Annotated in this window: 57 protein-coding genes and 2 other annotated features (1 of these 59 running past the window's edge); of the genes, 29 read left to right on the top strand and 28 right to left on the bottom strand. The window is 31.2% G+C overall.

Features of this window, described 5'->3' with window-relative positions; all coding sequences use genetic code 11:
* From CLCOS_RS10005 to CLCOS_RS09990, 4 genes are all read left to right on the top strand, one after another.
* A protein-coding gene (locus tag CLCOS_RS10005; protein ID WP_063599894.1) for a uroporphyrinogen decarboxylase family protein crosses the window boundary here: on the top strand, nucleotides 1-66 show its final stretch. The gene continues 1044 nt to the left of window position 1, outside the view; only the last 66 of its 1110 coding nucleotides appear in the window; the start codon falls outside the window, past its left edge; the stop codon is at nucleotides 64-66.
* Nucleotides 67-306: 240 nt separating this feature from the next.
* On the top strand, nucleotides 307-543 hold the full coding sequence (locus tag CLCOS_RS10000) for a hypothetical protein (protein WP_063599895.1): 237 nt from the start codon (nucleotides 307-309) through the stop codon (nucleotides 541-543).
* 79 nt (nucleotides 544-622) lie between these two features.
* Complete coding sequence (locus CLCOS_RS09995) at nucleotides 623-1555, top strand: DUF4830 domain-containing protein (protein WP_063599896.1); 933 nt, start codon at nucleotides 623-625, stop codon at nucleotides 1553-1555.
* A 684-nt stretch (nucleotides 1556-2239) separates the two neighbouring features.
* Nucleotides 2240-2698, top strand: a complete 459-nt coding sequence (locus CLCOS_RS09990; protein ID WP_063599897.1) for a YbaK/EbsC family protein — start codon at nucleotides 2240-2242, stop codon at nucleotides 2696-2698.
* A 124-nt stretch (nucleotides 2699-2822) separates the two neighbouring features.
* On the opposite strand, the gene CLCOS_RS09985 is transcribed toward CLCOS_RS09990, so the two are convergent.
* Nucleotides 2823-4163, bottom strand: coding sequence for an MFS transporter (locus CLCOS_RS09985; protein WP_063599898.1), 1341 nt, complete (start codon nucleotides 4161-4163; stop codon nucleotides 2823-2825).
* A gap of 789 nt (nucleotides 4164-4952) precedes the next feature.
* Nucleotides 4953-5570 (bottom strand): hypothetical protein, encoded by a 618-nt coding sequence (locus CLCOS_RS09980; RefSeq protein WP_063599899.1) that lies wholly within the window; start codon nucleotides 5568-5570, stop codon nucleotides 4953-4955.
* Between the two features lie 206 nt (nucleotides 5571-5776).
* Nucleotides 5777-5973 (top strand) — a binding site (T-box leader).
* A 38-nt stretch (nucleotides 5974-6011) separates the two neighbouring features.
* Nucleotides 6012-6209, top strand: a binding site (T-box leader).
* Between the two features lie 104 nt (nucleotides 6210-6313).
* On the opposite strand from CLCOS_RS09980, the gene CLCOS_RS09975 reads away from it, so the two are divergent.
* On the top strand, nucleotides 6314-7651 hold the full coding sequence (locus tag CLCOS_RS09975; RefSeq protein WP_063599900.1) for an MFS transporter: 1338 nt from the start codon (nucleotides 6314-6316) through the stop codon (nucleotides 7649-7651).
* A 108-nt stretch (nucleotides 7652-7759) separates the two neighbouring features.
* On the opposite strand, the gene CLCOS_RS09970 is transcribed toward CLCOS_RS09975, so the two are convergent.
* A complete protein-coding gene (locus CLCOS_RS09970; protein WP_082853465.1) occupies nucleotides 7760-8827 on the bottom strand; it encodes a uroporphyrinogen decarboxylase family protein in 1068 nt (355 codons plus the stop codon).
* A 244-nt stretch (nucleotides 8828-9071) separates the two neighbouring features.
* On the bottom strand, nucleotides 9072-10220 hold the full coding sequence (locus CLCOS_RS09965) for a double-cubane-cluster-containing anaerobic reductase (RefSeq protein ID WP_063599901.1): 1149 nt from the start codon (nucleotides 10218-10220) through the stop codon (nucleotides 9072-9074).
* 228 nt (nucleotides 10221-10448) lie between these two features.
* Here CLCOS_RS09965 and CLCOS_RS22395 point away from each other — a divergent pair, with 228 nt between their 5' ends.
* The 14 genes from CLCOS_RS22395 (at nucleotide 10449) to CLCOS_RS09900 (ending at nucleotide 23354) form a co-directional block, all read left to right on the top strand.
* Nucleotides 10449-10601 (top strand): hypothetical protein, encoded by a 153-nt coding sequence (locus tag CLCOS_RS22395; RefSeq protein WP_156496354.1) that lies wholly within the window; start codon nucleotides 10449-10451, stop codon nucleotides 10599-10601.
* 7 nt (nucleotides 10602-10608) lie between these two features.
* Complete coding sequence (locus tag CLCOS_RS09960; RefSeq protein ID WP_063599902.1) at nucleotides 10609-11106, top strand: ASKHA domain-containing protein; 498 nt, start codon at nucleotides 10609-10611, stop codon at nucleotides 11104-11106.
* Nucleotides 11107-11147: 41 nt separating this feature from the next.
* Entirely contained in the window at nucleotides 11148-11807 is a 660-nt protein-coding gene (locus CLCOS_RS09955) for a corrinoid protein (protein WP_013238758.1), read from the top strand.
* Nucleotides 11808-11822: 15 nt separating this feature from the next.
* Nucleotides 11823-12899 carry a uroporphyrinogen decarboxylase family protein gene (locus tag CLCOS_RS09950; protein WP_013238757.1) on the top strand — a complete coding sequence of 359 codons (1077 nt, stop codon included), beginning with the start codon at nucleotides 11823-11825 and terminating at the stop codon, nucleotides 12897-12899.
* Between the two features lie 30 nt (nucleotides 12900-12929).
* Nucleotides 12930-13943 (top strand): methylcobamide:CoM methyltransferase MtbA, encoded by a 1014-nt coding sequence (locus tag CLCOS_RS09945; protein ID WP_063599903.1) that lies wholly within the window; start codon nucleotides 12930-12932, stop codon nucleotides 13941-13943.
* A gap of 183 nt (nucleotides 13944-14126) precedes the next feature.
* Nucleotides 14127-14579 carry an Lrp/AsnC family transcriptional regulator gene (locus CLCOS_RS09940; protein WP_063599904.1) on the top strand — a complete coding sequence of 151 codons (453 nt, stop codon included), beginning with the start codon at nucleotides 14127-14129 and terminating at the stop codon, nucleotides 14577-14579.
* Between the two features lie 243 nt (nucleotides 14580-14822).
* Complete coding sequence (locus CLCOS_RS09935) at nucleotides 14823-15500, top strand: GntR family transcriptional regulator (RefSeq protein WP_063599905.1); 678 nt, start codon at nucleotides 14823-14825, stop codon at nucleotides 15498-15500.
* A gap of 543 nt (nucleotides 15501-16043) precedes the next feature.
* Nucleotides 16044-18155, top strand: a complete 2112-nt coding sequence (locus tag CLCOS_RS09930) for an AAA family ATPase (RefSeq protein ID WP_063599906.1) — start codon at nucleotides 16044-16046, stop codon at nucleotides 18153-18155.
* Between the two features lie 61 nt (nucleotides 18156-18216).
* The gene (locus tag CLCOS_RS09925) at nucleotides 18217-18855 is read left to right on the top strand and encodes an oxalate oxidoreductase subunit delta (protein WP_063599907.1); all 639 of its coding nucleotides are present in this window, start codon (nucleotides 18217-18219) and stop codon (nucleotides 18853-18855) included.
* 30 nt (nucleotides 18856-18885) lie between these two features.
* Nucleotides 18886-19179, top strand: coding sequence for a 4Fe-4S binding protein (locus CLCOS_RS22655; protein ID WP_063599908.1), 294 nt, complete (start codon nucleotides 18886-18888; stop codon nucleotides 19177-19179).
* A 31-nt stretch (nucleotides 19180-19210) separates the two neighbouring features.
* Nucleotides 19211-20401, top strand: a complete 1191-nt coding sequence (locus CLCOS_RS09915; protein WP_063599909.1) for an oxalate oxidoreductase subunit alpha — start codon at nucleotides 19211-19213, stop codon at nucleotides 20399-20401.
* Between the two features lie 19 nt (nucleotides 20402-20420).
* Nucleotides 20421-21365: an oxalate oxidoreductase subunit beta gene (locus tag CLCOS_RS09910; RefSeq protein WP_063599910.1), complete on the top strand. Its 945-nt coding sequence runs from the start codon at nucleotides 20421-20423 to the stop codon at nucleotides 21363-21365.
* A gap of 170 nt (nucleotides 21366-21535) precedes the next feature.
* Entirely contained in the window at nucleotides 21536-22834 is a 1299-nt protein-coding gene (oxlT, locus tag CLCOS_RS09905) for an oxalate/formate MFS antiporter (protein WP_063599911.1), read from the top strand.
* A gap of 190 nt (nucleotides 22835-23024) precedes the next feature.
* Nucleotides 23025-23354, top strand: coding sequence for a hypothetical protein (locus tag CLCOS_RS09900; RefSeq protein ID WP_063599912.1), 330 nt, complete (start codon nucleotides 23025-23027; stop codon nucleotides 23352-23354).
* Between the two features lie 74 nt (nucleotides 23355-23428).
* Here CLCOS_RS09900 and dinB read toward each other — a convergent pair whose 3' ends face one another.
* Nucleotides 23429-24643 carry a DNA polymerase IV gene (dinB, locus tag CLCOS_RS09895; protein WP_063599913.1) on the bottom strand — a complete coding sequence of 405 codons (1215 nt, stop codon included), beginning with the start codon at nucleotides 24641-24643 and terminating at the stop codon, nucleotides 23429-23431.
* A gap of 45 nt (nucleotides 24644-24688) precedes the next feature.
* Nucleotides 24689-25306: a transcriptional repressor LexA gene (gene lexA / locus CLCOS_RS09890; protein WP_013238753.1), complete on the bottom strand. Its 618-nt coding sequence runs from the start codon at nucleotides 25304-25306 to the stop codon at nucleotides 24689-24691.
* Nucleotides 25307-25430: 124 nt separating this feature from the next.
* On the opposite strand from lexA, the gene CLCOS_RS09885 reads away from it, so the two are divergent.
* Nucleotides 25431-25850 carry a hypothetical protein gene (locus CLCOS_RS09885; protein WP_063599914.1) on the top strand — a complete coding sequence of 140 codons (420 nt, stop codon included), beginning with the start codon at nucleotides 25431-25433 and terminating at the stop codon, nucleotides 25848-25850.
* A gap of 45 nt (nucleotides 25851-25895) precedes the next feature.
* Here the strand turns inward: CLCOS_RS09885 and CLCOS_RS09880 are convergent, their stop codons facing one another.
* Nucleotides 25896-26882 carry a tyrosine recombinase XerC gene (locus CLCOS_RS09880; protein ID WP_063599915.1) on the bottom strand — a complete coding sequence of 329 codons (987 nt, stop codon included), beginning with the start codon at nucleotides 26880-26882 and terminating at the stop codon, nucleotides 25896-25898.
* A gap of 878 nt (nucleotides 26883-27760) precedes the next feature.
* On the opposite strand from CLCOS_RS09880, the gene CLCOS_RS09875 reads away from it, so the two are divergent.
* Genes CLCOS_RS09875 through CLCOS_RS09865 form a run of 3 tightly spaced genes read left to right on the top strand, consistent with a single transcriptional unit; the run spans nucleotide 27761 to nucleotide 30694 of the window.
* Entirely contained in the window at nucleotides 27761-28660 is a 900-nt protein-coding gene (locus tag CLCOS_RS09875; RefSeq protein WP_063600026.1) for an acyl-CoA dehydratase activase-related protein, read from the top strand.
* Nucleotides 28657-29754: a hypothetical protein gene (locus CLCOS_RS09870; protein WP_063599916.1), complete on the top strand. Its 1098-nt coding sequence runs from the start codon at nucleotides 28657-28659 to the stop codon at nucleotides 29752-29754. The genes CLCOS_RS09875 and CLCOS_RS09870 overlap by 4 nt, the downstream gene beginning before the upstream one ends.
* Nucleotides 29735-30694, top strand: a complete 960-nt coding sequence (locus CLCOS_RS09865) for an acyl-CoA dehydratase activase (RefSeq protein WP_013238748.1) — start codon at nucleotides 29735-29737, stop codon at nucleotides 30692-30694. Before CLCOS_RS09870 ends, CLCOS_RS09865 begins: the two co-directional genes overlap by 20 nt.
* 203 nt (nucleotides 30695-30897) lie before the next feature.
* Here CLCOS_RS09865 and CLCOS_RS09860 read toward each other — a convergent pair whose 3' ends face one another.
* From CLCOS_RS09860 to CLCOS_RS09800, 13 genes are all read right to left on the bottom strand, one after another.
* Nucleotides 30898-31110, bottom strand: coding sequence for a DUF3006 domain-containing protein (locus CLCOS_RS09860; protein ID WP_013238747.1), 213 nt, complete (start codon nucleotides 31108-31110; stop codon nucleotides 30898-30900).
* An 85-nt stretch (nucleotides 31111-31195) separates the two neighbouring features.
* Complete coding sequence (locus tag CLCOS_RS09855) at nucleotides 31196-31984, bottom strand: SDR family NAD(P)-dependent oxidoreductase (protein WP_063599917.1); 789 nt, start codon at nucleotides 31982-31984, stop codon at nucleotides 31196-31198.
* Between the two features lie 238 nt (nucleotides 31985-32222).
* Nucleotides 32223-32429 (bottom strand): DUF1657 domain-containing protein, encoded by a 207-nt coding sequence (locus tag CLCOS_RS09850; RefSeq protein ID WP_013238745.1) that lies wholly within the window; start codon nucleotides 32427-32429, stop codon nucleotides 32223-32225.
* A gap of 20 nt (nucleotides 32430-32449) precedes the next feature.
* Entirely contained in the window at nucleotides 32450-32803 is a 354-nt protein-coding gene (gene spoVAE / locus CLCOS_RS09845) for a stage V sporulation protein AE (protein ID WP_013238744.1), read from the bottom strand.
* A 17-nt stretch (nucleotides 32804-32820) separates the two neighbouring features.
* Entirely contained in the window at nucleotides 32821-33819 is a 999-nt protein-coding gene (spoVAD, locus tag CLCOS_RS09840; RefSeq protein ID WP_063599918.1) for a stage V sporulation protein AD, read from the bottom strand.
* Entirely contained in the window at nucleotides 33820-34299 is a 480-nt protein-coding gene (gene spoVAC / locus CLCOS_RS09835; protein WP_063599919.1) for a stage V sporulation protein AC, read from the bottom strand.
* A gap of 11 nt (nucleotides 34300-34310) precedes the next feature.
* A complete protein-coding gene (locus tag CLCOS_RS09830) occupies nucleotides 34311-35171 on the bottom strand; it encodes a DUF421 domain-containing protein (RefSeq protein ID WP_063599920.1) in 861 nt (286 codons plus the stop codon).
* Between the two features lie 16 nt (nucleotides 35172-35187).
* A complete protein-coding gene (locus CLCOS_RS09825; protein ID WP_013238741.1) occupies nucleotides 35188-35394 on the bottom strand; it encodes a DUF1657 domain-containing protein in 207 nt (68 codons plus the stop codon).
* Nucleotides 35395-35576: 182 nt separating this feature from the next.
* On the bottom strand, nucleotides 35577-37607 hold the full coding sequence (locus CLCOS_RS09820; RefSeq protein ID WP_063599921.1) for an HD domain-containing phosphohydrolase: 2031 nt from the start codon (nucleotides 37605-37607) through the stop codon (nucleotides 35577-35579).
* Between the two features lie 338 nt (nucleotides 37608-37945).
* Nucleotides 37946-38578: a HutD family protein gene (locus tag CLCOS_RS09815; RefSeq protein WP_242866864.1), complete on the bottom strand. Its 633-nt coding sequence runs from the start codon at nucleotides 38576-38578 to the stop codon at nucleotides 37946-37948.
* A gap of 64 nt (nucleotides 38579-38642) precedes the next feature.
* Nucleotides 38643-39533, bottom strand: coding sequence for a potassium channel family protein (locus CLCOS_RS09810; protein WP_063599922.1), 891 nt, complete (start codon nucleotides 39531-39533; stop codon nucleotides 38643-38645).
* 85 nt (nucleotides 39534-39618) lie between these two features.
* Nucleotides 39619-41034 carry a cysteine--tRNA ligase gene (gene cysS, locus CLCOS_RS09805; RefSeq protein ID WP_063599923.1) on the bottom strand — a complete coding sequence of 472 codons (1416 nt, stop codon included), beginning with the start codon at nucleotides 41032-41034 and terminating at the stop codon, nucleotides 39619-39621.
* Nucleotides 41035-41127: 93 nt separating this feature from the next.
* Entirely contained in the window at nucleotides 41128-42045 is a 918-nt protein-coding gene (locus tag CLCOS_RS09800; protein ID WP_013238736.1) for a patatin-like phospholipase family protein, read from the bottom strand.
* Between the two features lie 138 nt (nucleotides 42046-42183).
* Here CLCOS_RS09800 and CLCOS_RS09795 point away from each other — a divergent pair, with 138 nt between their 5' ends.
* Nucleotides 42184-42579 carry a hypothetical protein gene (locus CLCOS_RS09795; RefSeq protein ID WP_063599924.1) on the top strand — a complete coding sequence of 132 codons (396 nt, stop codon included), beginning with the start codon at nucleotides 42184-42186 and terminating at the stop codon, nucleotides 42577-42579.
* Nucleotides 42580-42668: 89 nt separating this feature from the next.
* Here the strand turns inward: CLCOS_RS09795 and CLCOS_RS09790 are convergent, their stop codons facing one another.
* Entirely contained in the window at nucleotides 42669-43058 is a 390-nt protein-coding gene (locus CLCOS_RS09790; RefSeq protein ID WP_063599925.1) for a hypothetical protein, read from the bottom strand.
* A gap of 280 nt (nucleotides 43059-43338) precedes the next feature.
* A complete protein-coding gene (locus CLCOS_RS09785) occupies nucleotides 43339-44310 on the bottom strand; it encodes an ROK family protein (RefSeq protein ID WP_063599926.1) in 972 nt (323 codons plus the stop codon).
* Nucleotides 44311-44505: 195 nt separating this feature from the next.
* Between CLCOS_RS09785 and CLCOS_RS09780 the strand changes: the two genes are divergently transcribed.
* Complete coding sequence (locus tag CLCOS_RS09780; RefSeq protein WP_063599927.1) at nucleotides 44506-46362, top strand: APC family permease; 1857 nt, start codon at nucleotides 44506-44508, stop codon at nucleotides 46360-46362.
* Between the two features lie 113 nt (nucleotides 46363-46475).
* Here CLCOS_RS09780 and CLCOS_RS09775 read toward each other — a convergent pair whose 3' ends face one another.
* Nucleotides 46476-47792: a cation:dicarboxylate symporter family transporter gene (locus CLCOS_RS09775; RefSeq protein ID WP_063599928.1), complete on the bottom strand. Its 1317-nt coding sequence runs from the start codon at nucleotides 47790-47792 to the stop codon at nucleotides 46476-46478.
* Nucleotides 47793-48097: 305 nt separating this feature from the next.
* Here CLCOS_RS09775 and CLCOS_RS09770 point away from each other — a divergent pair, with 305 nt between their 5' ends.
* A complete protein-coding gene (locus CLCOS_RS09770; RefSeq protein ID WP_013238730.1) occupies nucleotides 48098-49402 on the top strand; it encodes an ATP-binding protein in 1305 nt (434 codons plus the stop codon).
* A 7-nt stretch (nucleotides 49403-49409) separates the two neighbouring features.
* Nucleotides 49410-50336 (top strand): response regulator, encoded by a 927-nt coding sequence (locus CLCOS_RS09765; protein ID WP_013238729.1) that lies wholly within the window; start codon nucleotides 49410-49412, stop codon nucleotides 50334-50336.
* A 61-nt stretch (nucleotides 50337-50397) separates the two neighbouring features.
* On the opposite strand, the gene infC is transcribed toward CLCOS_RS09765, so the two are convergent.
* The 3 genes from infC to CLCOS_RS09750 all read right to left on the bottom strand — a co-directional run bounded on the left by infC (nucleotide 50398) and on the right by CLCOS_RS09750 (nucleotide 52574).
* Entirely contained in the window at nucleotides 50398-50916 is a 519-nt protein-coding gene (infC, locus tag CLCOS_RS09760) for a translation initiation factor IF-3 (protein WP_023161700.1), read from the bottom strand.
* A gap of 131 nt (nucleotides 50917-51047) precedes the next feature.
* Nucleotides 51048-51893 carry a purine-nucleoside phosphorylase gene (locus CLCOS_RS09755; protein WP_082853466.1) on the bottom strand — a complete coding sequence of 282 codons (846 nt, stop codon included), beginning with the start codon at nucleotides 51891-51893 and terminating at the stop codon, nucleotides 51048-51050.
* A 45-nt stretch (nucleotides 51894-51938) separates the two neighbouring features.
* Nucleotides 51939-52574, bottom strand: a complete 636-nt coding sequence (locus CLCOS_RS09750; RefSeq protein WP_013238726.1) for a cobalamin B12-binding domain-containing protein — start codon at nucleotides 52572-52574, stop codon at nucleotides 51939-51941.
* Between the two features lie 189 nt (nucleotides 52575-52763).
* Here CLCOS_RS09750 and CLCOS_RS09745 point away from each other — a divergent pair, with 189 nt between their 5' ends.
* Nucleotides 52764-54317: a PucR family transcriptional regulator gene (locus tag CLCOS_RS09745; protein ID WP_063599929.1), complete on the top strand. Its 1554-nt coding sequence runs from the start codon at nucleotides 52764-52766 to the stop codon at nucleotides 54315-54317.
* Between the two features lie 49 nt (nucleotides 54318-54366).
* Nucleotides 54367-56220: an ASKHA domain-containing protein gene (locus CLCOS_RS09740; protein ID WP_063599930.1), complete on the top strand. Its 1854-nt coding sequence runs from the start codon at nucleotides 54367-54369 to the stop codon at nucleotides 56218-56220.
* 47 nt (nucleotides 56221-56267) lie between these two features.
* Here the strand turns inward: CLCOS_RS09740 and CLCOS_RS09735 are convergent, their stop codons facing one another.
* Together CLCOS_RS09735 and CLCOS_RS09730 are read right to left on the bottom strand one after the other, a co-directional pair.
* Nucleotides 56268-57380 (bottom strand): uroporphyrinogen decarboxylase family protein, encoded by a 1113-nt coding sequence (locus tag CLCOS_RS09735; protein WP_013238723.1) that lies wholly within the window; start codon nucleotides 57378-57380, stop codon nucleotides 56268-56270.
* Nucleotide 57381: 1 nt separating this feature from the next.
* The coding region (locus CLCOS_RS09730) for a cobalamin B12-binding domain-containing protein (RefSeq protein ID WP_193756607.1) at nucleotides 57382-57671 on the bottom strand (290 nt) is incomplete at its 5' end.

Genomic DNA, 57671 nt, shown 5'->3' with positions numbered 1-57671 from the left:
GATATACCTGCAAATGCAAAGATAGAAAATGTGAAAGCAATGATTTCCGCTGCTGCTGGCAAATAAAATATATTAAAATTTAACACTATTGACTGAAGCAAAAAAATCTCACTTTGATAAAGTAAGTTTTTATCATTTAAATGTAAACAGAGTTCTAAGCATTAGATGGAGTTTTGGCTCCACCTGATGCTTAGAACTCGTTATCCTATGACTACCTAATATAATTGATGAATACATATAAGTTATATATAATAAACATATAGATGATATAATAAACTTCAGGTAATAGCAGAGGAAGTGATATTTTTGTTAAAAAAGCTTTTTCAATATTTTAAGAGGAATAGTTGGGAAATGGTCTTTTTCGCTACAACAGTAGAAAAATATTGTATGATAAAATATAAGCTTATTAGCAATGGTATTAAAGTAAAGACTAAAATAATAAGACATAATGGAAGAAAAAGTGGACATGAACACTATGAAATATATATCGAATCCAAAGAAATAGAAAAAGCTAATGAAATTATTCATAATGTTGGATGTTGATTACAGTATGCAGCTTATTTTAAAATGTATGTCCGCTGATTTAATTGCAACTAAATATTAAATAATAGAGAGGTTGTTTATGAAAAAAATTTTTTTATTCATAATAATTTTTATGATGCTGCTATCTGGATGTGGTAAATCCGATAAAAGTACAAATGCTGTTAAGTCAGATCTTACTCCACAAGCATTCTTAAAATTTTATGATTTAAAAGTTCAAAAAAATCCACATAAATTTAAAGTTGATGTTCCTAAAACATGGAATGTGGGTCCAGGTCAATATCCCATAGGACTATTTTGGCAGCTAGCAAATGAGTTTTCAAAAGATGTAGGCCTCGACTTGACACCGTTAAAAGGAACAACTGTTGATGTATGGAGATATTCTTTGGTTGATGAACTTCCGGATGCTTCAGATCTCAGTAAATATAAGAAATATCCTTCTAATCTAGTATTATTGGTTAATAATCAAAAGGTAGTTGGTGCTTGGTTAGCTTTTAATCAATTTGAAATTGGTCCTTCAGTGAAGAAACATTATTTAAAGGATATTACAGGATTAGATTTTGAAGATTGGGTTCAGAAAAAGAGTTTGTTTACTGAACTTGGGAAAAATAAAGACATTGTTTCACTTGATCCAGTGGATGTAGTAAAAACGTATTTTAAAGCTATTAATGATGGTGATAAGACAAGAGCTTATGAATGTTTAGCCCCAACTGTAATGCTTGATTCTCTTACAGATAATCTTGGAATAGATCAAGGAAAGGCTCGGGAAGATCTTCTTTATAATCTAAAATTCGTTAAAATGAACTCTATGGTTGAAGGTATGGCAAACATTAAGCCAATATCCTTTATTCTTAAAGACTCTGAAAATCACTTAGCCATAAAAAATGTTGGTAATAGAACAGAAGTGGAAGTTGATACTGCTTGGCTTAATAGTGATAATAGTAAAGATGGTACGTTTGTCACGTTGAAAAAATATGCAAATGGATGGAAAATTAAAGGCATGGGTAACCCCTAGGTGATAAAATGATTGTCTTGAAAGAAATTGGAGATTATATTTTCATACAATATTTACCTTGTAAAAGAGTAGGTATTTATTTATACTTAATTTTAATAATTATTTCATCAATAAATAAATCTTACTTAGTGGGAAAAGCAGATATTCCAAATCTCTGATTTGGTATAGTCGCTTTCGCTGTGTGCAAGCAGATATCCTAAATCTTTGATTTGGTGATAATCGCTTTCTCTTTAGAGTTTTGTTTCTCTCACTAAGTCTAGATGAATTATCTAAGGGCATAGCTACTATTATGCACAGCATAAGAACTCTAAATCGCTAAATCTCAAGAGTTCTAGTATCTCCCACTTTGATAGAAGCTATACATTGCACATAACTTTGGAATTTAATTGGTAAGCTGTTCAAGCCCTTATGGAATACGGGTTTTTGAGTATCCGCCAAGAAATTAATACCAATTAATGGCACATTAATTATAAAGTTTTGAGATGTAAAAAGAGCTTTAAAGCATCAATTTACACCAGTATGTTCCAATTAAGCTATATAAAATGCTCAATTTATCTATGAGTTTATTTTTTAAACATTAATGGTAATTAATTACCATTAATATGTGCAATGCATAGCTTTGATAGAAGTGGGAGATAACAGTAGGTAGCCATCAGATAAATATACATAATTGGGAGTGATTTGATGAGTTTAGAAAGTGTAAAACAGTATTTCAAAGATAACAATTTATCTCTTGAAATAATCGAAATGGGTCAAAGTACTGCTACCGTTGAATTAGCAGCTAACGCTCTTGGAGTTGAGCCTGCTTTAATAGCTAAAACTATGGCCTTTAAATTAAAAGATAGAAATATACTTATATTATCAGAAGGCGATGCAAAAATTGACAATAGAAAATTTAAAGATTATTTTCACACAAAAGCCAAGATGCTAAGTGCTGATGAAGTACTTGAATTTACCGGGCATCCAGTAGGAGGAGTTTGTCCATTTGGATTAAAAACTCAAATGGACACTTATCTTGATGAATCACTTAAAAAATTCGAATATGTATATCCTGCTGCTGGCTCACGTAACTCTGCTGTAAAAATTACTCCAGAAGAACTATCAAACGTAACTTCTGGAACATGGGTTGATGTATGTAAATAATAACTTTCAACATATGGAAACATATTTAAATGTATCCCTATCCACCAGTTAAGCAGAGAAGCCCAAATCATAGATTTGGGCTTCTCTAATAGTAGGAAAAGAGATTTCATAATAAAAGATAGAGTTAAGACACATTTATTTCATCAAGGGCTCGACCTTTAGTTTCAATACCAACTAGAGCAACTACTAATGCAACTACTGCGAACACTATAGTTAGCATAAGAAATACATAAGTGAAGCCAGCTTGTTTACCTTTAGTTTCATACACCAATCCAACGATGTAAGGAGCAGCGATGGCACCAATACGGCCAATTGCAGCTGCCCAACCGGCTCCACTGCCTCTAACACGTGTAGGATAAACTTCCGGTGTATAAGCGTACACTGCACCCCAAGCTCCTAGACTGAAGAAGTAAAGTAGGCATCCGAAAACAAGCACAGTAACTGCAGATGTTGCTTGACCAAATAAATATGCTGATAAGGAGGTACCTATTAAGTAGACTACTAGAACTACTTTACGACCAATCTTTTCTATTAGATAGGCTGCACTGTAATATCCGGGCAGTTGGGCAATGCTCATAATTAATGTAAATTGGAATCCCTTTACTAAGCTGAACCCTTTGCCAACAAGCAGAGTCGGAGTCCATAAAACAAACCCATAATATCCAAAATTAATACCTAACCATAGAACCCACAGCACAATGGTGCGCCTAAAATAAGCTTTGGACCATAAATCAGCAAGAGTGATACTACTCATTTTTTTATTTTTGGACAAATCGGTTACAGCTATTTCATTATTAATTATTCCAGCCTGTTGTTCCATTTTACGTACAATTCCATCTGCTTCTTTCAGACGTCCTTTTTGTTCCAAGTATCGAGGAGATTCTGGAACATTTCTTCTCAGATAGGCTGCATACAGTGCTGGTATTCCTCCTAAGAAAAATCCAATACGCCATCCATATACTGGTATCAAAAGGTAAGCAATTAAAGCTGCAGCAATCCATCCCCAAGCCCAGAAACTTTCTAACAAAACAACCATCCGCCCCCGGGATTTAGCAGGTGAAAATTCACTAACCAAAGTAGATGCTGCAGGCAGCTCTCCACCTAGCCCTAATCCAGTTAAAAATCGCAGCAACAATAATATACTAAAGTTAGGAGAAATACCGGATACGGCACTGGCTAATCCATATAGAACAAGAGTAAATGTAACGACTGTTCTTCTACCATATTTGTCAGCGACCATACCAGCTACAGCGGCACCAATAGCCATTCCCACTGCTGAAGCACTTCCGAGTAAACCTAAATCGGCAGGAGTAAGCTTCCATGACTTTCCAATTGAGGCCATTACACCAGCCATCATGCCTTGATCCATGGCATCAAACAGCCATCCAATACCTGACAAAAACAGCACTGTCCAAAGCATGGGCGTAACTGGCAATTTTTCAATCCTTCGCGAAATACTACTCATTTAATTCACATCACTTTCTTAAAGAGCTATTTATTTTTTAATCTTTTTAAATAACTAACCTCTTATCTGATGGTTACCTACTGTAACACTTCCACTTCTATCAAAGTGGGAGATAACAGTAGGTACGACCCTAGATAATTCATCTAAACTTAGTGGGAGGAACAAAAACTCCCGCTAAGTAAGATTCATTGATATTTTTTGTATAATACTGCAGAATATTTACGTCAATAATGACTTCCTACATAAATACTCACCTCTAATAATATAAATTTTATAACTTCAACATTTATATTATAATGTATATACATGTGTAAATTCAATACTTTTCCACATTTTAGTTTATTAAATATTTCTTACCTTTATGTATATAAGTTATTGCAATAATAAAATAGCTACAAAAATTATTAAAGGAAGGGAAACCATTAAATTGGAAACTAAAGAAGTTTGAAGAATTAGAAGCTGAAGAAATATATAAAATTTTAAAAATAAGAAATGAAGTATTTATTATAGAACAGAAATGCCCTTACCAAGGTTGTGACGATAAAATCTAGAAGATAGTATTCCACATATAGATATATTAGCTAATATTACATAAAGATACGTGTAAAAATAAGACCGCATATTGTATAGGAATTCAAATATGTAGCTTGTTCTTACACGTATATATAGGTATACAGAAATTTGATATGTCAGACAATTTTTCCTTATACTGTACAAACCAATAATATATTACAATTTAAGCATTCTTTTCACTTTGCTCAAGATTAACAAAGTTTTATATATAGATATTTATTTAATTTGTTTAAATCCTCCTATGCTAGAATCGTATTGAATAGTAGCTTCAGTAGTATCTCCACCAAATGTTACATCTAAGGAATTGCTAATAACATTTGTAACAACAGTACCATTAGTAATATCTGCTTCAAGGTAAACTGTTACAATTTCATATGGAGTGAATTTTGCAGATTGATTCAATGGTACTATAGAAGCATTAATTGGGCTTCCAGAAACTAAAACCCCATTACATTTTGCTTCTTGGGTTAGACCAAAAATTAATGTATCATATCCAGCCATCTTATGCTCAATAGCATATTGTCCTTCTTGTATATCTGAATTTGATTCAGGAGGATCAAATGTTCCCTTATTAAACGTATATAATTGTTTTGAAACTGCACTAACTTCAGATAACTTGTCAATCGTAGCTCCCGATTTTAACTCTGAGTTTGAAGCATAAATTGCATAGTTATCATTCCAGCTTACATAATTACTTTCAAATGGTTGAAATGTTACCCATGCAACAGAATTTCCAGTTGAAGTTTTCTTTAATAATACTACATTTTGACCTGCATCAAAAACAGTTGCAACATCCTTTGAATTAAAGAGAATGTTTAATTTGTAATTTGGCATAAGTTAATACCCCCGTTTTTACACATTTTATAACATGTAAAGTAAAATTTGCATTCACATGCTACATTGATATATATTAAAAATTTGTTTTGAATAGAACTTCTTATATATAATTTTTTAAAATAGGTTAATAAACATGATAAAGGAAGATTAAAAAATTTATTTGACAATAGCTTAAATTAGTACTACAATTAAGAAAATCAAATTAAAAAACTATGACAGGAATCAAGTAGATATATAATATTCAAAGAGAGTGATGTTTGCTGTAAATTCACAATACTTATATATTGAAAACTCATCCTCGAGTTATTGGCTGAAATATCAGTAGGCTGTATCGGTTGAATCCGTTATTTTATAAAGAAAAAATTTGGATGGTACCGCGGTATTGTTTCTCGCTCCAAGAGAAACAATACCGCTTTTTTATTTTAACAACTTAATATTATAAAAATAATGATAGGGACAAGTAGATATAATTATACTTTAAAGAGAGTGCGCATGGTGAAAAAACACATTTATATTATATTGAAACTCACCCTTAAATTGCAATCTGAAATCAGTAGGACTTGTGCCGGCATGAAGCCGTTAAACTATTTAAGTGATAAATTTGGGTGGTACCGCGATAGACCTTTCGCCCCATGGGAAGGTCTATTTTTTATACTCAATTTTAGAAAATAATTTTTACTGGCCAGTGAAATTATATATAAAAAAAATTAATTTTGCACTTATTGGATGGAGGTATTTTAATGGAATCAGTTAGTTACATTTCTGAAAAGATGGATTATGTTCCAGTATCTAAATTGCATTACAAGATATTATGGCTTATAGGCCTTGGAATATTTTTAGATGGTTTTGATGTATATCTGGCAGGCGGAGTTTTAGGAGTATTATTAAAAAGTGGATGGTCAAATATTGGCTTAAATGCTACCTTTATCTCTGTAACTTTTTTAGGACTTTTAATAGGTTCACTTCTTACTGGATTTTTAGGGGATAGTTTCGGACGTAAATTTTCCTATCAGTTGAATCTTTTAATATTTGGAGGAGCCTCTCTTGTGGCTGCATTTTCTCCTAATATGATTTTTTTAATAGCCTGTAGAGGAATAATGGGGATTGGTCTTGGTGCTGAAATTGTTACAGGATATGCATTGCTTGGAGAATTTGTACCATCAAAGACGAGAGGAAAGTGGGTATCCATGCTTTCTCTTATAACAAACTGTTCTACTCCAGCAGCTGCATTTTTAGGGTATATCATAATACCTAGATTTGGATGGAGATGGATGTTTGTATTTGTAGGAGTATTTTCCATAATTGTATGGTATCTTAGAAAAAGTATGCCTGAATCTCCAAGATGGTATGAATCAAAGGGAATGGAAAAAGATGCACAGGATGTAGTAGACATATTCTACAGTGCAGCAGAAGAGGAATCAAGAAATTCCATATCTCAGCCCAGCGTAATAAAAAAAGAGAAACATAAGGATGAAGGAAAATTTACTGATTTATTTAGTAAAAATATGATCTCGAGAACTATTGTAGGCTGTGTAGTACTAATTGCAATAAACACCTTGATATACACCTTTGTAAGTTGGGCACCTACGTTTTTCTTGAGAAAGGGAATAAATATTTCCAAATCCCTAGGATATACAACTATAATGATGATAGGCGCACCACTTGGAGCTTTAATTGGCAGCTTTATTGTAGATAAATTTGGGCGTAAATGGTGTCTTACTGTATTTATGCTTGCAGCTGGTGCACTTGGATATGCCTACGCTTCACAAAATGCTATGGGAATAATATTAACAATGGGATTTTTCTTAACTGTAATAATATATATTTTACTTACACTTGGACTTGCTATCTACGTTCCGGAATTATTTCCTACAAATATAAGAATGAGAGGCTCTGGATTTTGTAATGCTATTGGAAGACTGGCAACCATATTCAGTCCCTATGGAGTAGCATGGATACTTAAAAATTATGATACCAAAGTTGTGTTTATAACACTTGGATTTATACTTATAATAGTAGCATTTATTATTGCCACTTTAGGAGTTGAAACAAAACAGAAGTCCTTAGATGAAATATAGTGATTATAATATAAGTATAAAGTTAAGCTAGTTGTTTCCCATATAAAAACTCCACCTATGAAACTTTTCATTATTTTAAATGGTGGAGTTTTTTATATACAAGATAGGCTACAGCAAATCTGGTTTTATAGGATAAGAACCAAAACTTCTTGCAGTATCCATAAGTGCCTGTATATTTTCAATTGGAGAATTTATAGGAATTTGACATCCAGTACTAAGTACAAATCCCTTTGGATTGTTATAAGCTTTCTTTATACAAAGTTTGCTTTCACGTACAACATCATCATAAGTTCCATACCGTACAGCATCTACTGGTGATACATTGCCAACCAAACAAACCTTATCTCCAACAGCCTTTTTAGCCTTTTCTAGATTCTCAGTATTATCAATACTCAATGTGGTTATTCCTGTTTGTATTAAACTATTCCATATTTCTTTACTTTTACCACACACATGCATGGAGGTTCCCATACCACTTTTTTCTCTCATCCTATCTACACATTTTTTTACATAGGGCATAGAAAACTTCTCATATAACCTTTTGCTTATTATACTTGAAGAAGAAACAGGGTCACACATACCAAAACCAATTCCCATATTTGCTATAATATCTATAATTTTAAAATTAGATTCTGTTACTATGTCTAAAAGTTCATGAACCTTTTTAGGATATTTAAGCACCGCCTTTAAAAAATTTTCAGTTCCTAATAAATCTGAAGCTGTTGTAAAAGGAGCAGGAATCGAAAAACTGACATTTACTTCTTTACCTAAAGCATCATTTACCATTTTTACTGCTTTAAGTCTTACTGGAAGTTTTCCATCCTTATAGGGATCGGCAGGGGAAAGCTTGGATACATCATTTATATCCTTTATAGCAGGTTTGTCTACATATGAAATAGAATTTTCAGGATATATAATTTTCGTTCCCATAGCTTCTGCAATTTCTCTAAGAGAAACACCTACACCAACACTATCATGTCTAAATTTTTTAAAAAGAGCTATTTCAAGTTCAGCAGTTACATCTGCATTATGATAGTATTCATAAGTAGTTTTTCCAATAAAAGAAGCTAAAGTAACGCCCATCATAGGAGTACATGGTATCCTATCAACAGGTTCGCCTTTTGATAGAGTTTTCATTCTTTCTTTTGGGGTCATTGAATCCTTTTTAATTTCCATATATAATTAAACACCTTCTTAAATTTATATTAAAATAGTTATATGTTTATCCGATCGCTACCATTGCTAACACCCCCATCTTCTATCAAAGTGGGGGATAAGCACTGCTACGCGCCTGGATAATGATTTTCCCTAAAGGATAACGCCTTCTAAGTGCTGAAGCACTAAGAAGCCTGTTAATAAGCATCAGGTGGAGTCAAAACTCAACCTGATGCCAAGAACTCTGTTTATGGTGATGAATAAATTATAGCATTTCTACAAAAGCAGCAACTCTTGTCTTAATCTGACCTACATCTGTTTTTGAATAATCTGTTTCGATAGCCATATATGGTATTTTTTTCTCTTCATTTACAAATTTCTTTATTCCGTAAGACTCTACGCTGTATGGATGACAGGACTGGAGTATTACATCTACTACTCCATCTATTTTATAGTCATCTATAAGCTCTGAAATTAAATTTGTTCTATTGTTGTTTGGAGTCATACAAGCACAGCCTATTTTTAAATATTTTTCAGCGATTGCATCTATAGGATCTTTAGTTTCATCTACAAGTTTAGAGATTTCCTTAACGCCTGTACAATCTTCATAGCATACTACTACTCCACCATTATCTTCTATAGCATGTACAACTTTCTCTGTAGCCTCACCCATTGGACAGCCTGTAATCAATATTCTCTTTGCATTTTGTGATACTTTACTTTCTCCCTTATCATAAGCATCTTTAATTTTTGCTGTTGTATTATGTAAGTCATTGATTAAAGCTTCCTTGTCCCATTTAAAAGAGGACCCATTTAAAATTTTAAGTAACTCTATGCCTGTTATTGGAGGAGGGCACATTTTTCCTAATTCATAAAATTCCTTTAAAGCTTTTCTCTCTCTATTACGAAGTTTTATAGAATTTTTTAACTTTTCATCAGTTATAGTTGTATTGAATTCTTTTTCAAGCTTTTCCTTTAATTTTATCAATTCATCTTTCCATAATTTATAGCTGTCAACATCATCAGGCATCTGCGGCAGGTGCATTACATGTACATTCTTAAATTCACCTAAGTATTCATACATCTTTTTCTTTCCATCACAAGTAGTTTCTCCCACAATTAAATCTGAGAAATAAAAATAAGGACATTTGTCCGTTATAGCAAAACCGTAACTTGATTTAATAAGCGGGCATAGATTTCTAGGTAAATGCTTTTCCGCATCTTCTATGGTTTCATCACTTTTTGAACACAGTGAAACAGCCAAAGCTCCTGAAGCATTTATAATTTCCCATGGAGTAAAAGTACAAAAAGTTCCTACAACCTTTTTACCCTCATCCTTTAGATTTTTTATAGTTATAAATCCTTGTTTTCTAGAATCACTAAAATCATTAAATATTTGGGGTAAATCATTCATTTATCAATACCTTCTTTACTTTTTATTTTTAATAAATTGCATATTTTAATATTATCATAGATTGTATTGGTAATTTTATCTATAAAAAAATCTTATATCATTCAAGTTGATTATTTGTTTTACATATAATTATTGTTAAATTTTCACATATAGGAATATAATTAAACTAGTATTATACGGTTATGCAATGTTACATATCATTTAGTTAGCTAGAGGAGAAAAGTTAAAATGTGCTTAGTAAAATTTATAAATAGAGATGTAGAAATTAAAGTGAAAAGAAAAACTACTTTAATGGAATGTATTAGAACGGCTGGATTTAAAATGGAGACCCCCCGTAATTATAGACATAGGAACCAATGGAGAAATAGCAGCTATATCTAATGGAAAAATGGCAGCTTCTTCTACGGCTGCAGGCCCTGCTCTAGAAGGAATGAACATTTCCTGTGGAATGAGAGCAGAAGAAGGAGCTATCGAAAGTTTTGATATAGACAATAACCTTAATTTAACTTATTCAACTATAAATAATAAAAGCGCTAAGGGAATATGCGGAAGTGGACTTATAGATATAGCAGCTTCTTTAGTAAAGAGAAAGGTAATATTAAGTACCGGAAGATTTAATAAGGAATTTATAGAAGAAATAGTGATTGCAGGTGCTTTTGGCTATCATATAAATCCTGAAAGTATAAAAAAAATAGGCCTTATACCTAAAGGGTTTAATAATAAAATAACTTTTGTAGGTAATTCAGCTATAGAAGGAGCGAAGACAGCCCTTATAAATGAGGACAAGCTGAATGAGATGAGCACTATTAGAAATAATATAAAAATAGTAGAGTTATCAACAAGAGACGATTTTCAAGATCACTTTGTAAAAGCTTTGAATTTTTAATTGTATATACAAATATAAATTTAAGAAAGGATGATTTTATTATGAAGGATGATTTATTAAAAGAACTATCTGATTCTGTAGTAAACATGCAAGAGGAGGAAACTATAGAAATATCAAAAAAGTGTGTAGAAAATAATATCAATGCTTATGAAGCTATAGATAAAGGATTAGCTGACGGCATGAATAGAGCTGGAAAGCTCTATGAAGAAGAAGAATATTATATACCTGAACTACTTTTGTGCTCTGATGCTATGTATTCTGGTTTAGATATATTAAAGCCGCATTTGGAAAAAGAAGAAACTGAAAATAAAGCTAAAGTAGTAATTGGTGTAGTAGAAGGAGACACTCACGATATAGGTAAAAACTTAGTTAAAATAATGATGGAAACAGAAGGATTTGAAGTTATAGACTTAGGAAGAGATATACCCCCTATAGATTTTGTAAATAAAGCCAAAGAAGTAGGAGCCTCAATTATTGCACTTTCAACTCTTATGACTACCACTATGGATGGCATGGCTGAGGTAATAAACCTTTTGAAAAAGGAGGGCATAAGAGACAAAATATCAGTCATGGTGGGCGGAGGCCCTATATCTCAAAACTTTGCAGATAAAATAGGGGCAGATGCTTATACCTTAGATGCTTCAAAAGCCGCTAAACGAGCTAAAGCTTTAATTAAAAAACAAACATCAGAAACTATATAAGGGGAGATCAAAATTATGGAAGATCAAATGACACCTATAGAAAGATCTATAGCATTAAATAAAAAGCAAGAAGCAGATAGGTTACCCTGCAATCCTAATATAGCTAACGGCGTAGCAAGAATTTATGGCTGCAAGATTTCAGATTTTAATACTAGCGGACAAGCTATAGCTGAGGCACAAATAGCAGCGTATAAAAAATTTCATATGGATGGATTAAGAGTATTCACAGATTTATATGCTTGGGCAGAAGCTATGGGATGTGAGCTTACATTTCCAGAAGATAATACTGCTGATCTCTTAAAACCGGCCATAAAAAATATTGATGATATAGATAAAATAAAAATAGCAAATCCTTATAAAGATGGCAGGTTGCCCGTATATATTGAGGCGATGAAGTATTTAGTTGATAAAGTTGGGAAAGAAGTTGCTTGTTCTGGAGGTATAGTAGGACCATTTTCAAATGCCTTTTTCCTTGTAGGAATAGAAAACATGACAAGACTATTTTTTAAAAATCCAGAGGCCGTACATAAGCTTTGTGAACTTTCCTTACAGACATGTATAGAATACGCAAAAGTTGTAATGAGTTTAGGACTTTCTATTACTATTTCAGAACCTTTATCCTCTTGCACTGTAGTTAGCCCAAAACATTTTGAAAAATTCTGCATGCCTTATTTAGAAAAGCTTGTACGATTCATACAATCTCAAGGGAAAACATGTGTACTTCATGTATGTGGTAAAACTAAAAAAATATGGCCCTACGTTGGAAAACTTTCTAAAATAGGTGTCAGTGGTTTTAGTATGGACAATGTAGAAAGTTTAAAAGAATGTAAAGAAGAACTAGGCGATAAAGTAAAAATAATGGGTAATGTAGATCCTTCAAATATAATGTATGGAGGCACAAAAAAAGAAATTGTAAATACAGTTGCCAAATGTGTATTAGATGGATACGATAGTTTAAAAGGTTATGTGGTAATGTCCGGGTGTAGTTTACCTGTAGAAACCCCTTCAGAAAATATACAATTAATGATGGATACTGTTAGAAAAATTGGATACCCAATAGATGTTGAAAAGGTAAAATCATTTATTGTATAACACAAATTCAAAATAAAGGTTGGTGGTTTTTTGTTATCTGAAAAAGAGAGGCTTGGATTATCTCTTAAGAGAAAAAAAGTTGATAGACCTCCTTGTATATGTCCTGGAGGAATGATGAATATGATAGTGGAAGAAGTAATGGACTTAACCCATTGTGAATGGCCAGAAGCTCATACAAATCCAAAAATAATGGCAGATTTGGCTGCAGGTATGTATGAAAATGGAGGCTTTGAAAATTTTGGAGTGCCTTTTTGTATGACTATAGAAGCTGAAAGTATGGGATCAAAAGTATTTTTAGGAACAAAAATAAGCGAACCCAGAATTTCTTCTTATGCTATTAATTCAGTAACTGAATGGAGAAAATTAAAAAAATTAGAGGTCAATAGTGGTAGAGCTCAAGTAGTATTAGATGCAATTAAACTTTTAAAAGACAAGAATACAGATGTGCCTATTATAGCTAATTTAACAGGTCCTATTAGTACCGCATCATCACTTATGGAACCTGTTAAATATTATAAGGAACTTATAGTAAAACCAAAAGAATCCCATGAAATGATGGATTTTGTAACTGATAATCTTATAAACTTTGGAAAGGCACAGTTAAATGCAGGAGCTGATTTAATTACTATTTCAGATCCAAGCGGAACAGGTGAAATATTAGGTCCTAGCACTTTTAGAAAATATGGACTCTTTTATATAAATAAAATAATTGATGGATTAAATAAATATTCAAAATACGGTATTATAGTTCATATATGTGGAAGATTAAAAAGTATTTACAAGGAATTAAATGAACTTCATAGTGATGCTATAAGTTTTGATGCTGTAACTAGCATAAAGCAAATGTGTGAAAATGTAACAAATAAAGCCATAATGGGAAATGTAAGCACTTTTTCTCTTCAAAATAGTTCTTTAGAAGAAGTAACTAGCTTGTCAAAAAATTGTTTAAAAAGCGGTGTCCATATATTGTCTCCAGCTTGTGGTTTGGGAACTATAACTCCACTGAAAAATATACAAGCTATGGTACAGGCAGCTAAGAATTAAAAAAAAGAATAGTATAAATTAAAACTTTTAAGAAATCCAATGAATTTAATACAAAAACTTTTAAAAAATAAGGTTAAATGATATTTTAACCTTATTTTTTATGTTATTATCTAAAATATATTTAATAATTTTAACTATATACTATAATATATTTAATAAATTAAAAAAGAGGTTTTGCTTAATATGGATGCTATAGATGTTAATATATTAAAATTACTAAAGGAAAATTCCAGAATTTCAGCTTCAGAGATAAGTAGTAAAATCAAATTATCAATACCTGCCGTAAGTGATAGATTGAAAAAACTTGATGCATCAGGAGTAATAGAAAAATACACTATAATTATTAGTAATAAGAAAATGAATAAAAATATCATAGTAATAATGTTTGTAAGTCTTAAAAATCCAAATTTTACAGAAAAATTTGTAGAATTTATTCAAAATGAAAATGAAATAATTGAATGTCACTATTTAACTGGTGACTTCGATTATGCATTAAAAATTGTTACTGAAGACACAGAAACTCTTGAAAAGATTTTAAATGAAATAAAACTAATTAAGGGAGTGTTAAGAACTAAAACCATAGTTACACTTTCTACTATTAAGAATAATTATTCAATACTACCTGATGAAATCTAAAAATAGTTCAATACATAAATGCTATTAACTAAAAAACTAGCTTTACTCTTGACACTTTTGAGAGTAAAGCTAGCTTTTTAGTTTATCATAATTGTAAATTTCATAGTTATACAGTTATAGATATTTTTAATATAATTGCTATAAATTGACATATTAAAGCTGTTGATGATATACTTTTCTTAATGTAGTAAAAGTATATCATCAATTTTCATGTCAGGTAATTTTTAAAGGAGGTAGAATAAATTGACTTATGAATTTTCACCTATAAAATTTGATAATATGGGTTATATTAGGGATTCGGTATTTTCTATTTTACGTAATGCTATTCTTGATGGAAAATTAGAACCAGGTCAGCGTCTTATAGAACGTAATATTGCAGAGCAATTAAAAATAAGTAGGACCCCAGTAAGAGAAGCTATTAGAAAACTTGAATTCGAGAAATTGGTTACTCATATTCCTCGTAAAGGGGTGGTTGTTTCTGGATTTACTAAAGAAGATATAGAAGAAATTCAGATAATTAGAATATCACTTGAAGCTCTTAGCTGTAGTATTGCAGCTTCAAAAATAAAAGAATGTGACCTAGATCGTTTAGATTCTATTAACAATAAAATGTTAGAAGAGTACCAAAAAGGAAACGTTGCCAAATCAACTTTATTAAATAGAAATTTTCATGAAGCTATTTATAAAGCTGCAGAAAGTCCGCATTTATATTATTTTGTTAGTACACTTCGTGAATATATCAGTAAATTTACAAAACTAACCTACACCAAACCTGGTCGACTTCAGGAAGCTTTTACTGAACATAATGAAATTATCAAAAATTTGCGCCAGCACAATAGTGCTGAATCATATAACTCAGCTAAGAGACACGTTGAAAAATCCAGTGAATTATTTTTGAAAATGGCATATTTAAAAAAATAATAGTAACATTTTTAATACTTTATGAATATTATAAATAGAGTAAATAGTGAGGACTACAAAAGTACTCACTTTTAGTATTATTTATGGCATTATACAAATAATATATTTTTAGGTAAAATATTGAAATAGTTAAATATCTATGATATTATATAAGCATAGAAATAAATTCAAAACATTTTATAATTACTTGAAGCCTTAAAAATATATAATACAGCATAATTTATCAACAAATGGTATACCGAATACCATACACCACTTTTCATAGTAACAAATATTATAGTTATATTTTTTAAATTAATATTTATTCAATAACTATCTGTTCCAATATTCTCATCTCACATTGCAAACTTGTAATAATTTTAAATCTTAAACAATATATATAATATATCATTAAAATTTTTTTACTCAAAGTTGGTATACCGTATACCAATGTTAAGAACATAAAAACACTAAAATTTAACTTTATTTAATTGAATTTATCAAATGACTGCTACTTTAATCTTCCTAACTTTATTAAAAGTAAAAAAAGAGGTGCATGCCAAAATGGTACAACTTAATAGTATTAAATTGAAAGTCAAAGAAGGTTTAGTAGAAGATTCTCGCAAGGGCATAGTTCGTATAAATAGAGAAGATATGGAATTACTCGGATTAGATACAGGAGATGTTATTAATATCAAAGGCAAAAGAAATACTGTAGCCAAAGTTTATCCATCATTTAATGATATTTATGGAATACCTCTTATCCAAATGGATGGAATTATTCGAAGAAATGCAGTAGTAGGACTTGATGACATTGTAACAGTTACTAAAACTGAATTGGCCATAGCACGTAAGGTACTGCTATCTCCAATAGACACATTTTTTAAATGTAAGGAAGATGACGAAAGAGAGATCAAAACCATACTTAAAGGTATTCCAATGGTTTCCGAAGATGAGTTATCCTTAATGCTTTTTGGGCATACTGAACTTGCCTTTCATGTAAGTGGGACAGCGCCCTCTGGTCCGGTAAAAATAAATGAACAAACTGATCTTGTTTTTGTAGAATGTGAACTTGGAGATTCAAAGTCAAGGGTTACCTATGAAGACATAGGCGGTTTGAATAAACAGGTTAAAAAGATAAGAGAAATAGTGGAATTGCCTTTTAAATATCCAGATATATTTAAAAAATTAGGCTTCGAGGCACCAAAAGGTATTTTGCTCTATGGTCCTCCTGGCACTGGGAAAACGTTAATTGCTAGAGCGATTGCATCTGAGACAAAGGCTTATTTTGTTCATGTAAATGGACCAGAAATAATGAACAAATTTTATGGAGAAAGTGAATCTAAACTGCGAGGAATCTTCAAAGAAGCTAGGAGTAGGGCACCAAGTATAATTTTTCTTGATGAACTTGATTCAATTGCACCAAAGCGAGAATATGTACACGGCGAAGTTGAAAAGAGAGTTGTAGCACAACTTCTAGCACTTATGGATGGTTTAGAGAACCGAGGACAAGTTATTGTAATTGGTGCCACCAATATGCCTGATTCACTGGATCCAGCCCTAAGACGTGCAGGGAGATTTGATAAAGAAATTGCCATAATGCCTCCAAATAAAGAGGGGAGACTTAAAATATTACAAATCCATACAAAAGGTATGCCTCTTGATGATGACGTAAAATTAGAAAATATAGCTGACGTTACTTATGGATTTGTTGGATCAGATCTTTCAGCTTTGTGCAAAGAAGCTGGCATGATAGCTTTACGTAATATTTTATCTAAAGTTGGCTTAGATGGAAGGTTTCCATCATTTAAAGTTTCCATGGACAATTTTACCTGTGCCTTACGAGAAATTGAACCATCATCTACTCGTGAGTATTTTACAGAAGTTTCTAATATAAAGTGGTCAGATATTGGAGGATTAGAGGAAATTAAAGATACTTTAAAAACTTTACTAGATGTTCCTCTTCGCAATTTTAAATTGTGTAAAGAATATAATTTTACTCCTCCAAAGGGCATTTTGTTAACAGGACCATCAGGCACCGGAAAGACCTTACTTGCAAAAGCTGTTGGTAGTTCTACTAAGGCAAATTTTATTACCATAAATGGTCTTACTTTAGCATCTCACTGGGTAATAGACGCTGAAAAGGTTTTACATGATATATTTGTTAAAGCAAAGCAAAGTGCCCCCTGTATTTTGTTTTTCGATGAAATCGATGCCATATGTCATTCCAGGTCTAACACAGCAAATAATTTAACTGATAGGCTCATAAGTCAGCTGATATCAGAATTTGATAATCTAGAAAATTCTACTGGAGTGACAGTACTGGCAGCTACTAATAGAATACACTTAATAGATTCAGTTTTACTAAGAGAAGGGCGTTTTGAATATATACTAGAAATTCACTTACCTAATACTTGTGAGAGGGAAAACATATTAAAAATTCATTCTCGTAATCTACCTATATTAGAAGATGTTGATTTTAGGCAATTAGCTGAAAATACTGAAGGAATGACTGGTGCAGAATTAGCTAGTTTATGCCATAAGTCTTCATTCATAGCACTTAAAAAATCCCTTAAAACAGGATTAAAGACCAAAATAAATCAAGAGATCTTTAATCAGTCCATTGCTGAAGTAAATCATAAAAAGAAATCTGAGGAGGTGATTGCCCCTAAATAGCAGCTTTATAGCTGTGTATATTACCAAGTATTAAATTATTAAAAGAAGAAGGTGGAGAATAGTGACAAATAAAAATTTGTTTGCCGAACCAGATTTAAAGCAAATCACAGTTTGGGGAAGAGGAGTATATGAAAACAAAGAAGCTCGTGATGTAGTTGTCTCTCTAACTGAAGCTGCTGCACTAGAAGATAAGTGTGTTCAAGCCTGGGAAAATTATGTCGATCTTCCTGACCGTATCTATGTTCCAGTAAGGGCCTATGGTAAAATTAGCCCTAAACCAATCGAATCCAAATATGTCTATGAAAATGAGACTCCAGATATTGTTGCACTTACAGAAGAAACTCTTGTTAAGGGAATTGACATTTTATCTGGAATTAGACCTGGAGCTGTTCTTGTAATTAATACTAAAAGGTCACCTGAGTATTTGTTCAAATTTATTAAGAAAAATACGGAAAACCTTTCTAAGATTATAACAATAGATGCCAATAAATTGTCAAAATCCATTATTACTCTTTCAGGGGCAGAAGGTGCAACAGATGCATCCGGTATTGGTAAAGGTATAGGTGCAGCACTAGCTGCTGCTATTGTTAAAGGTACTGGAATTGTACAAATGGATAATTTATTAAAAATTGTTGTAAATAAAAGTGCTGCTAAAAAAGCATATGAACAAGCTGTTGTCGTAGATGCGAATATTTTATAAAACATCAAAATATTGAGGAGGTGCTGTAAAATGGCTGTACCATATGAAAAGATTCCTTTTGCAGGAACTGTTAAATCACCACAAAAAGAAAATGAAGGAATGATCACCGGAAATTGGCGTACAAGGAGACCAATATTGGATGCTGAAAAGTGCACAGAATGCCAAATTTGTTGGATTAGCTGCCCTGATTCATGTGTCAACCTTATGACTAAAGACAGTCCCATTAATTTTAATTTAAAATATTGCAAAGGTTGTGGATTATGTGCTGAGATGTGTCCGGTTGGAGCAATAAGCTTAGTTCCTGAACTGGATTTTGAAGATTAAGTTTATATTAAACAGGAGGTGAATTAAAACAATGAAAACTAATATAAAAAGAATGTCTGGTTGTGTTGCAACAGCTAACGCAGTTAAGTTAGCTAATGTTGATGTCATATGTTCCTATCCAATTCGTCCATATACTGGAATCATGTCAGAATTGGCACGAATGGTTGCAGATGGAGAATTAGATGCTGAATTTGTTCTTGGTGAAGGTGAACATGGACAGTTAAGTGTTGTCTATGGAGCTTCAGCTGCTGGTGCCCGTGCATTTACAGGTAGTTCAGGAGTAGGTGTAACTTATGCAATGGAAGTTTATTCTCCAATTTCAGGTGAAAGACTGCCACTGCAGATGGCAATTGCAGATCGTACTTTAGATCCACCAGGAGACTTTGGTTCGGAACAGACAGACGCTATGTGCTGTCGTGACCAAGGCTGGATTCAAGGATGGGCATCCACTCCTCAAGAAGCTTTGGATATGACTCTTATGTACTATCGTATAGGTGAAGATCCTAGCGTCCTTTTACCTCAATATGCCTGTCAAGATGGATATTTCGTATCTCACATACTTGGCGAAGTTGATGTACCATCACAGGAGCAGGTTAATTCATTTTTACCACCATATAAAAATCACCATGTTTTAGATACAAGAAATCCTCAGATTCTTGGTGCACAAATGGAACCTGAAATGGGTCCTGGTACACAATATCAGCGTCATTTAGCTGTAGAAGGTACTTATAAAGTAATTGAAGAAGTTCATGATGAATTTGGTAAAATCTTTGGACGTAAATATGATCCATGGCTGGAAGAATATATGACCGACGATGCTGAAATAGTTATTTTCATGCAGGGTGGACATACTGAAACAGCAAAAAATGTTGCAATGCACCTTCGTAATCTTGGAGAAAAGGTTGGGGTAGTAAGACTTCGTACTTTACGTCCATTCCCAACAAAACAAGTAAGAGAATGTTTAAAAAGATTTAAAGTTGTAGGTGTAGTTGACAATTCAGTAAACTTTGGAATTTCATGTGGAGCAGGAGTTTTACTTACTGAAGCTAGAGCTGCTTTATACAATAATGATGAAAAAGTTAAAACAATAGGATTTGTTGCAGGTTTAGGTGGATCAATGATTACCCATGATGAATTTTACAAGATGTTTAACATACTGAAAGAGGTAAATAAAACAGGTAAAATTGAAAAACAAAGCTATTGGGCACCATTTGAACTATAAATGAGGGGAGGAAAGTTAAATGTTAGAACAAATTAAATCTATTAAACAAGCACCAGTGGAAGAATATTATGTTCCAGGTCACCGTACCTGTGCAGGCTGCGGCCCTGCTTTGCAGTATAGATTAGTTGCTAAAGCTGCCGGTAAAAATACAATTTTCATCGGGCCTACTGGTTGTATGTATGTTGCAAATACAAGCTATGGTTGTGGTCCATGGGCTGTTCCATGGATACATGCACAAATAACAAACGGTGGTGGAGTTGCATCTGGTATATCAGCTGCATTTAAAGCTATGATCAGAAAACATAAAACAGATGCGGAATATCCAAATATTATTGTCATGGCTGGAGACGGTGGTACATCTGATATTGGTATTCAATCTTTATCTGCAGCTTTTTATAGGGGACATAATATAGTATTTATCTGTTATGATAATGAATCTTACGCAAATACAGGAATACAAGCTTCTCCTACTACTCCTTATGGTGCATGGACTACATTTACACCAGCAGGGCCTGTAGTTCCAGAAGGTAGAAAACTTATGCCTAAAGATATTACAAAGATTATGGCACATGGACATCCAGAATTAAAATATTTAGCTACTGCCTCAGTAGGATATCCTGTGGATTTAATGAATAAAGTACGTAAAGCTTGTAATGCAGAAGGACCTGCCTTCCTCTACATTCATGCTCCATGTCCAAAAGGATGGAGTTTCCCAGCAGAAAAGACAGTAAAAGTTGCCAAATTAGCAGTAGAAACAGGAATGGTACAGCTTTATGAACTTGTTGATGGTGAATACAAGCTTACCATAAAACCAGCTAAATACAAACCAGTTAGTGAATATATTAAATATCAAGGGAGATTTAGTCATCTACAGCCAGAGCATATCCAAAAGCTTCAACAATTTGCAAATCAACGTTTGAAGGAAGTTGGAGTAGAAAATACTATATCCCAAACAATAGAATAATATTTTTCAAATTGAGGGTATAAATTCGCAAGGTCTTCAACAGCACTCAATTGTTGTGTAACCCCGGGCCAATATAACGGACCTGGGGCTATTTAATTAAGCAAATATATTTAACGTTTATACTATCTTACATTAATAATTAAATATATATATTTAAGGGGGAAAAATGTATGTCTGATTTTAACAAAACTGAGTTTATTGCTAAAAACCAAAATGCATATGGAACAATTTTAGGTAACCGTTGGTTTCAACTTGTTATTGGGTTTATATCTATGGTAATGATTGCAAATCTTCAATATTCTTGGACTTTGTTTGCAATTCCACTAACTAAAAACTTAAAGGTATCTCTAACAATTGTACAGTATGCTTTTACTATATATATTATCATGCAAACTTTTTCCCAGCCAATTGCTGGTTATTTACTTGATAGTATTGGTTCAAAACTAATGTTTGTTTTAGCTGGTGTGTTTGTTGGCTTTGGATGGAGTATGATGGGCCAAACTCACTCTATTGCCGGTCTTTATTTTTTCTATGCTGTGGCAGGAGCTGGGGCAGGAATTGTCTACGGTGGAAGTGTTAGTATTGCAGTTCGTTGGTTTCCTGATAGACGTGGTCTTTGTTCTGGATTAATAGTTGCAGGATATGGAATGGGTTCAATGCCTTTTATTCCAATAATAGCAAAAATGCTAGCAGAAGGTAATGTGGCTGTGCCATTTATGCGTACTGGAATATTTCAAGGTGTTATACTTATAATTGCAGCACTAGTTTTACGCTATCCTACTGGCCAAAAAATACCTAGTAAAAAAGATAAAAAAGAAGCAATTTCAAAGTTAGATCCATCTCAAATCGGATTTAGACCTACAGAAATGTTAAAAACTCCACATTTTTGGCTTACCTGGTCAATGTTTTTTGGTATTAATGTTGGCGGACTTATAATAACAGCAAATACAACACCATTTGGTAAAAACATGGGTATTGCTGCTGCATATATTACGTTAGCTGTAACAATGAATTCTTTTGCAAACGGTACTAGTAGGTTTTTTTGGGGATGGATTTCAGATAGACTTGGGCGTTATAAAACTATGACGATTGGATTTGGATTAAATGCAATTTTTTTGTTTATACTACCAATACTAGGAAGTAAGAGCAATATATTATATGTAGTCTGTCTAATGTGTGTAATGTTTACCTGGGGTGAAGCTTTTTCATTATTCCCATCAGTAAATGCAGATATGTTTGGAACAACTTATTCTGCTGCTAATTATGGATTCCTTAACAGTGCCAAAGGAACCGCATCTCTTTTAGGTGGTGGAGTAGGAGTTTTATTAGCCAGTTCCTTTGGCTGGACTGCTGTATTTTCGTTCGCTGCTGTACTTTCACTTTACGCATCCATAATGTCCATAATTTTACCTAAGATACCAAAACCTACAAGAAAGCAAATTAAAGATACAACTCCTATAGCTCCATAATCTTTGGTATACAGCTACTCAGCATCATATTTTAGCTAATTGAATTTCTCTCTAACAGAGGAAATATTTTGCCGAATACTTCCTCTGTTTCTTGTAGTATATCACAATATGGAAGTTATTACAATAGTATTTGGTATACCAAATACTATTGTAATATATAAATATTATATTAAATAGGAGGGAATTAACAATGTTAAAAAAGTTAAATGACAACAATTTTAAGGGCTTCATAGAGGATAGTTTTTATTCTGCAATAGGTTTTTATTGTCCTTCTACGCAAAACCTGAATAAGATGATTGACGTAATACAACAGTTTTCAGAAACTCATGGCAACATAAGCTGTGGTACAATGGACATTACAGGACAAAGCATACCCGATGAATATGGAATTGGTAAAGATGAAACTCCAATAGTTGTCGTGTTCAAACAGGGAAATCCTTTTAAAGCTATAACAGATCTTTCAATTAAAAACATTTCGGATGCAATTACACCACCAGGTAAAAACATAACTTTACAGTAAAAATATATTTGAACCCAAGTAAAAATAGGGGATACAAGTATATGTAAAAAAACATATTTGTATTCCCTAAAAAACTAATCTTTATTATTTTTCTTCATTAATATTGCACGATTAATTATTGAATAGCCATACTTTTTTCGTATACTATCAATGGCATTTTCTATTTTGTCAACTTTATACGCAGCTCTCATACATCTTTCTTCATGCTTAATTTCTTTCATATTAAAAATCGATATCTGCTGTACACTAGTATCTTCATTAAATCCACTAAGACTTATCCCTAATAACCGTATTGGCAATTGTGGATTCCAGTTCTTCTCAAGAAGCTTAATTCCAGTAGAATAGATTTCCTTAACCAAATACGTTGCAGGTACTGTTGTTTGCCGGGTAATAGTTTGAAAATTAGAATATTTAATGCTAATCTGTATTATATGACCTCTTTTTCCGTATTTACGTGCCGTCATTCCAACTTCATCGGAAAGTTTCATCAAAATAATTTTTGCACGTTCCATGTCTGAAATATCTTCGCCTAATGTAGTAGACTTACTAATTGATTTTATATCCTTTTTTAAATGTTGTTTTATAGGAGAGATGTCTATACCATTTGCAAGCTGATGAATCTCAGCACCTATTTTGCCAAGCTTTTTTATAAGATGTTGTCTACTGAAAAGTGCAAGATCGCCAATAGTTTTAATTCCCATTCTTTGAAGCTTTTGTGCAGTTTGCCTACCAACTCCATACATAGATTCAATAGGGAGTGGCCATAGCTTTACTTTAATATCCTGCCTCCAAAGTTCTGTAATACCTGAAGGTTTTTTCATATCAGAAGCCATTTTTGATAAGAACTTATTTTGAGATATACCTATAGAACATCTTAAATTTAACTCACTGTTAATGTGATTCATAATTCTTTTAGCTGATTCAAACGGTTTTCCAAAGATTCCTTCACAACCCGTCATATCAAGCCAGGCTTCATCAATACTATTCTGCTCAATAGAAGGAGTATACTGTGAAAGTATACTCATAACTTCTCTGGATTTTTGCTTATAAAATTGATGATCAGGGGGAATAACAACCATATCTGGGCAGAGCTTTAGAGCTTGATGTAAAAGCATAGTTGTTTTAACTCCAAATCTTCGTGCTTCATAATTTGCAGTTAGAATAATACCTGACCGATTTTTAGGATCTCCAGCTACTGCAGCAGGCTTATTTATAATTTCAGGATGACGTGTTGCCTCACAACTTATGAAAAAAGCATTCATATCTACAAGAAAAATAACTTTCTGCATATTTACACCTGTACTTTACCTCTTTGTATATTTACGTAAAAATATCTAGTACCTTCTATATATTCCTACCAGCTTACCAATTATTTTACAATCATCTACTATAATGGGAGACATACTTTCGTTTTCAGGCTGCAATCTTATATGATCCTTCTCTTTAAAAAACCTCTTCAAAGTAGCTTCGTTGTCAATTAAAGCTGCTACTATATCTCCATTTTCAGCAAAATTAGTCTGTTCTATTATAGACATATCTCCATCCAATATACCCGCATCTATCATACTTTCTCCTTGTACTTTGAGTATAAATAACTGATTTTTATTTTTTACATATTCTATTGGAAGGGGAAATACATCTTCTATATTTTCTACTGCTAAAATAGGCATTCCTGCTGTTATAGTTCCTACAATAGGTATATCTATTAGTTCTTTTTTAGTAGTTTTAGGAACAGATCTATTAATAATTTCTATGGTTCTAGATTTTGAAGAATCCCTTTTTATAAAGCCCTTTTTTTCTAATTTTTCTAGATGACTATGAACAGTAGAAGTAGATTTTAAACCTACACCTGCACATATCTCTCTAACAGAAGGGGGATATCCTTTCTCCCTAATTTGAGTCTTGATAAATTCATATATTTGAAACTGTCTATCTCGATTGTGTTCTGTCATTGAAAACACCCCTCTAATTTACTTATGTGAATTATATCATATAAGTTGACAAATATCAAACTTATGTTCTATACTGATTATTATTAATATACATATTTATATAAAATTTAAAGGAGTACTATGTATGAATAGAGAATACTGCATATTTGATGAAAAAAAGTCCTGCAATAATTGCGGTGAATGTGAAGTCTGCGATTTAGATTCAAACAAGAAATGTGACAACTGTGGCAAATGTCTTGAAATGGAAGGGTATGATATGAAGGCCATAAAAATTGACCAAATTATAGATGATAAAGAGGAAGTAAAAGAGTATCAGGAGGAAGATTTAGAAAATATCACAAAAAATAATGATGACTCTCATTCTCAATTAAATGATGATCAAAATTCACAATCAGATCTAAAAGATGACGAAATCAATGTTCAATTCATTGATGATATAGATGGATTAAAAGAAATTTTAGAAGATAGAGAAAAATATAAAGATATAACTCATGAAGATTATCCTGGCCTTATAAGAATTAAAAAGAAAAAAGAAACCAAGTAAAAAGTACGTCTGTTCTTTGAAAGAGTAGGGAACAGACGTACTTCTTTATTCTTCTTCATTGCTTAAAGGATTTGAATTTACTGCTTCCCTCAATTGTTCATCATCTACATGAGTATAAATTTGAGTAGTAGATACATTTTCGTGACCTAATATTTTTTGAAGGCTTCTAATATCTACATTTCCGTATTTATACATAAGAGTTGCAGCCGTGTGTCTTAATTTATGCGGCGTATATTTGTTGCTGTCAAGTCCTGCATTTTTTAAATATTTCTTAAGCATCATTTCCACAGATCTTTTATTTATCCTGGTATGATTTTTACTTAGAAAAAGGGCATCCTTATCTTTTATTTTGTCATAATCCTTATTTCTAATTTCAAGATAATTATTTAAAGCCATCAAGCAGGCTCTGTTTAAATATATAGTTCTTTCCTTATTTCCTTTTCCAACTACAGTTAACGTGTCTTCCTTAATCTTTGATATATTTATGCTGCAGAGCTCTGAAAGTCTCATTCCACAGTTTAAGAAAAAGGTTATGATACAATAATCTCTTTCTTTAAATTTACCATCTATAGAATTTAAAAGAATTTTGCTTTCCTTCAAACTTAAATAAATAGGGTTCCTCTTATCTATTTTAGGAGATTCCAGCTCTAAAGCTGGATTTGTATCTATCAATTTAGCTTTGCTAAAAAGGTACTTAAAAAATGATTTTAAGCAAGCTACTTTTCTAGCTCTGGCATAATTGCCATTATTTCTATAGTTTTCAGCAAAGGATATAAACGCATATAAATCGCTTAAAGTTATTTTGCGTATAAAATCTGTATTTATATCACTTATATCTATATTTTCAAATTCATAGTTTTCCTTAACAATTCCTCTATATATTTTTAAGAATCTAAAAAACATGGTTAAATCAACTTGATATCCATCCTGTGTATTTTTTGACTTACCTCGAATAGTTCCAAGGTAATTTAAAAAGTCATTCAGGCATTGTGGAAGTTCAGGATTATAAATATTACTTAAATTATACTGCATATGGCCATTCCCCTCTCTAAAATTAGGCATAACTTCGCTAAATGGTTATTTAGCGAAGTTAATATTCTATAAAACTAAGCTAAAATCCTTCTTATATGCCCTTATATTATATGAATAATTTGTTAATTATTTTTTGTATTGCTATTTTATGCTGATTAATGTCACAGATTTTCTTTAAATTACGTGCTATTTTATGATGCATGCTTTCTATGTATTAATTTGTAAAAATATATCCTATGCATTAAATTTTTATTTCAATTGATAATATTCTCAATTTGTATTTCAAATTTTGAAAAAGAATATTTCAAATTAAAGTAATTCATTTTCAATTTAAAAATATATGTATCTCATTGTATGAAAAATTCAATTTTTATCAAATTAAAATATTTCCACAATATGGGCATAACTTTGTGGATTCATTTTTCTACTTTATTCTTTCTTATTTCTTGTCATTAATCTTTCTGAGTAATATTTGCAGAATTATGATTTATTTTTAGATATCATATACCCTCTTATTTATAAAATTAGAAAATAGAAATACTCCTAACTTGTATTTTATAGTCGAAAACTTTTTTAAAAACATTTTTTTCAGTACAATTCATATATTAATCAAGTGATTCTTAGACTCAGCTGGAAGATGAGAGTGTTGAGGATGGTAGCCATCAGATAGCTCACAAAATAGTCTTTTTATAAGTTCATCTTTTACTTTACATAATATTTATTCTGCAAAGTAAAAAATAATATTTCATGAAGATTGAATAAATTCAAGAAATTATGGCAAAATATACAAATGTAAATATTTAATCATAAAAGATTGGAGGAATTGCTGCTTAGAAATTTCTATGTACTTCTCCCCTATTAAAAGCAGCAACTTATATATGAAACTAGGTATTCCTAAAGGATTATTGTATTGTAAATATCACATTTTTATAGAAACATTCTTTAAAGAACTTGGAGCTGAGATAGTAACATCCCAAGATACAGATAAATATATACTTAATCTTGGAACAAAATACTGTGTAGATGAAGCATGTCTCCCAATAAAAGTATTTCATGGTCACGCAGCTTCAATAAAGGATAAATGTGACATCATGCTTATTCCTAGAATAATGCAACTACAAAAAAGAGAATTTATATGTCCAAAATTTTGCGGCCTTCCAGAAATGATAACAAATGATATTCCCAATATGCCTCCATTATTAACCTACCCTATATATGCTTTTTCTAAAACTAAATGTAGAAACTGGTTATTAAAAGCCGGTTTGATATTTACTAAAAATATTTTTAGAATAAATAATGCCTATAAAAAAGCATTAAGTACCCAAGAAAATTATAAGTTATCCATAGATACCAATGGTTTTCCTATAAAAACCGCATTAGTAAGTCATCCTTACAACTTATATGACACCTTTACCAATATGAATATAGTAAAAAAATTAAACAAACTCGGTATCGGCATAGTTACAGAAGAAAGTATAAATAAAAGCATAATAAACAGTGAAGTAGAGCATCTGTTTAAAAAACCATTTTGGCATTTTGCTAGAAATTCTTATGGTTTTTCCACTTATGCAGCAGAAAATAAAAAAGTAGATGGTATAATATACATTTCTTCTTTTGCCTGCGGAATAGATTCCGTAGTAATTGAACTTATTAAAAATAGGTTAAAAGATTTTCCTATGCTTATATTAAAAATAGATGAACAAACTGGAGAAGCAGGTTTTAATACTAGATTAGAAGCCTTTTCAGATATGCTTAAAAGGAGGTGTGCAAATTTATGAAAGTAACCTTCCCCCACCTTGGCAATACCTGTTTTGCAGCAAAGGCTGTATTTGATGGACTTGGAGTTGATTATATAATTCCTCCATTGAGCAACAGGGAAGCTCTAGAAATTGGATCATTTTATTCTCCAGAAGAAATGTGCCTTCCTTTTAAAATAATGATAGGAAATTATATACAAAGTATAAAACAAGGTGCAGATACAATATTAATAGTTGGAAGCTGCGGCCCCTGCAGATTTGGAGAATATTGCGAACTTCAAATGAATTTATTGAAAAAATTAGGCTATAACTTAAATTTTATAGTTTTAGATTATCCAAAAGATATAGGATTGAAAGAACTTATGAGAAGACTGCTTTCTATTGGATCAGTTAGCAAGAAAAATGCCATAGAAAAGTTAAAAGTAGTACATCAAGGACTTAAGATAATAAATCTAATGGACAATATAGATAAAAAGGCAAAATTATTATCAGGTTATGAAATAAAAAAAGGACAGTGCAAAGATATATTAAAAGATTGTAAATTAAAAGCTTTTAAAACTACTTCACCAGAAGAAATGATATTTACTATAAAAAAATATATGGATCAGTTAAACAAAGTACCAATTTCTAAAAATAAAAACCCTTTAAAAATTGCTATAATCGGTGAAATATATACTATAATAGAACCTTTTTCAAATCTTTTTATAGAAGAAAAACTTATGAATTATGGAGTATCTACAGCTAGATATCTTTCTCCAAGTTGGTGGATTAAAGATATGGCTTTATCTCCATTAAAGTTGAATTCACTCAATTTAAGAAAAAATTCTAAAAAATATTTACCTTATTATATAGGAGGTCATGCGAGGGAATGTATAGGAGAAGCTGTTTTAGCAGATAAAAGAGGGTTTGATGGTGCTATACAGATTTTTCCTATGGGATGTATGCCTGAAATTGTATCAAAATCCATACTTCCAACTATATCAAAGGATAGAGATTTCCCTATACTTACATTAATAGTAGATGAAATGACTGGTGAAGCTGGATATATAACAAGAATAGAAGCATTTTTAGATTTACTTGAAAGGAGAAAAAAAAATGTATTATATGGGAGTTGACGTAGGCTCAGTTAGCACAGATATTGTAATAGTTGATGAAAATATGAACTTACTTGAATCACTTTATTTGAGGACAAAAGGAAGACCTATAAGTGCAATTCAAGAAGGATTTAAATTATTGAAAAATAAATATAAAGACACAGACATAAGTGCAGTTGGAACCACTGGAAGCGGAAGACAAATTGCTGCTTCTATTATAGGCGCTGATATAATTAAAAACGAAATAACTTCTCATGCCGTTGCTGCCTTAAACCTAGATAAAGATGTTAAAACCATAATAGAAATAGGTGGGCAGGATTCTAAAATAATACTTTTGCAAAATGGGATTGTGCTAGATTTTGCAATGAATACAGTATGTGCAGCAGGAACAGGTTCCTTTTTAGACCGTCAAGCTGAAAGGTTAGATATCCCTATTGAACAATTTGGAGAATATGCTTTAAAGTCTACTTCTCCTGTAAGAATAGCAGGGAGATGTGCTGTATTTGCTGAATCAGATATGATACACAAGCAGCAATTAGGTTATAGTAACTCTGATATAATAAAAGGTCTTTGTAATGCTCTTGTCAGAAATTATTTAACCAATGTGGCCAAAGGCAAAGATATAAAATCCAAAATATTTTTTCAAGGAGGAGTTGCTGCAAATATAGGAATGAAGACTGCTTTTGAAGAAATACTGAATAAGGAAGTAGTAATCCCTCAAAATTTCAAAGTAATGGGTGCCATTGGTGCAGCCATTTTAGCAAAGGAAGCTTTGCAGAAAAGTAATAAGATCACTAACTTTAATGGATTTAATTTAGCAAATGCTAGTTTTACATCTAAAAGCTTTGAGTGTGGAGGATGCCCTAATAGATGTGAAGTTGTAAAAATATCAGGCACTAAAAAAACTATGGGCTTCTTTGGTGGAAGATGTGAAAAGTGGAACAAAACTATTTCTGCATAAATGCAGAAATAGTTTTATTCCATAAAATAAGGCATTTGAAAGAAAATAACAAGTCAAAGATGCGACGAATATTTTTTATCAGACAAGGAGGCAGGTTCCGCAGATAGTGAATCCTATCTAAGGGTTCTACCGACGCAGTATGATAAAAAATAGGCTAGCATACTGACTTGTTATTTCTTTGAAAATGCCTAAGTATAGAAAAATTAATTCCACATATCTTTAGTTATATATTCCATATGTTTTTTCCTATTTTGGGTTTCTTCTAAATCTATAGTTATTTCATCTCCATGTACATCAAGTACATATCCCTCTTTTGCTTCAATGGGTAAATTTATTCGTTTTATATCCATCATAGTTTTATCTTCCTTTTCACAAACGGCATAAGGTCCCTCAAACCTATCTATTATAACTTTCATAAAAATAATCCCCCATTTCATAGTATTATGTATTCCCATTATATTACTATTATACTACCTATTTTTTAACTTTAAAGTATTTATTTTAAAAATTTTTAGTTACATTTTCCTGTATTCTTCTAACAACAACCGCAGAAATCTTACCTGGCAATAGCTTACAAAATAAAACAGCTATTTTATTAAAAAATCCTGGTATTATAACAGATTTATTTTTCATAAATCCTTTATAAGCTATCTTAGCAGTTTTTTCAGCACTCATAGCAGTTTTTATATCTTTTTTACCTGCATTTTTAGAAAATCCAGTTTTAGTAGCTCCTGGGCACAGAGTACATACTTTTATACCATATGGTTTTAGCTCATTTTCAAGGGCTTGAGAAAAGGATAGCACATATGCTTTAGACGCATAGTATACTGCAATATAAGGTCCTGGTTCATAAGAACCCGTAGATGCCACATTTAATATACTCCCTTTTTTTAACTTTATCATTTCTTTTGAAAATAACTTCGTTAAATAAGTAATAGCTTCAATGTTTAAACCTATCATTTTTTCATCTTTGTCTATATCAATTTCATGAAAAAGTCCACAGTAACCTGCACCTGCATTATTAACAAGAGTAGTTACCCTTATGCCTAGTTGCTGCACTTTTAAAAATAGATCTTTTACAGATTCTCTTTTTGAAAGATCTTCTTTTATTATATGTACATTAATATTATATTTTTTTATTAAATTTTTTGCTATTTCTTCTAATTTGTTTTCACTTCTAGCTACAAGTATTAAATTATATCCATCCTTAGAAAATAATTTTGCAAGTTCAAGTCCTATTCCACTTGAAGCTCCTGTAATTAAAACAGTCTTTTCATTATTTAAAGTCATAATAAATCTCCATTTTGATTATTGATGCTTTATACTTTTTATTTTAATTAGTTTTCTCTTTATTTACAACTGTTGTTTATTATTATTTTTTGTTTACTTTATTTTCTATTTACATAATATTTATTATTTTAACATAATACATTTCAGTATATCATTGTTTAAATAAAGGTCATAATTATCATATTAATTGACAATTATGGCCTTTAAATTTTTTATTAATTGCACTATATTTTTATTATTAACATTGTTTGTATTGTGGTTCCTCTTGCTGTATAAAGTTTTGCCTTCCTTGAAGTATTTGAAGAGCTTCATCCAAGTTTGTTGCTATTTGGTGAAAATCTTTTTTAGCACTTTTGTCCTGTGTCTCAAGTTCAAATGTTTTCATAGTTGCAGCTGCACTTTGAATTCCTGCTATTGCTTGCTGCATTTGAGTTCCAACTGTCATTTATTATCACCTCCTTTAAATTATCCTTTAGGTTTAAATATTAAGGCCCCTATAAATCCAAAAATAACAGCAGCAGAAATACCAGCACTGGTAATCTCAAAAATTCCTGTTAGCACACCTATTATTCCATATTCATCTGCTTCCATCATAGCTCCTTTAACTAATGAATTTCCAAAACTACTTATTGGTATAGAAGCACCAGCGCCAGCAAACTTTACTAAAGGATCATATAATCCCAATCCTCCAAGAACAGCTCCTACTACTACAAGAGTAGTTGTTGTATGTGCCGGTGTTAGTTTAAATACGTCCATCATTATCTGACCTATTACACATATTCCTCCGCCTACTAAAAATGCCCAAACAAATTTTTCCATATGAATGCACCTCTCTTCTATGCTTCTATAGATACTGCATGAGCCACAGATGGTATACTCTCTTTTTGTTGATATGACATAGGTGACATAAGTGCTCCTGTTGCCACTACCAATATTTTATTTAACTTTTTTTTCTTCATTTCCTTAAAGAAATGTCCATAAGTTACCGTAGCAGAACATGCGCATCCGCTGCCACCTGAAAATACAGGTTGATCTTTGTTATATATCAGCTTTCCGCAGTCTTTAAATACTCCTTCCTGAAACTTAAATCCATCCTTTTTTAAAATTTCTTCTGCTATGTCATGACCTATTTTCCCCAAATCTCCCGTAGCTATTATGTCATAATAAGAAGGATCTCTATTTAAATCTCTAAAATGAGCTTCTATTGTATCTACTGCGGCTGGTGCCATAGCAGCACCCATATTAAATGGATCAGAAATTCCCATATCTACTACTTTACCTATAGTAGCTGATGTAACTTTAGGTCCAGTACCTTTTCCAACTACTGCAGCTCCTGCTCCTGTTACCGTCCATTGAGCTGTAGGCGGCTTCTGCCCCCCATACTCTGTAGGGTATCTAAACTGTTTTTCTGCAGCAGCATTATGGCTGGATGTTCCACAAAGAACATATTCTGCTGCACCATTATCTACAAGCAAAGACGATATAGCTAACCCTTCCATAGAAGTTGAGCAGGCTCCAAATATACCTAAATACGGTATGCTTAAAGTTCTAGCAGCAAAACTACTGATAACTATCTGATTTATAAGATCTCCACTTACGAAAAAATTTATACTTTCCTTTTTCACTTTTGCATTTTTTATAGCAATCTGACAGGCTTCCTCCAATAACTTTTTTTCAGATTTCTCGAAACTATCCTGTCCAACCCATATATCTTCATGAAGCAAATCAAAATCTTTAGCCAAAGCACCTTTTGCTTCAAACGGTCCTCCTACTGCCCCACATCCAAGTATAGTCGGTTTAGATTCAAATACCCATGATTGATGACCTTGAATCATTTACATCCCACCTAACCATTTAATAATTACTTTTATAGTAGCAACTACAAAAGCAGAAAAAACTCCAAAAGTTATTACAGGACCTGCAATTTTAAACATATTTCCTCCTACACCAAGAACGAATCCTTCGCTTCTATGTTCTATAGCAGCGGATGCAATGGAATTTGCAAAACCAGTAACAGGAATAGATGTTCCTGCACCAGCCCATTGTGCAATGTGATCAAACACTCCAAACCCTGTAAGTAATACAGCAATTATTATTATGACTGCAGATGTCGGATTACCAGCATTGGCCTCTGTAAACTTAAAATACTTTATAAATATAATTTGAAGTACCTGACCAAAAGCACAAATACTCCCGCCAACCAAAAATGCCTTCATACTATTTTTAAGAACATTTCTTTTTGTCTCTTTTGTTTTAGCCAAATTTTGATACTCTTGTTGTACAGGAGTCAACTTTTTATTTTTTTTATTGGACATTTCATCACCTTCTATTTCAATAAATAGGGTTTTAACCTTATTAATATATTCTTTAAAATATCAGAATCCTTTTTATACATATCTTTTACCTTTTTATCCTCAGTTTCAAGTGCAAATGACATCAAATTTGCCTGAGCCTTTTCCAGATTGGCATAGAGAATTTTTCTAACATTTGATTGGGGAGTTTGAATTAAATCATCAAATAAATCTATGTAGAGTTCTCCTTTTGAATTAACCTGACCTATAAATACATTATCCAAAGATACACCTTTAGATTCTAACTGTACATCAAGCCATCCTTGATTTAGTCCTAAATTACTCAAGGATTCATTTATTATATTTCCGTCCAATATTACAGTCTGGGGTGCTCCTTCTTGACACACTTCTATTTGAAGATCATTTGGAGTAAGTGGCCTTTTATCTGATTTCATAAGTATATTTATATCTCCTGTAGATTCCATCATGGCAAATTCCACATCTGCTAAATTAAATATATTTTTTGAGCGAAGTTCCCTTAATAAGTCCTCACCGCTGCATCCAATTTTACTTAAATTTTCTTCCATTACTTTTCCTTCTTTTACAACTACAATTCCTTTACCCTTTAGCAAATTAGATATAAATTTGCTTTTCATAGAAGCATATTCTAAAATTAGCGGAAGAAGCATCCATACAGCTATGGCCAGAATACTAATTACCCAGTTGTATATAACATTTATACACGTTAATGCTATTAAAACCGCTATTACACTATAATTTATAAAATTAAAAGGGGTTATCCTTCTGGGATACTTTTTTCCCATTATTGTTATAAAAAACAAGGTAGCAAAAAATAGTACCGTAGATTTTAACAAAATTATAATCCAAATTTTCATATATTATTCCCCCAAATCAATTCTGTTTATATTGAGGCTCTTCATATTCTAAATATTTTAATCTATCATTTAGATTCTTTGTAATACCATCTACAGCATCCAGTGCCTCTTTGTACACATTCTTTACTTTTTTATCCTGTTCTTGAAGAGAATATACTCTCAAAGTACTTTCAGCACCTTTAAGAACAGCTAATGTCTGTTTTACTTGAGATCCTACAGTCAATTTATTAAACCCTCCCTCACATTTCTTATAAAATTGCTAACCAACTTTCGTATTATAGTTTTACCCTGTTTAAATAGAATTATTACATATAATTTATGTACACTTGTATTTAAATTTTTTAAATATAAAAAGGCCCAAAAAACAATAATATTTTAAAGGCCTTTTTTATTTACTACATATAACTATTTCTTTAAAAGTTTTATAAATTCTCTAACCATATGAGGATCAAATTGGGTTTCAGAGCATCTTTCTAACTCTTTAATGGCATAATTCATGTCATTAGCATTTTTGTATATTCTTTTATGAGTCATTACGTCAAAAGAATCTATTATATTTATTATTCTTGACAAAATAGGTATTTCTCCTTCTTTAAGTCCTTGAGGATAGCCTGTCCCATCAAATTTTTCATGATGACAAAGTATTTCATTTGCTACATGACTTAATCCTGGTGTTGCTTTAGCTATTCTATAACCTATTTCGGTATGTTTTTTCATTATATCCCACTCTTCATCAGTTAACTTACCCGGCTTCATCAATACATTATCAGGTATTCCTATTTTCCCAATATCATGAAGTAAACTCAATAACTCCAATTCTTCCAGTTGCTCTTGAGATAAATTAAGTTTCCTACCCAACTTAACACTAAGCTCTTTAACTCTCTGAGTATGCTCTTCCGTTTCACTATGTTTTTCATATAAAATTTTTTCAAGAGATGCAATAATTGCGTTTCTTGAACTTTTTATCTTAACCAGTTTACTTCTGTACATTCTTTCTTCTGCTAAATTCATAACTTCCTCTAATTTAAGATGATGGCTTTTTTCTGCAATGCCCCAAGCTATGCTAATTTCAAAATTAAAATTCATTACCTTTTCACATTCGCCTTTAATATTTTGCATTAGACTTGATGAATAAGAATACTCTTTGTCTATAATAAGTACTATAAATTCATCTCCACTCCACCTTGCTGCAATATCATCTTTTGAACATACTTTTTTTAATACATTAGCTATAGTGCATATCAATCTGTCACCTTCTCTGTGCCCAAATTTATCATTTATAAGTTTCATACCATTTATATCACCTATTATCATGCAATAATTAGCCACTGATTTTAAGTTTAGTTCGTCAAATTTTTGTTCTACATATGTTCTATTTCTCAATCCCGTAAGTTTATCAAAATAACTTAATATTAAAATATCTTTGTAAGCAGATTCTAATTGAGACAGCATTCCATTGGTAGAATTAGCAACATTTGCTATTTCATCATTTCCAGAAATATTTAAACGAACACTCATATCTTTATTTTGGGATACCTTATTTATAAATTCATTAATACTTTTAAAACGATTTAATATACATTTATTAAAAATGACTAACAAAATACATGATACTATAAACGCCAACAATAAAAAAATTAAAATAAGAATTATAAAATAAAACTTACCCAACTTATATTCATACCTCATTATAGTAATGGACATGGTTATAGACATATTTCCATTTATATCTCGTATTGTTCTATATCCTGTAATATAATCATTATCCTTTTTTACAACAGTACCTTCCATATTCCTAGAAGATATATCTCTTACAAATTTAGCTTTAGATTTTGTTACAGAGCTCATATAACTAAGGAATGAATCGTCTATAAATTTTCCTAATATCAAATTTCCGTCACTTTGCATATTTTTATTAGTTGTTGTTATAGGTGAAATAGTAACAATGAATTCTTTTCCCGAAATATCTATAATGCCAGAACGTATTTCATCATTATTTTTAAATGTGGTTATTTTCTTAAAATTATCTGATCTTTTAAATAATTTGTCTTCTAGTTCTGATTTTGTACTATTTTTTAGTCCATTTGAAATTCTATAGACCACACTACCTTTTGTATCCACAAAAGCCATAAAATTTAAATTCAGCTCTTTTAATGTATTACCTCCAAAATTATTTTTTATATAATATGAGGTATTTTCACCTAACATAAAGTTATAAGTCTCATCCCAGTGAGACCAATCAATAGACGTTGCCTCCATATTCTTCTTTTCCCTACTAATCAATGAATTTACAATTTGAAAACTATCGTCTACACCTTTAGTTTCAATTCTGTCAATATATTTAAAAATGGCAAAATTAAATATAATGAATGCCAAAATCATGAAAAGCAAAAAGCTTGTAAAAATCATCAAGGTTGTTTTAAACCTAACATTCATAAGTTCTCCTCTTTTATTATATTTTTTACATTCACTACCTTGTTATTTAGATATCTTTAACTAGGAAATTTTTAAAAATTAAACTGAAATTATTTATAATAATATCTCTAACCATATACTATAAAAGTATTTTAACAGAAAAGTAATCCATAGACTAGTTCTTATTGAAATTTAGTCTTTTCCTATATATACTTGCACTTCCATCTTATGGTGATGAAATAAAAATGATACTATTAAACTATATTCTGTGAAATACTTTTCCAAAGATGAGCATAAAAAAAGCATTTCTGCTTTTTTATTAATAAACATAAATGCTAAGTTAAAAATATTACTTTAAATTAATATACTATTTCTGTCTTTACAACTTTAATGTCTTCTTCACTTTTATTGCAAAATTTAATATTAAAAGGATCACCATTAACCAAAGTGGTTACAGCTAATGTATCTTTGTTGTTAAGATACACTTTCATACCACTAATATAAGTCTCCACTTTTTCACCCAAAATATAAAATGCATATGTAATTTGTTTTATATCTTTTTCTCTATTAATATACTCACTTGGATTAAGTCTTTCTTCATAAATTTTTTCACCTTCAAAAGTGTATGTCTCTATTTTTCCCTGACATCCAAGAGCCATCATTAAGTTAAAATCTGTTACCTTTCCAAAACTTTTAGTATTCCAATCACCCATAAAATTATCCTGTTCAAAAGGCTTTAAATCTTTTTCATAGTGTCCCTCATGATGGAGAGTTAAATTCCCGTCTATGCTCATTATGATTCTAGCAATTCCAGGTAAATGAGTGAATACAGATTCTTCATCTATAACCTTTGCAGAACTTAATCTCCATTTAAAATTTCTTTCAGCATATTTTGCTTCATAAGGATATATTAAAAGCTCTGTAGTAGTCCCTCCCGACCATCTGCTTGTCTTATATTCATCCGACCTTATAATTTTTACTGTATTCATCATATTACGCATCTCCTCATACATATAGATTTAATTCTAGATAAATTATATCACAACAAATTTTATTTTAATTTCTATTCCAAAATAAACAGGAAGTAAAGGTGCCTACTATTATTATCCCTAGTATAGTTTCCATAATTACCATAAAACGTACTATAGTAGAATTAGGTAAAATATCACCATATCCCAATGTGGTTATAGTTACAGCACTAAAATATATAAAATTCTCTATTGGATATTTGAAATTTCCACAAACCACTGATTTAAGTACCAGAGGACTATTGTCCAAAAATGATATGGAATTTTCAACAAGCTTTGGAAAATAAAAACTTAGCGGATAATAAAAGTAACCTTCTTTAAAAAATTTACTTTTAAACATAGTATAGTCATTTACCCACATATATTTAGTATCTACTTTTTTTAACTTATTTGCTTGACTTTTCTTATAGCAATTAAAGATTTTATACGTTTCATTTTCATTTACTGTATAAAAGCATATTTTTAATTTACAACTGTTAAACTTACTATTAACCCTATCTTCTCCCATATCTTCTAGGCTTATATGGGTTACGCCCTTATCTTTTAACAATGTACTATAATAGTTGGCCCACAATTTTCCTAAAGACTTATCAAAGGAAAATACCTTTATAGAAGAACCTGAATCATCTACAATTTCTAAATTTGAAAAAGGTCTTTTGTATTCATCAGAATTTATTAAATCTTCCACAGTTCTTTTCAATTCTCTGCTTTTAATTTTAATGTTTAGATTTTTTTTAAATGCATCTATTTTTGTAGTCATATTTACATCTTTCTGAAATACAAAAAAATCTCCCCTAGAATTATTTGCAATGTTCCAATAGATAAGCCCAAATAAAAGTAATACAGTTACATAGGAAAATGCCAATACAAACAAAATGGTTTTCTTTTTAATTTTATATATACTAATAAACTTCTTCATAAACATACCTCTATCTACTGTATATATATTTATACTTTTTGAAAAAGTTTATTATCACATTTTCCTATTAATTTTTCACCCTAATCTAACTGTTTCTAATCTTCAGTTTAGTCCCTTCTTTTGAGTCTATTATATCTATTCCCATGGATTTAAGCTCATCCCTAATAACATCTGCCTTATGCCAATCCTTGTGGTTTCTTGCATCATTTCTCTCACATATGAGTCTTTTGATATCTTCTGAATCCAACTTTTCTAAATTATGATTGTTGGACTTTAAAAGATCCAGTGAAAAAACAGTATCAAAACTTTCTATAAGTAAGCTTTTTTCCTTATTTGTCAATTCATTATCTTTTATAACTTCAAATAACACGGTAAATGCATTTGGTATATTCAAATCATCACTTATCTTTTCCTGAAACTTATTTTTATACTTATTAACAAGTTCCTTATCTGCCCTCTCATTTTCTTTTACATTTGAAACTATATCTGCAACTTTCTCCTTTAATTTTTTGTAAGCTAATTGTGCCTGCCTTAATGCGTCAAAGCTAAACATAAGCTGTTTCCTATACCTAGATTGAAGACAAAAGTATCTATAATCCATAGGTGAGAAACCTTCCTTTTCAATTTTAGAAAGAGTTAAAAAATCACCTTTTGATTTAGACATTTTGCCATCAGATAACACCAAAAATTCTCCATGCATCCAATAATTTACCCATTTGTGTCCAAGTACTGCTTCTGATTCAGCTATTTCATTTGTATGATGTACTGGAATATGATCTACTCCACCGCAGTGTATATCTATTCTATCTCCTAAGTATTTTATTGACATAGCAGAACATTCTATATGCCATCCAGGAAAGCCTTTTCCCCAAGGGGAATTCCACTGCATTATTTGATCTTTAAATTTAGAATTTGTAAACCAAAGTACAAAATCCAGCGGATTTTTCTTATTCTCATCCACATCTATTCTAGCTCCTGCTTCCAATTCTTCCATACTTAAATTGGCTAGTTTATTATAATCTTTAAACTTATCAATTTCATAATACACATTACCTTTTGATGTATAGGTATATCCCTTTTCCTCCAGTGTCTTAATTATGTCTATCATATCTTGAATATGATCTGTAGCCTTACAAACTATATCAGGTTTTCTTATATTAAGTTTATGACAATCCTCAAAAAAAGCATTCTCATAAAATTTAGCAATTTCCCATACAGTTTTATTTTCACGCTCAGCCCCTATTTGCATTTTGTCTTCACCTGTATCTGCATCAGATTGCAAATGTCCTACATCAGTTATATTCATAACATGCTTAACTTTGTAGTGACCATATTCAAAAGCTTTCTTTAATATATCTTCAAAAATATATGTTCTTAAATTTCCTATATGAGCATAATTATAAACTGTAGGACCGCAGGTATAAATTCCAACTTTTCCTTCATTTACAGGAACAAATTCTTCTTTTTTTCTACTCATTGTATTATAAACGTAAAAATTCATAGTATATCTCCCCTTACTAGGCATAAACTGTTAAAATTGTGTTATAAATAAATATTATCACAATTTTAATATAATTCAATAATCTCACATGTCCTATTTTACATAATCCCTTATATAATTGTTAAAATCCCAAAGATGTAAAAATCTTTCTGAACTACTATATCCTGATTGGAAAAGTTTCATTCTCATTTTACCGGATATATTAAATTCTGTACTTCTAACTCCCAATGTTGGAATAAATACAGTTCTAACTGCATATTTATCCTTCACATACACTTCTTCATTTTTATCTATCATAGTCCCAAATATATCAAATAAGTAAGAAATAAAGTCCATCTTTTTCGATTCTCCATAGTTTATATCCTTTTCCGCTAACTTAAACCCTATTGTAGGGAACTCTGGTACTTCCTCTGTATCAAATATCCATATTGGAAAATTACTGAGTATGCCCCCATCAACTATATAACTGCATTCACCTTTATAATAAAATTTTACCGGTTTAAAATAAAGGGGGATACTTATACTCATTCTAACTGCTTCTGCTATCTCAAACTTCATAGGATCTATGCCATATTCTTTCAAGTCATCTGGTAATATTATCATTCTCTTTTTAGTTATATCTGATGCTACTATTTTAAGAGGTGACTTTCCATCTACACTTATATCTCCAAAAGTTCTTTTTCCCTTTTTAGATATGAGTTCTCCAATATATTCTTTTACAGCATCTGAAGAATATATTCCCTTATCTTTAAAAAGTGTAAAAGACTTTTTAATTAAGGAAAGCTCTCTTATCCATTTTTTTTTAAAGAATACATCTTTGTCTAGGTTCATAGCTATATTTTTTAATTCTTCTCCCTTATACCCTACTGCTAAAAGTGAGGCTATTACCGCTCCAGCAGAAGTTCCTGCAAACTTATTCCACTTATATCCCATTTTTTCAAAACAACATACTGCTCCTATAAGTCCTATTCCCTTCATACCTCCACCTTCAAATACAGCATTTGCTATCATAAAACCACCTCAATATATAAATATGTAAATTTTCATATATTGGATACTTAAAAATCGATTATAGAATATTATTCAAAATAAGTGGGAAACTATAACTATAATTATTGATGTTATATTAAAGGAAGGGAGATTGTCAAAATGCGAATTGAAATTTACTATAAAGGCATTAAAAACGCCAACGAAGCTGTAAAAGAACTTAAAAATGAAGGATTTAGTAATACCGCTGTGGATTTAAATGACAATTATATAGACCCTTTAAGCGCTAATTCAGATTTTGGTATAAATTTTTCAAACGTAATAAATTCCTCAGGAGTTTCCTATACTTCCTCTGGAAGGACTCTTCCATCTACAAGTCCCATGATAAGTGGTTTTGGTAGTTTTAGAGACCTTGAAAACACATCTTATAAAGTAATTGTAAATTCTAATTCTTTAGATAATGAAAAATTGAAAGAAACCATAAAAAAAACTGGTGGAAAAATCAAAAGTTATATTTCAAATAGTGAAAGTAAAGTTGGGAATAATAGTTTACTTTAATTTTAAGTAAACATAATAATTTTTACGTTAATTAAAAGCCTCACATAGGTGTCTTAAAATTTTATAACTCATTATGTGAGGTTTTCTTTTTAAATTTTCTCACTATCATTCCGTACAATTTTATCTTTGTCCTTATTTATTTCCCCTGCAACGGATTGTCTTAATTGTTCTATTTGAGTAGCAGTCAAATCAGGCAATATTTTTAATATTTCTTCTTCAAATTTTTTTTGTTTGTTAGAAATAGTACTCTTTATGTTTGAATTTATTCTAAAATATTCATCTACAACTCTCCACACTTCTCTGGCAACTTGCAGGCATCCATTATATCTATTAATACGTATTTTTTGTATAACCTCCTCCTTTCTTTTCTCAACTAATACTACAATGGCATCTCCAATAGCTTTAATTACAGCAACTAACACCCCTACTATGACAGTTACAGCTATAGGAACAATTCCATTAATAATACTCTGTAACATTTACAAGTTCCCCCTTAAATTTACTTTAAATGTCTGTTACCAATTAGTTTATTAATGTAATGTACGTAATGTTCCTATTTATTGTATACGTAAACATATATATTGAGAAAAACAAGGCAGCTAGCTGCAGCTAATTTTCATAACAACCTTCCATAAGGCATTTGAAAGAAAATAGCAAGTCAAAGATGCGACGGTTATTTTTTATCAGACAAGGAGGCAGGTTCCGCAGATAGTGAATCCTATCTAAGGGTTCTACCGACGCAGTATGATAAAAAATACACTAGCATACTGACTTGTTATTTCTTTGAAAATGCCTTATAGCAAGAGCTGCAGCTCCAATAGCTCCGGAATCTTCTCCTAAAAGTGCAGAAAGTATATTAGTGTTTTCGCTTATAGATTGAAAACATCTTTTTTTTACAACCTGTTTTACTTTACTTAAAACTATACTTCCACCCTTGGAGACTCCTCCTCCTATTACAACTACTTCCGGATCAAAGCAAGTTACTACATTTGCCACACATATTCCAAGATAATTTAAAGCTCTGTCTAATATCTTTTTAGATACTCCATCCCCAAGTTCTGCCTCTTTAAACACTTCTTTTGAAGTTATATTCTTATATTTGGAAAGGGAAGTACTCTCTCCTGTTTTTACTGCTCTTTTTGCTTCTCGTGCTATAGCAGTACCAGATGCAAGTACCTCTGCACATCCATAATTTCCACAATTACATAGAGGACCTTCTTTTTCTAAAGTCATATGCCCTACTTCCAGTGCATTTTTAGTATTACCCCTATATATTCTACCATTTAATACAGCTCCTCCCCCTATTCCTGTAGAAACTGTTATAAATACCATGCTTTTACTGCCCTTGCCTGCACCAAACATATATTCCCCTAGTGCCGCTGCATTTGCATCATTATCCAAATATACGGGAATCTTAAAATTATCCTTTATTGGCTTTACAATATTAAAATTTCTAAAAGGCAAATTGGGTGTACATATTATCTCACCTTTGTCTATATCAAGCGGACCTGGAGATCCGATTCCCACGCCTACTATTTTTTTTCTGTCAACTTTACACTCCTCAATTACCTTCTCAATAATCTCTATCATCCTATTTAATATGAAATTTTCCCCTTTTTCCGCTTCCGTTGGTAAAGTAGCCTTACTTATCACTTGTCCCATGAAGTTTACAACAGCAGCACAAACTTTGGTACCACCTAAATCAACTCCAACTACATATTTACCTTTCAAGTTATCTTCTCTCCTCTCCATATAATATTTCCATTAAAATATAATATATCACATATTTATACCATTAACTAATTTTTATAAAAAGGTATATATCTATATAAAGTTACTCAAAATAACTTAAATTAGAGTTATTAAGCTGGATTAATATACACATATTATAGATATGTATTTTTTATATGTTTTGGAGGAAGTATTATGTTAGAAAAATTTGTAGATGTTTTAATTGGTAAACCACTGCCAAATGAACAAACATCACATGAAAAATATAATATTTTATTCGGATTAGCAATTATGGCTAGTGATGCTATTTCATCAGTTGCATATGCAGCAGAAGAAATTTTAGTCGTATTAATAGGCGTATTAGGTTTAGCCGCCTATAACTGGCTTGGATGGGTTTCATTAATGATTATAGGCTTATTGTTTATTCTCACCATATCATATGTTCAAATTATCAGGGCATACCCACAAGGTGGAGGTGCTTATATAGTTGCCAAAGAAAATTTAGGTATAAGACCAGGATTAGTTGCTGCATCTGCATTATTAATAGATTATATATTGACGGTTGCAGTAAGTGCTAGTGCTGGAGTTGCAGCAATAATCTCAGCTTTTCCTGCTTTAGAAATTCATAAGATTTCACTAGTAGTGGGATTAATTATCATACTTACTATCTTAAATCTAAGAGGTGTTAGTGAATCATCTAAAATATTTAGTATACCTACTTATTTATTTATATTGGGTATGATAACTATGATTATATATGGTTTTATAAAATACTCTATATATGGTGCAACTGCACCTATGATAAATACTCCTATTAAGACAACTGGAACATTAAGTATATTTTTAATTCTTAGGGCTTTTTCTTCTGGCTGTTCAGCATTAACGGGATTAGAAGCAGTAAGTAATGCAGTCCCTAACTTTAAAAAGCCTAGCCAAAAAAATGCCAAAATAGTTATGATATTATTATCAAGTTTAATATTGTTTATCTTTGGTGGTACTTCACTACTTGCTAGATTTTACCATGCTATACCAACAAAAAATGTTACAGTTCTATCTCAAATAGCATTTGGTGTATTTGGCAGAAACTTTATGTACTATTTTATACAGATTACTACATCCATAATATTAATAATGGCATGTAATACAGCTTTTACAGGGTTTCCCATGCTAATGTACGTTGTTGCTAGAGATGGATTTGCACCAAGACAATTCACTATGAAAGGTAAGAGGCTAAGTTTCTCCATAGGCATTGAAGTATTATCCCTTATTGCAGGGGTATTAGTACTTATATTTAAAGCAGATGTTCACAGCCTAATCCCGCTGTATTCAGTAGGTGTTTTCTTGTCCTTTACTTTAGCACAAACGGGAATGGTGCTGCATTGGAAGAGTAGTACTGAAACTGGATGGAAAAAGCGTGCTTTAATTAATGGTATAGGTGCCATAGTAACTATAATTACAACACTTATAATTATATATGAAAAAGCATTAGCTGGTGCATGGATAGTTATTGCTTTAATTCCTATACTGGTTATTATTATGGCATCTATAAAGAGACATTATAATAAAGTGGCAGAACAGCTGAGAGCATCAAAACAAGATATATCAAATATAGAGTTAGGTAAAAAATTTACACATATTTGTATAATTCCTATTGCAAGTTTAAATAAAGCAACGTTAAACGCTTTACAATATGCTAGGAGCATAACACCAGATGTAATAGCTTTAAATGTATCCATTGATAAAACTTCTATAGAAAAACTAAAAACTAAATGGTCTGAATTAAATACAGATATATTACTAGTAACTAAGTATTCTCCTTATAGACAAATAATAACTCCATTGCTCAAGTATATAGAGATCATATCAAATGCAGCTTCTGAGGATGAAAAAGTAACTATAATATTGCCACAATTTATAACACATAAGTGGTGGGGAAATTTTCTTCATAATCATACAGGATTTTTGCTTAGAGAGAACTTACTGAGGAATAAAAATATTGTAGTATCAACTTATCCTTATCATTTAAATGATGAAGAATTGAATCAACTTTAGGTGCCTGGCACCTAATGGGAATATTTTTATCCCACTTGGTGCCAGGCACCATTATACAGAAAGTGCTTTCACGAAACCGTGAAAGCACTTTTAACAGAGACTACATATAACAACTATGCCTCTACACTTTTTAATTTATCTTTATGATCTTTGTGATCTATAATGGATTGGTAATACTTTTCACCCTTTTCCTTGTCATATACATGTTCCCAGTTGGCAACAAATATACTAGCTAAAGAATTTCCAACAACATTTACTACTGTTCTTCCCATATCTAAAAGACGATCAATTCCAGCTATAAAAGCAAGACCTTCTATTGGGATGCCACAAGTTCCAAGTGTAGCTAGCAATACTACAAAAGAAGCTCCTGGAACACCTGCTATTCCCTTTGAAGTTATCATAAGTACTATTACTAAACTTATTTGAGCTCCAATGGAAAGATGTATACCATATAACTGTGCTATAAATATAGCTGCCATAGATTCATAAAGTGTAGAACCATCAAGATTAAAAGTATAACCTGTAGGAATTACAAAAGATACTGTAGCACTTGGGCACCCGTATTTCTCCATTTTTGACATCAATCTAGGAAGTACTGTTTCTGAACTAGCTGTACTAAAAGCAAGCAAAAGCTCATCTTTTAATATTCTTATTATTTTGATTATACTATTTCCAACCAATTTTGCTGCTATTCCCATAAATACAAGTATAAAGAAAATCATACCCGCATAAACTAATATCATTAGCTTACCCAATGGAATGAGAGATTTAAGTCCAAAATTGCATACGGTGCATCCAATTAATGCAAATACACCTATAGGTGCAGTTTTCATAATTTGGTTAGTTACCCAGAACATTGTGTCTTCTACACCCTGGAAAAAGTTCAATATAGGTTTTCCTTTCTCTCCAATAGATGCAACTCCAAGTCCAAACATAACAGAGAAGAATATAATTGGAAGCATGTCTCCTTTGCTTAAAGAATCCATTATATTCGTAGGGAAAATATTTATTATAGTATCTACAAATCCCTTATTAGTAGCCTTTTTTGCAGTATCAACATAACTAGCAATGTTTGTCTTAGTCAAGCTGCTCATATCTACACCTGTGCCTGGATGAAATATGTTTGCAAATACAAGACCAACGATTAATGCGATGGTAGTCATTATTTCAAAATATACTATAGTCTTTAAGGCAAGCATTCCTACCTTCTTCATATCACCTACTCCTGCAACACCTACTATAAGACAGGATATTACAATAGGTATAACTATCATTTTAATCAGCCTTAGAAAAATAGTTCCAAAAGGTTGAAGATATTTAGGTAGATTTGGATTACCATAAAAAACAGCACCAACTATAACTCCAAGTATAAGACCAATTAAAATTTGAGTGGCTAGTCCACCTTTAAGTTTTCTTTTCTTCTTTTCCATTTTAATCCCCTTCCCGTATTTTAAATAATTGCATCGTTATTTTGTAAACGATTAATATGTGTACATATTTCCAACAACTTAATATTACAACTCAACATACAAAAAACTATATTATTATACTGAAATATATAAAAAAATTTTATTAATTTTATAAATAAAGAATATATCTGCATATACTAATTTAAATTTCAAACTAATTTAAATATATAATTAATAATATTTTTGTAGAAGTTTGTCAATCCTATTTATTTAATTTATAATATATAGGGTTTTATTTTTATATAATTAAAATGAGGTGTGTTTACTTGAAAAATACTGCATCTGCCTTAAAAGAAGATTTATTTATTTTAATATTAATAGTAGTTTCAATACCAATAGTTGGAGAATTTAAATTTTTTCCACTGAATAGTACTTTTCGTGTTAGCTTCAGTCCTGTACTATTTTTGTTTTTCTTATTTTGGATTAAAAAGCTTCCCATACCTCTATATGGAGTCGTAGCTGGTATATTTACTGTTATATTTAGAGTTGTTCTTGATTGCGTGCTTCAAAGTGGATTTGAATTTCATCAAGCTTTTTTAATAAATTCTCCTGCATTTTTTTACTATTTAGTTTTTTCATGTTTATTTTATTTAACAAAAATAAATAACTTACACAATAATCCTCTTTTGATGGGTACTTTAGCTGCCTGTATAGACATACTTTCCTCAACTTGTGAACTTGTAGTGAGGTTTTTAGTACTTAGAAATTCTATTTCAGTTTATGCCTTTGGGTTGGTTTCCATAGTCGCAATTATACGATCTTTTTTTGTACTCGGGTTTTTCAACATAATAAAGTTAAATGAAGTGAGAACAGCCGCTAACCAACAAAAAGAGCAAAATAGATATATGCTGCTGCTTATTTCAAACTTATATGCAGAATCTGTACAATTAAAAAAATCCCTAACCTTTGCAGAAAATATTACAAGAGACTGTTACACTTTATATGAATCTTTCAAAACCAATTATTCAAAATTGAATAGAGATGAATTGTCACAAAGTTTATTAAAAATTGCAGGTCAAGTGCATGAAATAAAAAAGGACAACCAAAGAATATATTCCGGACTCTCTAAAATGATTTTATCTGAAAATTCTAAGGATTATATGAATATTGAAGAAATCTGCAATATAATAGTAGACACAAATAAAAAATATTCTCTCACTCTTGGGAAAAGCATTGATTTTTCAGTAAATATAGCATATAGTGGTATACCTGATCTTCACATTTATACTGTACTGTCACTTGTGAATAATTTAGTATCAAATTCTATAGAATCCATAGAAAATACAGGTACTATAAAAATTTATATAGGTAAAGTAGAAGATTTTATTAAATTTCAGGTTTCTGATAATGGCATAGGGATACCTGAAAAGAAAAAGGATCTCATTTTTAAACCCGGCTATACAACAAAATATAATAAGCTAGGAAAACCATCAACAGGAATAGGTCTTTCTTATGTAAAACAAATAGTTACAAATTTGAAAGGAAGAGTTATGCTAGAAAGTGCATCTAATTCAGCTGAAACTACTTTTACTATTGAGCTTCCAATTAAAAGTTTGATAAAGGAAGGATGATATAAATATGAAATTTTTTATTGTAGACGATGATGAAGCTATTCGTTCAATGTTATCTGAAATAATTGAAGATTATAATTTGGGAGAAGTTGTTGGTGAAGCAGCAAATGGCGTTCCCATATCAAGTAGTTTTTTATGTACTAAAAAAGTAGATATACTTATAATTGATCTTTTAATGCCAGTTAAAGACGGTCTTCAAACTATAAGTGAACTTGACCCTTCTTTTAAAGGTAAATCAATAATGCTATCCCAAGTAGAAAACAAAGAAATGATAGGGAAAGCTTATTCTTTAGGTGTACAGTACTACATTACAAAACCAATAAACAGACTTGAAGTAATTGGCGTTATAAAAAAAGTAGTTGAGCAAATAAAAATTGAAAAATCCATAAGTTATATTCAAGACACCTTGAACTTTTTAAAAATGGATACACTAGATAATAAGAACAGTTCAAAATCAAGTAAAGGTATTTTAGAATACAGTGAATTTATATTAAATCAATTAGGTATAATTGCTGAAAGCGGCAGTAAAGATCTACTATCCATTGTAGAATATTTATATACCCGTGAGAACACAAAAACTATTGAAAAGGATTTTCCATCTTTAAAAGAAATATTCACTAAAATCTCTGAAAAAAAACTCGGGCAAAGTTCTTCTTCAATTGATATAAAAAAAGAGATAAAAGCGTCAGAACAAAGAGTTAGGAGGGCCGTGCTTCAGTCACTAAATTATATAGCCTCTCTTGGGCTTACAGACTATTCCAACCCAAAGTTTGAAGAATACGCTGCTGAGTTTTTTGATTTTACGGAAGTAAGAAAAAAAATGCTGGAACTAAAAAATAATACTCCTCTTAGTCAACCTATACATATAAATGTTAAAAAATTTATCAAGGTTTTATATATAAAATCAAAAAATTACAAAAGCAATGATATATAAAAAATAGTATCAGAATTTTTACTAAAATTCTGATACTATTGTTCTATTTTTACTAAGTACTCTATTTCTTAGGGGCTAAAATCATAAACATATTATTTCCTTCTAATTTAGGTGCTCTTTCCACTACTGAGCTTTCATCTAATTTACTTAAAAACGTGTCAAAAACTTTCCTACCTAAACTTGTATAATTATTTTGCCTCCCCCTAAACCTTATAGAAACCTTCACTTTATTTCCTTTGGCCAAAAATTTCCTCGCATTATTTGCCTTGATTTCTATATCGTTTTCCTCAATAGTAGCACTTAATCTAACTTCCTTTAATTCTACAATTTTTTGATTCTTTTTAGCTTGTTTTGCTTTTTTAGATTGCTCATAAAGAAATTTACTATAATTCATTATCTTACATACAGGTGGCTTAGCCTGCGGCGAAACTGCTACTAAATCCATACCCTGCTCTCTTGCCATATTTAAAGCATCTTTAGTATTTACAATTTCACTTTCTTTTTCTCCTACCAATCTAATCTTGTCTGCCCTAATTTCTTCATTTAAGTTATTTTTTTTATTAATAGTATACACCTCCACAAATTAAAGTTTACCCATTTACTATTATATATAAGCATTCCGTCTTGTGCAACCACAAAATATGGTTATTCATCTCATTTTCTCAATATTTTTCAATTGCAATAATAAATATGTGTTTTAGTTTTCCTAATCTATATATTTTCTATTATTGCTTTAATCAATTTCGTAAACTTTTCACTAGCATAGAGGGAATTTTTTATAACTTCTTCATGATTTAGGGCTTGTTTCAATATCCCTGCTGCCATATTAGTTATGCAGGATATTCCAATAGTTCTCATACCACTGTGATTTGCCACAATCACCTCAGGAACTGTGGACATTCCCACTGCATCCCCTCCTAATACACTTAGCATCTTTATTTCAGCTGGCGTTTCATAGCTTGGCCCACTCATGTAAGCATATACTCCTTCTTGAATTGGTATGTGCAATTCATGTGCCACCTTTTTTACCATTTCTCTAAGATGACTATCATATGCATCAGACATATCTGGAAATCTAGGTCCAAATTTCCCCAAATTCTGTCCTATTAAAGGATTTTGTCCTGATAGATTTATGTGATCCTTTATAAGCATCAGATCTCCACTTTTATAATTTTTATTTATTCCTCCTGCAGCATTAGTTACTATTAGGTTTTGAATTTCCAACATCTTCATAACTCTAACAGGAAAAGTCACTTCTTTCATTGAATATCCTTCATAATAATGAAATCTGCCCTGCATTGCAGCTACTACCTTACCTTGAAGTTTTCCTACAACAAGACAGCTTTTATGACCTTCCACTGTAGAAATAGGAAAGTTTGGTATTTCGCTATAAGGATATATTTTTTTGTCTTCAATTTCATCTGCGATATGCCCAAGACCCGATCCAAGTATAAGTGCTATCTCTGGTTTTACCTTTATTCCAGAGCTTATATAACTTGCAGCTTCCTCTATATTTGAGTTTAAATCTGTACCATTTTGTTTAAACATTAAATGCATTTCACTTCCTCTCTGCTAAATTTTATTATAGCACAAAATTTTCAACTATTTTATAGATTTCATCCCATATATTTCTTTACAGTATTGTACTGTTTCCTGAATTGTTCTAGGAAAAAAGTCTGCCTTTACATATTCACAAACCTGTTTATCCAATACTCCCCCTCCAATTAATATCTTAATTTCTTTTCCAAACTCTGTATTCCTTATAGATTGTATGCATTCCTTTAAATTTTCAAAGCAATTCGTCAAAAGACATGAAATGGCTACAACCTTAGGATGATATTCTTTAATTGCTTTAATAAACTTTTCAGTTGATACATCCGTTCCTAGATCAATTACTTTAAAATCATTACTGCTCATGGCAGTACATACTATGTTTTTACCTACATCATGTATATCTCCATAAATAGTTCCCATAACAAATACTCCATGTTTAGCTGTGCCAGAGGGCATTAAATCTTTAAGTATTTGTGAAACTTCTTTAAATATTTCTCCTGATATAATAAGTTCAGACATAAAGTATCTTTTTTCTTGAAATCTTTTTCCTACAATTTCAATACCCTTTTGCAAATAACCTACAATATCCATTACAGGTACATTTGCTTTTATAAGAGCATTTACTTCTTCAATGACTAAATCTTCATCAAGTTCTGCCATTGCGTCTATAAGTACCTTGCTCATAAAAAATATCCCCCTCATAATTTATACTTATGTATATAAACTACCATAAATACACCCATAAAGCATCATACAATATGAAGAAATTTTAACTTAAAAGTATACAATATGTATAATATGCTCTTCTAATAACAAATTAGCACTTTTATTATGTCAAATAATAGTTTATTATGATATTGAGAGGTGTTTAATATGGGGATGGATCTACGTACTTTCCTAGGCAAAATAAAAAATTATAATCCTAGGTTATATATTTCACAAACAGAAGGAATAACAATTAAATATGTTAAACTCCTTGAAGAAAATCAAACTTTATTTGAACCAGACTATTTATATGTATGCAAAACCTTTAATTTTAAAAAAATCCCACCGCAAAAAGGTGCTATAAATATACTTTGTATTAAAACTGACGATCTTCAATATAAACCAGATAAAAATTCCATAGTAAATTTAATAGTGTTGAATACTAATATGGATATATTTAAAACTTTCAATGAAATACAAAGTATCTTAATAAAGTATCAAGAATTTAGTATAGCTTCAACAAAACTATTAGATGCTTTAATAAGTGGAAAGGGGCTTGAATATATAGTAAATACGGGATGTGAGATTCTTAAAAACCCTATATGTATCCTAGATCTTAGCTTTAAGCTCATTGCATCTTCCAAAGATATTAAAGTAGAGGATCCTGTATGGATTGAACTTTTAACTAAAGGCTACTGTTCCTACAACTTTGTACCTATGTCAAATGTTCGAAATTTTATTGATGTAGTACACAAAAGCAGTTCTCCTATTTTTATAGGAAAAGATAAATTTAGAATTCCACGTATAATATCAAATATTAAAATTAATGATAAAGTAGTTGGATATGTAACTGCATTGGAGTGTCAAAAACCATTTTCTAAAAATGACATAGAATTTATCTTTCTTTTATGTAAAGTAGTTGCTTCTGAAATGCAGAAAAACAGTTCACTGCAAAACATAAAAGGATTGAAATATGAAAATTTTATCATGGATTTACTCAATGGAAAAGAAACTGATACACGAGTTATTGAAGAAAGGTCAAAATTTTTAGATTTACATTTCAAACCTAATCTCTATATACTTGTAGTAAATGTACCTCAAAATAATTTTGTAAACATCCCTCTTCACAGGGTAAGAGATGCTATTGAATATATGCTAGTAGGAAGTAAGTCTGTCATATATGAAAATTCTGTTGTCATACTAATAAGCCAAAAAAATAAAATATCAGATATTGATCACAGTTTTAGTAAAGTCATAGACTTCTTTAAAAAAAATAATATACATGGCGGTTTAAGTAGATGTTTTCATGATCTAGCTAATACCAGAAAATACTATGAACAAGCTTTAAAGGCTATTACACTTGGTATGGGACTGAAAATAAATAAATTTCTTTTTTTCTACGAAGATTTAGCAATATTCCATTTATTAGAAACATGTTCATCAAAAAGTGATTTAAAAAATTTTTGTCATGATTCAATATTTAACTTAATGAGATATGATAAATCCCATAATACCAAATACTTAAAGTGTCTTCGTTTTTACTTGTCAAATGAAAAAAATCAGTTGAAAACATCAAAAACTTTAAACATTTGCAGGAGTACTTTAGTTCATCGTATAGAAAAAATCCAAGAAATTATGGGCGTTAATTTAAATGATGTAAAAATTACATTTCATCTCAATTTAAGTTTTATTATACTTGAATATATTGATGAATTTAAATAGGTTGTTTATATTTATGAATATAAATTTCATATCATTGGGGGTATCTTAAATGAGCAATTACACAGTTACTTTTAAACCTGAAAACCGCATAATATCTGTCTGTGAAGGAACTACTCTTAAAGAAGCTATTACAGCTGAAGGATTAGATTTTGATTTTCCCTGCGGTGGAATGGGCACTTGTGGTAAATGTAGAATTAAAATATTAGATAAAAACTTAAAGGCTACAGAAAAGGAACTTAAATTTTTAGAAGAAAAAGAACTTAAAGAAGGTATACACCTTGCTTGTGAAACCAAGGTCTACAGCGATATAACCGTTCAACTAAATCAGAAGAAAAATGAAGTCTATAATATACTACAATCATCCACAAAAAGGACCTTTACTATTAAACCTCTTATTGAAAAAGTTTACGTAGAAGTAGACTTGCCTTCCTTAGACAAGCAGAAATCTGATTTAAAACGTTTAAAAGAGAAATTAATGCAAAAAAAACCAAATTATAAAGATATTAAAATGAATATTTCTGTTTTAAGGGAACTGCCCGTGAAACTTCGTCAAGCAAACCACCATATAACTGCAGTTATTCACGGCAATGAGATTATTGGTATAGAAATGGGAAATACTGAAAATACCATGCTTGGTGTGGCTTTTGATATTGGTACTACTACTATTGTAGCTTATCTAATGGATCTATATACTGGAAAGAAACTTGCTGTTTCTTCAGCAATGAACCCTCAAATAAAGTTTGGGGCAGACGTAATCTCACGTACAACTTTTGCCAATCAAAATGAAAACGGTGTTAAATTAATGCAATCTACTCTCTTGGATGTATTAAATAAATTAATTGAAGATAGTGTACATAAAGCAAATATATTAAAGGAAAACATATATGCAATTACCATTGTGGGAAATACCTGCATGCACCATCTATTTCTAGGTCTTACTCCAAAATATATTGCATATATACCTTATGTTCCCGTAATAAGCGAAACACTGGAATTAAAATCATCAGATCTTAACCTTCACATAAATCCATCAGGTAAGGTATTTGTGCTTCCAAATATTGCTGGGTTTGTAGGGGCAGATACTGTAGGTGTAATTTTAGCCTCAGAAATGGATAAAAGTAAAGATGTAAAATTAGCTATCGATATAGGTACTAATGGCGAAATAGTCCTAGGATCTTCAAAGAAACTTGTCTCCTGTTCTGCTGCAGCAGGTCCTGCTTTTGAAGGAGCTCAAATAAGCAGCGGTATGAGAGGTGCAAAGGGTGCTATAGATCATGTAAGCTTTGGTGAATCTCTAAACTACACTGTTATAGGAAATGAAAAACCTGAAGGTATTTGCGGATCTGCTCTACTTGATATTGTGGCAGGACTTGTGAGACTTGGAATAATAAATAAAAGAGGAAAGCTTTTATCCCCTGACAACTTTATAAATCCAAATGCACTTCCATTTAAAAATAATATAGTAACTTATGAAGGTGCAAATGCCTTCTTAATAGTTCCTCCATCGGAAACAGCACATGGACGTGCTATTATGCTTACTCAAAATGATATAACTTCACTTCAGCTAGCAAAAGGAGCTATATCTGCAGGTATAAGCATACTTGTGAAAAAGTGTAATATAAATACATCCGATATAAAAGAAGTAATCTTAGCTGGTGCTTTTGGTAACTATATGGACCCACATAGTGCCTGTACAATAGGTTTAATTCCACCAGAGCTTGAAAATAAGATACAATTAGTAGGAAATGCTGCTGGTACAGGTTCAATGCTTGCCCTACTGTCAAATGACGAATATGAGCATTCTAATACTATAGCTAGTAAAGTAACTTACATTGAATTAGGAGCACAAAAAGATTTTAACAGAGAATTTGCTCATGGAATGCAATTTCAAGATTATAAGTAGAATAAAAAAATTCACCAGTTAAATTAAACTGGTGAATTTTTTTATTTCTATCTGCCTGTAGCTGCAGAAATCATTGCTTTTACATTTTCAACTTTTGCATTTGGAGGTACACTACATCCACTTGCTAAAATAAATCCATCTCCCATATCTTTAACAAGTTTAGAAGCATAATCATACACTTCATCAGGAGTACCAAGAACAAGCTTCCCAGCAGGTACATCTCCTTTAATGCACATACGATCTCCAAGCTTTTCTTTTATTTTATAAATATCTGTTACACCATCTGTTTCAAATACAATCTTTCCCTTTGGAAAATCTTTAAAGTAGTCAAGATCACGCTCCCAGTTTCCATCAATGTGGATGCTACATATTGTGCCTTCTTCTATAACAGCATCTGCTGTCTCCTTAATATATTTCCATACAAAACGCTCCCATAACTTAGGAGAATAGAATTCACTAGCTCCACGTGCTGGAGAAAGGAAAAGTACATCTGGTTTAGTAGCTCTTATTTGCTTCCTTATGCCTTCAACTACTTCTGCCTGAATAACATCCAAAGTTTCCTCAACTTTATCGGGCATTCTAAATAAATCCCTCATAAATTTTGCCATAGAACGTCCTCCACTCAAATATTCATTTACAGTTATAACTGCAGCAGGACTATATACTACAAATCCAGCATCTTTGACATTCTGATCGGCTTGTGGAGCATAAGCTGCATCTGCCATAATCTCATCAACATTAATTCCCAATCTATCTTTTAAGTAACCAGGCATAAAATTGTTCCAGCCTTTATTTATAATGGTGTCATAATCCTCTGGCTTCATCATTTCTGCTTCATCAATCTGCCAAAGCATGTCATCTGCAAGCTCTCGTCCTGGAAGCTTAACTCTTGACATAAATTCTAATGGAAATAAAGGTCCTACAGAGTAGGATGAATTAACTCCATCCACATCTCCCAAATCTTTTAGAGAATCTATTATAACTTTATTCGATACTTTGACACTATCTTTTCCACAAATATCTGCCAACTTCAATCCCATATGTCTAGCGGCAAAAGAATCATTCATAAGTATAACAGGTGTTCTATCTGTTTTTTCTAATGCCAATGTTTTTCTAAATCTATCTAAACGTTCATTGTATAATTGTTGTGTTGTCTTCATATTACTTTACCCCCATAGCTTTTTTACAGAAATCTACTGTCTGCTGTGCATCTTTACAAACTAAATCTGCACCCATATATTTTCCTGCTGCCTCGTCTACAGGACCACCTCCAACTAAAATCTTTAAATCCTTTCTAAGTCCTGCATCTTCTATTTCCTTTATGCATTGTTTTACGTTATCAAAGCAAGTAGTTAAAAGACAAGATATTCCTATTACCTTAGGCTTATATTGTTTTATAGCTTCAATATATTTTGATGTAGGTACATCAACTCCAAGGTCTTTTACGTCAA

The sequence above is a fragment of the Clostridium coskatii genome (assembly GCF_001675205.1).
In the GTDB taxonomy this organism is placed as follows: domain Bacteria; phylum Bacillota; class Clostridia; order Clostridiales; family Clostridiaceae; genus Clostridium_B; species Clostridium_B ljungdahlii.
The sequence above is the reverse complement of the archived record's forward strand: the minus strand, read 5'-3'. Positions and strand labels throughout refer to the sequence as shown.

What these genes read in the sequence shown, in the direction of transcription:
- CLCOS_RS09900 (WP_063599912.1), top strand. Translation starts at nt 23,025, where the DNA reads ATGTTAAAAAAGTTAAATGACAACAATTTTAAGGGCTTCATAGAGGAT.
- dinB (WP_063599913.1), bottom strand. Translation starts at nt 24,643, where the DNA reads ATGCAGAAAGTTATTTTTCTTGTAGATATGAATGCTTTTTTCATAAGT.
- CLCOS_RS22655 (WP_063599908.1), top strand. Translation starts at nt 18,886, where the DNA reads ATGGCTGTACCATATGAAAAGATTCCTTTTGCAGGAACTGTTAAATCA.
- CLCOS_RS09950 (WP_013238757.1), top strand. Translation starts at nt 11,823, where the DNA reads ATGGAAGATCAAATGACACCTATAGAAAGATCTATAGCATTAAATAAA.
- CLCOS_RS09860 (WP_013238747.1), bottom strand. Translation starts at nt 31,110, where the DNA reads ATGAAAGTTATAATAGATAGGTTTGAGGGACCTTATGCCGTTTGTGAA.
- CLCOS_RS09755 (WP_082853466.1), bottom strand. Translation starts at nt 51,893, where the DNA reads ATGCATTTAATGTTTAAACAAAATGGTACAGATTTAAACTCAAATATA.
- lexA (WP_013238753.1), bottom strand. Translation starts at nt 25,306, where the DNA reads ATGACAGAACACAATCGAGATAGACAGTTTCAAATATATGAATTTATC.
- CLCOS_RS09940 (WP_063599904.1), top strand. Translation starts at nt 14,127, where the DNA reads ATGGATGCTATAGATGTTAATATATTAAAATTACTAAAGGAAAATTCC.
- CLCOS_RS09820 (WP_063599921.1), bottom strand. Translation starts at nt 37,607, where the DNA reads ATGAATGTTAGGTTTAAAACAACCTTGATGATTTTTACAAGCTTTTTG.
- CLCOS_RS09910 (WP_063599910.1), top strand. Translation starts at nt 20,421, where the DNA reads ATGTTAGAACAAATTAAATCTATTAAACAAGCACCAGTGGAAGAATAT.
- CLCOS_RS09980 (WP_063599899.1), bottom strand. Translation starts at nt 5,570, where the DNA reads ATGCCAAATTACAAATTAAACATTCTCTTTAATTCAAAGGATGTTGCA.
- CLCOS_RS09765 (WP_013238729.1), top strand. Translation starts at nt 49,410, where the DNA reads ATGAAATTTTTTATTGTAGACGATGATGAAGCTATTCGTTCAATGTTA.
- CLCOS_RS09750 (WP_013238726.1), bottom strand. Translation starts at nt 52,574, where the DNA reads ATGAGCAAGGTACTTATAGACGCAATGGCAGAACTTGATGAAGATTTA.
- CLCOS_RS09990 (WP_063599897.1), top strand. Translation starts at nt 2,240, where the DNA reads ATGAGTTTAGAAAGTGTAAAACAGTATTTCAAAGATAACAATTTATCT.
- CLCOS_RS09865 (WP_013238748.1), top strand. Translation starts at nt 29,735, where the DNA reads ATGTATTATATGGGAGTTGACGTAGGCTCAGTTAGCACAGATATTGTA.
- CLCOS_RS09745 (WP_063599929.1), top strand. Translation starts at nt 52,764, where the DNA reads ATGGGGATGGATCTACGTACTTTCCTAGGCAAAATAAAAAATTATAAT.
- spoVAE (WP_013238744.1), bottom strand. Translation starts at nt 32,803, where the DNA reads ATGGAAAAATTTGTTTGGGCATTTTTAGTAGGCGGAGGAATATGTGTA.
- spoVAD (WP_063599918.1), bottom strand. Translation starts at nt 33,819, where the DNA reads ATGATTCAAGGTCATCAATCATGGGTATTTGAATCTAAACCGACTATA.
- CLCOS_RS09850 (WP_013238745.1), bottom strand. Translation starts at nt 32,429, where the DNA reads ATGACAGTTGGAACTCAAATGCAGCAAGCAATAGCAGGAATTCAAAGT.
- CLCOS_RS09830 (WP_063599920.1), bottom strand. Translation starts at nt 35,171, where the DNA reads ATGAAAATTTGGATTATAATTTTGTTAAAATCTACGGTACTATTTTTT.
- spoVAC (WP_063599919.1), bottom strand. Translation starts at nt 34,299, where the DNA reads ATGTCCAATAAAAAAAATAAAAAGTTGACTCCTGTACAACAAGAGTAT.
- CLCOS_RS09915 (WP_063599909.1), top strand. Translation starts at nt 19,211, where the DNA reads ATGAAAACTAATATAAAAAGAATGTCTGGTTGTGTTGCAACAGCTAAC.
- CLCOS_RS09810 (WP_063599922.1), bottom strand. Translation starts at nt 39,533, where the DNA reads ATGAAGAAGTTTATTAGTATATATAAAATTAAAAAGAAAACCATTTTG.
- CLCOS_RS09955 (WP_013238758.1), top strand. Translation starts at nt 11,148, where the DNA reads ATGAAGGATGATTTATTAAAAGAACTATCTGATTCTGTAGTAAACATG.
- CLCOS_RS09960 (WP_063599902.1), top strand. Translation starts at nt 10,609, where the DNA reads ATGGCAGCTTCTTCTACGGCTGCAGGCCCTGCTCTAGAAGGAATGAAC.
- CLCOS_RS09775 (WP_063599928.1), bottom strand. Translation starts at nt 47,792, where the DNA reads ATGGAAAAGAAGAAAAGAAAACTTAAAGGTGGACTAGCCACTCAAATT.
- CLCOS_RS09815 (WP_242866864.1), bottom strand. Translation starts at nt 38,578, where the DNA reads ATGATGAATACAGTAAAAATTATAAGGTCGGATGAATATAAGACAAGC.
- CLCOS_RS09795 (WP_063599924.1), top strand. Translation starts at nt 42,184, where the DNA reads ATGCGAATTGAAATTTACTATAAAGGCATTAAAAACGCCAACGAAGCT.
- CLCOS_RS09965 (WP_063599901.1), bottom strand. Translation starts at nt 10,220, where the DNA reads ATGAATGATTTACCCCAAATATTTAATGATTTTAGTGATTCTAGAAAA.
- CLCOS_RS09790 (WP_063599925.1), bottom strand. Translation starts at nt 43,058, where the DNA reads ATGTTACAGAGTATTATTAATGGAATTGTTCCTATAGCTGTAACTGTC.
- oxlT (WP_063599911.1), top strand. Translation starts at nt 21,536, where the DNA reads ATGTCTGATTTTAACAAAACTGAGTTTATTGCTAAAAACCAAAATGCA.
- CLCOS_RS09780 (WP_063599927.1), top strand. Translation starts at nt 44,506, where the DNA reads ATGTTAGAAAAATTTGTAGATGTTTTAATTGGTAAACCACTGCCAAAT.
- cysS (WP_063599923.1), bottom strand. Translation starts at nt 41,034, where the DNA reads ATGAATTTTTACGTTTATAATACAATGAGTAGAAAAAAAGAAGAATTT.
- CLCOS_RS09995 (WP_063599896.1), top strand. Translation starts at nt 623, where the DNA reads ATGAAAAAAATTTTTTTATTCATAATAATTTTTATGATGCTGCTATCT.
- CLCOS_RS09880 (WP_063599915.1), bottom strand. Translation starts at nt 26,882, where the DNA reads ATGCAGTATAATTTAAGTAATATTTATAATCCTGAACTTCCACAATGC.
- CLCOS_RS09855 (WP_063599917.1), bottom strand. Translation starts at nt 31,984, where the DNA reads ATGACTTTAAATAATGAAAAGACTGTTTTAATTACAGGAGCTTCAAGT.
- CLCOS_RS09885 (WP_063599914.1), top strand. Translation starts at nt 25,431, where the DNA reads ATGAATAGAGAATACTGCATATTTGATGAAAAAAAGTCCTGCAATAAT.
- CLCOS_RS09870 (WP_063599916.1), top strand. Translation starts at nt 28,657, where the DNA reads ATGAAAGTAACCTTCCCCCACCTTGGCAATACCTGTTTTGCAGCAAAG.
- CLCOS_RS09735 (WP_013238723.1), bottom strand. Translation starts at nt 57,380, where the DNA reads ATGAAGACAACACAACAATTATACAATGAACGTTTAGATAGATTTAGA.
- CLCOS_RS09875 (WP_063600026.1), top strand. Translation starts at nt 27,761, where the DNA reads ATGAAACTAGGTATTCCTAAAGGATTATTGTATTGTAAATATCACATT.
- CLCOS_RS09970 (WP_082853465.1), bottom strand. Translation starts at nt 8,827, where the DNA reads ATGGAAATTAAAAAGGATTCAATGACCCCAAAAGAAAGAATGAAAACT.
- CLCOS_RS09975 (WP_063599900.1), top strand. Translation starts at nt 6,314, where the DNA reads ATGGAATCAGTTAGTTACATTTCTGAAAAGATGGATTATGTTCCAGTA.
- CLCOS_RS22395 (WP_156496354.1), top strand. Translation starts at nt 10,449, where the DNA reads ATGTGCTTAGTAAAATTTATAAATAGAGATGTAGAAATTAAAGTGAAA.
- CLCOS_RS09740 (WP_063599930.1), top strand. Translation starts at nt 54,367, where the DNA reads ATGAGCAATTACACAGTTACTTTTAAACCTGAAAACCGCATAATATCT.
- CLCOS_RS09985 (WP_063599898.1), bottom strand. Translation starts at nt 4,163, where the DNA reads ATGAGTAGTATTTCGCGAAGGATTGAAAAATTGCCAGTTACGCCCATG.
- CLCOS_RS09800 (WP_013238736.1), bottom strand. Translation starts at nt 42,045, where the DNA reads ATGATAGCAAATGCTGTATTTGAAGGTGGAGGTATGAAGGGAATAGGA.
- CLCOS_RS09930 (WP_063599906.1), top strand. Translation starts at nt 16,044, where the DNA reads ATGGTACAACTTAATAGTATTAAATTGAAAGTCAAAGAAGGTTTAGTA.